The sequence below is a fragment of the Natronorubrum bangense genome, assembly GCF_004799645.1.
Lineage (GTDB): Archaea > Halobacteriota > Halobacteria > Halobacteriales > Natrialbaceae > Natronorubrum > Natronorubrum bangense.
Window position 1 is genome coordinate 2,305,087 of sequence record NZ_CP031305.1, and the last position, 54,676, is coordinate 2,359,762.

Genomic DNA, 54,676 nt, shown 5'->3' on the forward strand with positions numbered 1-54,676 from the left:
ATTGAGGCGATCCGCGAGGATGGCGTCGGCAAAGGCGACGTCCTCGCGACGGCCCGTATCGGCGCGATTCAGGCCGTCAAACACACCTGGGAGACGATTCCGATGTGTCATCAGATTCCGATCACGAACGTCGACACCGAGTTCGACCTCCGAGAAGACCACATCGAACTCGAGGTTGCGGTCGGGACAACGGGGAAGACGGGCTGTGAGATGGAGGCCTTAGAGGGCGTCACGACCGGGCTCAACGTCGTCTGGGATATGGTCAAAGCCGTCGAGAAAGACGACGAGGGGCAGTATCCCGACACCGGCATCGAGAACGTGCGGGTGCTCACGAAGGAGAAACATCGAACGGAGTAGTATCGTAACAACTGAAACGGGTTCTACACCGAGCGCACGATGGCTGTGCGCTCGGGTGTGTACTGACCGTCAGTGGCTACGACAGCAGCTCGATTCGGAGGGCGTTCCGAGGAGGAGATAGAGAGTTGAGGACGTGATTTGCGGGGCGAACGGTCCGGCAGCGTAGCGATGAGCGCTAGAGGTCCATCCCGCCGTTGACGTCGATCACTTCGCCGGTGACGTAAGAGGACTCCTCGCTGGCGAGGAAGCGAACGACGGCGGCGATGTCTTCGACTTCCGCGAGTCGCTCGAGAGGGATCCCCGAAATGATTCGCTCGAGGACCGAATCCGGGACGCTCTCGAGCATGTCGGTCGCGGTGAAGCCGGGGGCAACGCAGTTGGCCGTCGACCCGCCTTTGGCGAGTTCGAGCGCGATCGTTCGGGTGAAGCCGAACATCCCACTCTTGGCGGTGGCGTAGTTGGCCTGCCCGAAGTTGCCCTGTTTCCCGACGACACTCGAGATGTTGACGAGCCGGCCCTCGTTGGCGTTCCAGATATCGTCGAAAAACACCTGCGTGCAGTTGAACATCCCGCCGAGGTTGACGTCCATGACTCGATCCCACTCCTCACGGCTCATGTCCGTAAACTGTTCGTCGGCCGTGATGCCGGCGTTGTTGACCAGCACGTCCGCCGGGCCAAACGCCTCGTGGCAGACCTCGTGCATGTGCTCGACCTCTGCCCGGTCGGAGACGTCTGCACGCGCCGCAACCGCCTCACCACCGGCCGATTCGATCGCGTCGACGGCCTCGTGAGCAGAGCCCTCCGACGAACGGTAGTTGATCACGACGTTTGCACCCTTTTCACCGAGGTGTTGTGCGATTCCCCGTCCGATACCACGTGCCGAGCCTGTGATGACGCAGGTGCGTCCTTCCATCGACATGATGCATACCTATTGTAGCTCCGATGGTAAATAATAACCTGTTGGATATTGGAACCGAACTGGTTCGGCTCCACAGGAGTTATCACTGACAGAGACAGTTGCTGGACAGCAGTGTCGGGAGACACGGCGGAAACCGAGTGAAAAACGAGTCGTGGTCCGGTGACGACGTCAGCGGTTCCGTGCCTGATCGGCCCAGTCCTCGATTCGACTCGGCGAGATGCCCGTCTCGCTGGCGAGGTCTGCGACGTCGGCTTCGGCAAGCTGGTCGAACGTCTCGATACCAGCGTCGGCCAGACTGTCCGCGTACGCCTGTCCAACACCGTTGAGGTCTGTGAGGTCGTCCGCGCCGACGTCGGTAACGGACTGGTCGTCGGCGGTCGTCTCAGTCGGCTCTGTGGTCTCGGACCCGACGTCTTCTATGTGTTCGGACTCGACGCCCGTCCCGCCATCGGTGACGTCCTCGAGACTGGATTGGCCGCCAGCATCAGCAGCGACCGCTGTGTCCGTGTCCGTGGTCGTTTCGGCCGAAACCTCGGCCGCGGCCTCAGTTTCGGTCCCGTTCGAGCGCGCTTCGAACCACTCACAGACGTCCGGCCACAGCTCGTCGTGGCTGCGTGAGGAGACGGACATGCCGATGTGGCCCGTTGCGAACTCGAGAATCTCGGTATCGTCGGACGAGACGAACTCGTTGAACGGTTTGGAGGCCTCCGGCGGGATGAGGTGGTCGTACTCCGCGACGATCTGAAGCAGCGGCATGTCGATGTTCTCGAGGTCGACGTGTTTGCCGTCAAGATAGAGTTCATTCTTGATCAGTTTGTTCTCCTGATAGATGTCGCGGATGAACTCCTCGTAGACGACGCCGGCGACGTCGATCCCCTCGTCGAGCCACCGCTCCATGCGAGCGAAGTTCTCGACGAAGTCCTCGTCGTCCATGTTCTCGTAGAACCGGACGTACTTCGTCACGTTGTTTGCGACGGGGTCCATCAGCGCGAACCCGACGTCCAGGAACTCGGCCGGAACGTTGCCGAACGTATCCGTCACCGTCTCGGGGTCGTAGAACTCTTCGCCACCCCAGAGTTCGAGCACCCCACCGTCACCGGCAAAGCAAAGTCCAGCGGCCATCAAAGCCAGGTTCTGGACCTTTTCGGGGTGTAACGACGCGTACATGGCCGACATGGTGCCGCCCATACAGTAGCCGAGAATGTTGACCTTCTCTTCACCGGAGCGTTCGCTTACGACATCGACACAGTTGTCGATGTAGCGGTTGACGTAGTCGTCGAGCGACAGCTGTCGATCCAGCTTCGACGGCTCGCCCCAGTCGATCAGGTAGACGTCGAAACCGGCCTCGAGCAGCGTCTGGACGACCGAGCGGTCGGGCTGAAGATCGAGGATGTACGGCTTGTTGATCAGCGCGTAGACGATGAGGATCGGAACGTCGTGTTGCTCCTCTGTCATCGGCTCGTAGTGGAGGAGCTTCAGCTTGTTCTCCTCGTAGACGACCTCGCTCGGCGTCTGTCCGACCTCGGCGTTCTCGAGCGTTTCGGTTCGCTCGGGGGCAACCTGGCTCTTTTCGGCCAGATCGGCGGTCGCCTCCCAGGCCTCTCGTTGCATATCCAAGACGGTTGCGTACGGGTTTTTCATTGTTCGTCGTCCAGGTGCTCGAGGATGCGATCGAGTTTCTCCTCGACGGCGTGTTGCCGACGCTCGAGTTCGACGAGGCGGTCACCAACCTCGACGACACCGTCCTCGGTTGCAAAGCCGAGCGACCGCAAGGTTTCCTGGGACGCCTCGTCGGCCTCCTGTTGCAGTTCGAGCACGTCGCCGACGGTTTCGCCGGTCATTTTGGCGAAGGCGGTCGTCGACATGACGTCTTTGAACGCCTCGTTGGCCGTGTTCAGCCAGATGTCACGGAACTCATCGACGTCGACGTCCTCGCCCTCGAGGGTGTCGTTCATCCGCTCGACCATCTGCTGTGAGGCGTTCATCCACGTCTCGTAGGCACGGGCGTACCCCTCGACACCGTCGGAGAGCTCGTTGTCCTCGCTGACCTCGCCGACGGTCTCCGACCAGCTCTCGACGAACTCGGCCTGGGCTTCCATGTTGTCCTCGAGTGCGTCGAGAAACTGTTCATTCCACTGTTCGACAAACGCGTTCCAGTTTTGCATCTGGGGCTGTGAATCTGTCATTGGTATAAAATTGGGAATCGACTGTCAAAAGCCTACGGCCTCTTTCAACGTCTACGCAGAGACGTCGAACTCGTCGGTGGCGTCTTCGACGTTCTCTGCGACGGCGGAGACGTTCTCTTCGACCTGACCGTGGGCCTCGAGGACGGCGTCGAACGAGCTGTCGACCATCTCGGAGTAGTTCGCGGCGAACTCGTCGTAGGCGGCTTCGGACTCATCGAGCATCTCGAGCATGGACTCCATCGACTGGGTCTGGGCTTCGGAAGCGGAGTCGAAACCGTCGTCGACGAGTTCACGCATCTCGTCGAAGTCGGCGGCGTCCTCGGGCATCGAGGCCTCGAGGGCGTCGAAGTAGGCGTGGATGGCGCCTTTGGTCATCTCGGTGTTGGACTCGAAGAGGGAGCTCGAGGACTCCATCGCGTCGCTGAGGGCGCTGATCGACGCCTTCTGGGCCTCGAGGGCGTCGTGGGTAAGGTTCTGGGACTGTTCAACTGCGGTGCGCTGTGCGTCGAAAACGGCGGTGAATGGGTTCTGTGTCATGGTATTAGTCTCGGTTTCGTTTGACGGGTACGACGATCGTCTGGACGATATCTCCCTCTTCGATGTCGAGGGCTTCCCGCTCTGGACCGGGAATACTGATCCGACCACCGCTCTGGACACGGGCTTTGAACGTTGCCGTTCCCATGTTCATCGGGCCAAGCGCTGACCCGGTGTCGAACGGGTTCGAGCTTCCGGCTTGCATCATCTTCTGCAACAGCTCCTGCTGGGATTCGGCAACCTGCTCGCCTGCCTCCTGCATCTGTTCGGTGAACATCGCAGGTGGGAACCAGGGCGTTCGGTCGGAGTCGTCCGTCATCACCTGTAACAAAGAACCCGACGCATATAAAACTTCCCACCAAAAACCATCTGATGCCATTGAGTGGTTCAATTTGTATTTCGACTCCGCTAGATGTTTCTGTCTGTGTTTTCTCCCTCACATACATGTGGTATCGTAGATCAATCGTTATTTTCGACAAAACAGCCCCAAGAGCACCTCTAGTACTAAATTACTCGGCAACATATAGAGTAAATTCGCCTTGGGTAAGCCAAAGAAGTCATAACCATCACACACCTACAGACAGACTAGATGTCCCACCAGAACACCGCGAAAGACAATTTCGCTGCGATGACTGACGCGTGGGCGACGATGACACAGACGGTCCTCCAGAGTGCAACCGCGGCAAACCGTGCAGCGATGTCCGCAATGTTGGCACCGGGGCTTTCGAACGGATCAGGAAGCGAGACTGTCGCTGCATCGATCCCGTCGATCGATCACTCTCATCTCGACTGGCAGTTCGACCGAACCGTCGACGATACCGAGAATATCAGCGTCGGCGACACTGTCACGTTCGAGAAGGTCCTCAGTGAAGACGACGTTCGTGCGTTCGCACACATAAGCGGCGACACAAACCGACTGCACCTCGACGAGGGGTTCGCAAGCGACACCCGATTTGGCGAGCGGATCGTCCACGGCACGCTCGTCTCCGGACTCATCAGCGCCGCGCTGGCTCGACTCCCCGGACTCACGATCTATCTCTCCCAGGATCTCGAGTTCAGTGGCCCCGTCGGGATCGGCGACCGCGTCTCCGCCCGCGTCGAAGTCGTCGAAGACCTCGGCAACAGACAGTACCGACTCGAGACGGTCATCCGGAACGAGGACGACGATGCGACCGTCATCAACGGCGAGGCTGTCGTGCTGATCGACGATCTGCCTGACGAGTAATCGCTGTCTCAACGGCACCCCAACGTCGTCAGTCGGCTTGCCACCACACAGCTGCCGGTCCGATCCCCGCCCGGAGCGTGTGCAATGTTGCTAAGTAGCTCCTCGCGGAACGCCTCCCTATGACCTTATTCGGGACTGCAGGAATCCGTGGTCCAGTCGAGGAGGTGACGCCGGCGCTGGCACTCTCAGTCGGCCAGGCCGTCGGAGAACCTGGCAAAACGGTCGTCATCGGCCGCGATGGTCGAGAGACCGGCCCCGCACTCGCTGCGGCCATCGAAGCCGGCCTCGAAAGTGCCGGTGCCGACGTCCGTCGACTCGGTGAGGTACCGACGCCAGCACTCGCGTTCGCCTCGCGTGGACGAACAGGCGTGATGCTCACCGCGAGTCACAACCCGCCCACGGACAACGGGATCAAGCTCTTTGCTGATGGCGTCGAGTACGACCGAACTGCCGAACGGGCCATCGAAGACCAGCTCGACGGTGCCAAGCACACGACCGAACTCGCTTCGTGGGACGAGTGGGGCCAGTCGTCGACCCTCGACATTCTCGAGCAGTATCGCGACAGTGTCGTCTCATACGTTCTCGAGCAGTTCGACGGCACGGACACGGCACAGCCTGCGTCTACTGGCCCCCTCTCTGGGCTCTCCATCGCCGTCGACTGCGGCAACGGGATGGGATCGGTTGCGACACCACAGGTCCTCGATCGACTCGGTGCCGAGGTCGTCGCAGTCAACGCGAACGTCGATGGCCACTTCGTCGCCCGCGAGAGCAAACCGACACCGGAGACCCTGTCGGCGTTTACTGCCTTTCTCGAGGAGGGAACGGAGACACAACGCGGCACGGAACGAACACGCGGTGAACCCGCAAGCGGATTCGATCTTGGGCTGGCCCACGACGGGGATGCCGACCGACTCGTCGTACTCGATTCGGATGGAGAGGTCATCCACGAAGACACGATTCTCGCCGTCGTCGCAGCCCACTACACCGACGCGGCAGATGTCGACGATCCGGTCGTCATCACCACACCCAACGCCTCCGCCCGCATCGACGAACAGGTCCGTGACGCTGGCGGCCGCGTCGAACGGGTCCGACTCGGGGCGCTTCACGAAGGTATCGCCCGAGAACGAAGCCATGGGAGCGACGACACTGAAATCGTCTTCGCCGCCGAGCCGTGGAAACACATTCATACGGCGTTCGGTGGCTGGATCGACGCCGTCGTCAGTGCTGCCGTCGTCGCCGCGTTAGTCGCCGACGCCGGCGGGACAGACGCCCTTCGGGCACCTGTCTCCGAGCGCCCCTACCGAAAGGTGAGCGTCGACTGTCCCGACGACGCCAAGGCCGATACGATGGCTACTCTCGAGACCGCGCTCCCCGAGGCGTTTTCCGATGCCATAGTCAACACCGACTACGGCGTTCGCCTCGAGTTCGACGACGCTTCGTGGGTACTCGTCCGACCGAGCGGCACCGAACCGTACGTGCGTCTGTACGCCGAGAGTGACACCGTCGACGAACTCGTCGAGACGACACGCGGCGTCATCGAGTCCGCAGTGGCCGAGTCGACGTAGCGTGCAGTAGGCAGTTTCTTGCACTCGCTCGAATCAGTACACCCATGTACGATCTGATCGATGCCGCCCGTGACGTCCAGTCAGCTGCTCACGTTCCGTACTCGGAGTACGCCGTCGGCGCTGCGCTCGAAACCGAAGCTGGCGAGGTCTTCGTCGGCTGTAATCTCGAGAACGCCAACTACAGTAACAGCCTGCACGCCGAGGAAGTCGCGATCGCCGAGGCGGTCAAAAACGGCCACCGCGAGTTCGCCCGCATCGCCGTCAGCTCCGGTCGCCGGGACGGTGTCACCCCCTGTGGGATGTGTCGCCAGACGTTAGCCGAATTCTGTGACGACGAACTCCTCGTCATCTGTGACGAAGGCGATGCCGAACCGCCAACGGAGTACACGCTCGGCGAACTGTTGCCGAATACGATCTCCGAGGAAACACTCGAGTAGCGCCGTTCGTCCGGGCTGGGTTCATGCCCGATCACAGCGACCGCGAGGAGTTGAGGACAACGAGCAGACTGCTTGTCGCCATCGCCACCGCCGCGAGCAACGGGTTCAGCAGGCCGACGATTGCGAGCGGAATCGCAATCGCGTTGTACATGAACGCCCAGCCGAGATTCTGACGGATCCGCCAGTAGGTTCCAGCGGCGATATCGAAGATCTCGACGACTGCCTCGAGGTCGTCGCCGACGATGACTGCGTCGGCAGCGTCAGTTGCAAGCTGTGTCCCACTTCCCATCGCGATACCGACATCTGCGGCGGCCAGCGCCGGCGCGTCGTTGCTCCCGTCGCCGACCATCGCAACCGTCCCGCGAGCGCGAAGTCGCCGAACAGTCTCGGCTTTTGCCTCCGGCGGGACCCCAGCGAAAACGTCGTCGACACCGTCGACGGCTCGGAACCGGTCGGCTGATGCGCCCTCGTCGCCGGTGAGAACGACGACTTCCCGGCCATCAGCGAGCGTCTCGACAGCGGCTTCCCAGTCTTCTCGTGGCGAGTCACCGACGACGACCACGCCGTGAGCCCGATCGTTCCAGCCGACGACGACCGGAACGTCGCCGGCTGCTCGCACGTGATCGATCCGGTCCTCGAGTGCTGCGGGAATCGAGAGCCCGTGTTCACGAAGCAGGTCGGGGTGGCCGACGAACACCTGTTCGCCGTCGATGACACCGCTTACGCCGCGGGAATAGCGCTCGAAGCCATCGGCGTCGGCAGTTGTCTCGAGATCGTGATCTTCGGACGCTGCTTCGGTGATAGCCTGTCCGATCGGGTGTTCCGAGAGCGCCTCAACGGCACCGGCACGCCGCAAGATCGTTTCGGGGCTGGCATCTGTGGCCGTCGAGTCCGCTCCCGTGACGACGTGAACGCCCTCGACGGACATCCGGCCTTCAGTGAGTGTGCCAGTCTTGTCGAGGACGACGATGTCGATATCCGGCGCGTCCTCGAAAATCGTCTCCGCGGCGACGACGATCCCCCGTCGTGCGGCCGTCTGCACACCGGAGGCGATTGCAAGCGGTGTCGCGAGGCCGAGCGCACAGGGGCAGGAAACGATGATAACGGTTAGGCCGACGAGAAACGCCGTAGAGAGCGGCGACCCTGTCGCGAGCAAAAGTGCAGTGACAGTTGCTGCGAGGACGACGACAAGCGGCACGAAAATCGTGGCGAGCTTGTCCGCGAGTCGCTGGACGCCGGGCCGTGCACTCTGGATCGACCAGAGCAAGGAGACGAGCCGGTCGTGAGTGCTCTCGGCGTCGTCACCGACTTCGACGACCAGTGGAGCGTCGGTGACGACGGTCCCTCCTCGAACCGGATCGCCCGCCTGCTTTTCGACGGGCAGTGATTCACCAGTGACCAGCGACTCGTCGACGGCAGCTTGTCCGTCAATGACGGCACCGTCGAGTGGCACGCGCTCACCAGGCCTGACGAGCAGGTGTTCGCCGGGGTCGACAGCTGAAAGCGGGACCATCTCACCGTCGTCTGCACGCCGGGCTTCGTCGACCTGTGACTCGGTTAGATCCGAGAGCAGGCCAGCAGCCCGGCGCTTGATCAGCCCCTCGTAGTACGTCCCTGCCGTAACGACGAGGATAATCGCGACTGTGACGTCGAAGTACAGATCTGTCCGGCCGAGACCCATCGCTAGCGTGCTGTATGCGTACGAACCCACCGCAGCGAGCGTGACGAGCAGGTCCATGTTCGGCATTCCGGCTCGAAGGCTCACGTACGCACCGCGTAAGATTGGATAGCCGGTGTAAAACAGGACGAACGACGTCATCAGCCAGATGTTCGCGACGACGTAGTACCCATCGTAGCTGCCGAACTCGGCCAGCGGCTCGTAGCCGAAGTATGTCGGATACAGAAACAGCGCATACCAGATCATCACCATCATACCGAACATTCCGCCGCCGATCAGGAACTTTACCAGCGCCGCGTCTCGAGGCTCGTCGCTGCGTCCCTCACCACGATCGCGAGCGTCGTAGCCATAGCCGGAGACGAGCTCTGGAAGCCTCTCCGCCTCGAGCGACTCGGGATCGTACACCAGCCGGAGCGTATCCGTTGCGTAACTCGCTTCTGCACCGTTGATGCCGTCGGTGGCAGTCGCACGCGTCTCGAGAAACGCCTCACAGGTCGCACAGTGCATTCCGTCGACGGCGAGAAACGCATCTTCGCCATCAAACTCGTCTAAGTCGGGGCCGTCATCGTCGAGTCGGTCCCGGACGGCGTCGGCGTCGGTATCGTCGACCGTCTCGAGCGTTCGGTGGACCTCGAGACAGCCCTGACAGCAGAAGACGCCGTCGACGTCGTCTGCGGTGATGGGGTCGGCCGGTGTCGGAAACGAACAGAGCGTACACTCACCGCTGTCAGCCGCCTGTTGAGTGTCTGTGCCTGGCTCGCTGGAGGGAGTTTCGACGGCCGCATCGGTTTCAGAGTGTGGTGGGAATCGGCTCATGAGCTAAATTCAATATTACAGACTCACGATAGCTGGTAAGACCGTGTTAGCAGATGTGAAAGAGTAATCCTGTCTATCAGCAGGACGGTTAGCAAGCGGACGCCTCGACGATACGTGTGGACTTCGGGGAGTCAGCTGGACACGCGAACGAGTCACGTGAGGCCAGACTTACGACGCTTCGCTCGACCCGTGAGCGTGCGAGTCGCTGACGGGCCCGAACGCGATATAGAGGCTGGTGATGATGATCAAGACGTTGAGTGCAGAGATGGCGCCAGCGGGCAGTGAACTCCCGAACGCATACCAGGTGACCGGCAAGAGCGCCAGTAAGCCGACCACGAGTCCGACTCGTGGAGAGAGCTCTTCGAGTTCCATACTGGACAGGTGGGAGTCGGATTCTATAATAACACTCACCGTTCCTACGGAGTGAGAATGAGTCAAGCTGTTAAGCAAGGACTATCCTAACACGGGCGTATGGGTCAGGCGACAGAAGAGCCAGAGCAACTACAAGAGATCGGCCACGACGAGTACGATCCAGTCGGGACACTCGCACTGATCGGACTGTACTTCGTCATTCTTGTGTTGCTATGGTTTTTCGTATACTTCGTTGAATTCCTTGGCAACGATCCGACAGTTATTGGTACGATGTTGATTGGGGGGATAGCCTGATGAACATTCACTCATACGAGAAGCTGTGGTTGATCGCCGCATTGCTGTTGATCGTTGGGTTCATCGCAACGATCACGTACGGCTCAGTTGGTCTCGGCATCGCGATGGTCGACGACAGCCAAGATACTGTCAACCCCGGCTCTCTCGATGAAGACTTCGGCGAACCACGTGTCGAGCACGTGGGTGAAAACGAGTATGAGGCATACGTCATCGCGCAGACGTTCATGTACCAGCCGGATCCAATCGAGGTGCCCGAAAATAGCGAAGTCACGTTCCATGTGACCAGTCGGGACGTCATTCACAGCTTTAGCCTCGTTGGGACCAACGTCAATACGATGGTGATACCCGGCGAGGTGTCGTCGATGACCGCAGAGTTCGACGAGCCCGAAGAGTACGGCGTCGTCTGTAACGAGTACTGTGGCGATTTCCACCACACGATGGAGGGAATGGTACACGTCGTTCCTGAAGACGAGTTCGACATGACCGAGCTCTCGGTCGAAGCAGACGACGAGGTCGAACTCGGTGACGAGGCGACGTTCAACGTTACAGTCGAGAACGGCATGCTCGACGATCTCGAGACGACGGTCACGTTCGAGATCGACAACGAGACGGTCGAAGAGGAGATCACCGTCGCCGGCGATGGCACCGAGGAGACGACGTTCACCGTCGACTCGTCGGATCTCGGCGAGGGTGACCACGACTGGACGATTACGGTTGACGACTACGATGACAGCGGAACGCTGACCGTGGTCGACGAACTCGAAGACGAGAACGACGGAGGCAACAACGATGAGTAATGCATATATTGATCAGTTTCCTGCGGAAGCGAAAGTAGTCAAGGCGCTGTTCTACAGCTCCTTTGTCGCACTCGCACTCGGTGGCGTGTTCGGGATCATCCAGACGCTTCACCGAACGGATATCTACCGGTTTATTGACTCGGCGGACTACTACTCCGTCCTCACTGCACACGGTGTGTTCATGGTGATCACGTTCACGATCTTCTTCCTCGTGGGCGTATTCACCTGGGGTGTGACGACCAGTCTCGACAGGGAAGTCGAGGATATCCGATTCACCTGGGCGTGGGTCGGACTGATGTCGCTCGGGACTGTGATGGCTGCCGTGCCAATTCTCGCTGGTTTGACTGATTCGATCGACATGAGCGCAGCGGTGCTGTTTACGTTCTACGCACCGCTACAGGGCCATCCCCTGTTCTATCTCGGTCTCGTGTTGTTCGTCGTCGGGACCTGGGTCGCCGGGGCTGACTGGTTCCGATCCTGGTGGGCGTGGAAGAAGGAAAACCCTGACGAACGAATTCCGCTCCCGACGTTCATGGTGTTGACGACGATGATCATGTGGTATATCGCCACGTTGGGCGTTGCCACATCGATCCTCGTCTTCTTGCTGCCGTGGTCGCTCGGCTGGATCGATAGCATCAATCCGCTGCTCACCAGAACGCTGTTCTGGTTCTTCGGCCACCCAGTCGTCTACTTCTGGCTGATGCCGGCGTACATGATGTGGTACGTCATGCTGCCGAAGTTCTCCGGTGGAAAACTGTTCAGTGACCCACTGGCCCGCGTCGGGTTCGTCCTGTTCCTGTTGCTGTCGACGCCAGTTGGGATCCACCACCAGTATCTCGACCCCGGCATCGCAGAAGGATTCAAGTTCATCGCGATGACGAACACGATGTTCCTCCTGCTGCCGAGCTTTCTGACCGCCTTTACCGTCGTTGCCAGCATGGAACACGGTGCCCGCCAGCGCGGCGGAACGGGCTACTTCGGCTGGCTCAAAGCCCTTCCGTGGCGTGATCCAGTCTTCGCCGGGATGGCGCTTGCTGGCTTGCTGTTCGCTGCCGCTGGCTTCTCGGGGATGGTCAACGCCGGGATGAACATCAACTATCTCGTCCACAACTCCCTGTGGGTCGTCGGTCACTTCCACCTCACCGTCGGTACCGCCGTTGCGCTGACGTTCATGGCCGTCTCCTACTGGTTCATCCCACAGGTGACGGGCAAGGAACTCTGGAATCGCTCCGTTGCGCTGGTCCAGGTCGTCCTCTGGTTCATCGGGATGACGTTCATGACGAACTCGATGCACCGCGCTGGATTGATCGGGATGCCACGCCGGACTGCCGAACCACAGTACGACGGCTTCGAGTTCGAAACGGCCGTCGGCTCTGTCAGTGAGCTTGACGCCCAGATCGCACTGGGTGGGTTGTTGCTCACCCTCTCGCTGGTGTTGTTTTTCGCCAACATCATCGGCACGGCATTCGGCAGTCGCAGCGACAACCTTCCAGACAACGGGTACGCCGAGGCACTGTCCGGCTCCGATGACGCACCGCGCGTGCTCGACAACCTCAAACTCTGGACCGCGATCGCGGTCGTGCTCGTGATCATCGCGTACTCGCTCCCACTGATGAGCATCGTTGACCGTGGCGGGCTCTACGGCCCCGACATCACCCCGCTCCCGGTTAGCCTCGAGTCAGTGACGTTCCTCGCGTTCGCTGTCGAACACGCCGCAACTGCCACACTCGAGTCGGCCGGAACCGCAGCACAGAGCGCGCTTTCGGGGGTGATGAACTAATGCGTATCTCGAAAGCAGGACTGCTGGTTGCACTGGCGTTTCTCGCACCGATTCTCGTCGAGTTGCGGACGGTGCTCGCCTGGTTCGATATCCATCTGAGCGTCCTCGAGACGGTTGTACTCGGTGGTATCCTCGTCGTTGCAATCCTCGTGTGGGCGTTCTTACCTGAAGACGGCGACGAGACGACGTCCGAGCGGGACGTCTCGAACTCGGAGCTGTAATCCGAGCGGTACACACGGTTCGATCGTTTTTTTCGTCCCTCGAACGAGACTGACCTGAGCTCCGGATACAGGCACGTCTGTCTCCGCTGAGACGATCCCAGTTTCGCGAGTCATCCTGGCGATCGGATCGTCCCGTATTTATATACGGTGCCGGCTCGAATCGCCGCTACTCGATGACCGGCGACAGCGAAAACCCGAACACAGACGTACAGTACCATCTCGAGGTCGGTCCCGATGACGTCGCGTCGACCGTGCTTCTCCCGGGCAACCCCGACCGACTCGAGAAAATCGTGGCTCACTGGGACAATCACGAAATCGAAGCCCACCACCGCGAGTACCGGACTGCGACGGGGTCCTACGAGGGGACGCCGATCTCCGTAACGTCGACTGGGATCGGCAGTCCGTCGGCTGCCATCGCCGTCGAGGAACTCGCTCGCGTCGGCTGCGAGACGTTCATTCGCGTTGGTTCCTGTGGAGCGATCCAGCCCGAGATGGCCGTCGGTGATCTCGTGATTACGACCGGTGCGGTTCGCCAGGAGGGGACCAGCGACGAGTACGTCCGAGAAGACTACCCCGCCACAGCCGATCACGAGGTCGTCAGCGCGTTGATCGCCGCAGCTGACCGACTCGGCTACGACTACCACACGGGGATCACGATGAGTGCGGATTCCTTCTATGCGGGGCAGGGTCGGCCAGGGTTCGACGGCTTCGAAGCCGCCGGATCGGCCGAGCTCGTCGACCAACTCAAAGCCGCGAACGTAAAGAACATCGAGATGGAGGCGAGTGCGATACTGACGCTTGCAAACATCTACGGACTCCGTGCGGGTGCCGTCTGTACCGTCTACGCCAACCGTGAAACCGGCGAGTTCCGAACCGAAGGCGAATCACGCGCCGCCGAAACCGCGACGCTTGCGACACACCTCCTCGCGAAGATGGACGCGATCAAGCGTGAGGCTGGCGCGGACCGCTGGCACGCCGGCCTTTCGCTCGAGGACTGATACGGACTGCTGTCCTGAGTCTCGGCACGACCCAAGACGAGCCGCGGCTGCGCCGGCACTGACGGACAACGGTCCGTCTGTGATCTTCGCTACCCAGCGCACGACACTCGGTCGAGGGACTCTCGCTAGTCCCGAATCCGGACAACCCCATCCTCAAACACCTTCCGGTTCGGCACGATATACTCCTCGGAGTCGTCCTCGATTTTCGTCACGAACAGGTCGACCTCTTGGACGATTCCCGTCTGGTTGCCGACCCGAATCCGATCCCCGATCCCGTAGGGCTGGTCGAGCAACAAATAAATCCCGGCCGCACTCGAGACCAGAAAATCCTTGAACGCGACAGTGCCGACGATGACGAGGCCAACGGCGTACACCGTAAGCAAAATCAGCAGTGCCAGCACGTGAACGCCGATCTGGCCCAACGCGATGATGAAGGTCACATACAGCACGGAGTATTTGACCAGCTTCGGAAGCAGCGAAACCTCGGGGAGTTTGACCCCGCGGAGATACTCGCCAACGACCAGTTCCGCCTTGTCAGCGATAATGAAGCCGAGAATCAACACAAGGACGGCAATAAACACCTGCGGAATAAACTCCGTCACTCGCAGCCAGAACGCGTCGGTATCCAACAGCTGTGCGATGTGAATCGCCGTCAGAACGGCGATCCCATAAATAAACCACGAGCTCAAGCGGGCGACGATCTTGACCGTGGAGGTACCAATCGACTGGGCGGTCCGCTCGAACGGCGTCCCCTCGACGGCCTCGGGCACCCCGGATGCAGAGAGGAGCTCTTCGTTGAGCCGTCCGACCAGATAGCCGACGACGATCCCGAGTGCCAACACCGCCGCAGCGATGACGGCTGGTTCGTCGATGAGGGTCTGCCAGTCCATATCAGTACGCCTCCGGATCGACCTCCAGGATGAGCTCGCCGGCCTTGAACGCTCGAACGAGCCCATCGCTTTCGGAGAGCACGATCGTAATCGCGTTCGTGTCCCGCGTGATCGCACCACCGGCCATATGCCGCGCTCCCAGTCCCTTCGGGATGTCGACCCCCTCCGCGGATGGCTCGAGGTAGCGATACGCCGAGACGATCTTGCCCGCATCCGAGATGATGAAGGCGCCGTCGAGTCGTGAGAACTCCTTGAGCATGACGTTCACGATCGGATCGCCGACGTGAACGTGAGACTTCTCGAAGGGGTTGTACGACAGTGGACGGGACTTGTTCATCACCTTTCCTGCATCACCGACGACGAACAGCGCACCGACCGGCTTCCCTTTCTGTCCTTTCTTCCCGAGTTCGACCGCCAGCTCGAGGACGGCTTTGACCACTTCCGGCTCTGCACGCGATTTGACGAACAGATCGTAGATCCCGGTGCGCGTTTCCGCATCCGCTCGAACACGCGAGACGGTGTCGATTCCGTCGCTGAACACGCTCGTTGCACAGGCGAGTTCGTCGCCGTCTTCGATCAAATCCTGTTCGATGGCACCCTCGAGTCCGAACTTGATCCGGTCTCTGATGTCGTCGAACGCGAGCGGAAGTTCGACGAACGTCTCTGCACCCACGGTGTTTTCCGTTCCGATGACGATCAGATCGAGGTCCTCAATACTCGCACAGCGCTCGTAGTACGAGCCACTTGGTGAGAAAAGGATCGCAGCATCGACACCCTGAAAGAGCTCCCCGAATACGTCGTCTAACCCGGCCATTAATCATACAAGCTTCGCCCCGTGAATAAGCGTTTTGGACGTCTGACACGCGTCTGCTGTCCGCAGAACGGCTTCGAAACGGTGTGGTTGGGTGGGGTCGGTTCGGCCACTGCTCTCGCCCACATGTCACGACATCAGTTCTCTCGTGGGTGTGTCCGTCGCTCGAGACATGGCCAGTGGCGTCTTCTCGTTCGACGGCTGTCAGTCGCGTAACTGCTCGGAAAAGTATGCGCGGGAACGGATTCGAACCGGATGAAACCTCGCTCCGCTCGGTTTCCAGGGTTCGACTCCTCATCGCGATGCTTCTCCTCGCGGAATTGCTCGGAGAAGCATGCGCGGGACCGGATTCGAACCGGCGGATCCCTATGGAACAGCGTCCTAAGCGCTGCGCCGTTGGCCTGGCTTGGCTACCCGCGCTCATCTCCTGATTTTCACGAATCGAGTAAGTACCTGTCGGTCCGCGTCAGCGCTGCTTCACTGGTTCCTCAGGAGACCAGTCAGGGGGCACAATAAACGTAACGTGCTCAGACGCGCGAAGCTGGTGGAGTTCCGCTGCGTGTTCGGCCAGCGAGCGATCCCGGTACGGCATCTCGAGGCCGCAGCCGGTACAGACGAGTTTGCAAGTGGGCTCTTTCATGGACAGACGCAGCCGTAAACCGAAACGGGTGACGGGCGTCGGTTCGACTGTTGGTGGCTCTCTGCTTTAGTAGTCGTATCCTAGTGGAACTGACAGTGAACGGCCAATTTTGCGACTCGTTCGTATCGATACGTTGCCCCGCCGTAGTACCGTATTGGACAACGCGGTCGTCGAAACTAGCAGCGCCATATCTATTAACTGATATCAATAGAAGACGGTCAACCCCGTACTTTATTCGCACGGAGACGATAGTCCGGTGTATGCACAGCGCTCGAGATCGTATCGAGTATGAACAGTGGCTCGAGGAACTCGAGACCATCGCCGAACGGCTCGAGTTGTCGACCGACGCGCGGTCGTGTGCGATGGACCTGTTTCTCGCTGACGTTCCCGAGGACGACCGCTCGAAACAGGCGGTCCTCGCCGCGAGTCTGTATGCCGGGTCGCTCGTCGCTGGCGACGGCCGGACTCAGGGGACAGTCGCTGACGCTGCGGATGTCTCGCGACTTTCGATTCAGTCACGCTGGAAGGACTTGCTTGAACAAGCCGGACTCGAGCCGCCACGGTGGTAGCGGTGACTGTTTCGGTGGGTTTCTCTACGAAGTGGTATGATGTACCATGGTAACTGCGTGATACGGGGGCGAAATCGGATGTAACAGTCCGGGTTCTGTCTGGTAGACCGAGTAATACGCTGCCGACGAAGCGGAATAAAACGTTTGCTGACGGCTCCCAACTGTCACCGCGCGTCGTCTGGGTTATCTGCTGTCTCGCTCTCTTTGAGGACGGTTCCGTGCTCATCGATTTCACCGCGAACGATTCGAGTGCTCGAGATGATGTCGCCGTCGTCGGCAAGCATATGCGGAACCACGACGACATCGAGTGGATCGTGACCCCGTTCACGCCTGATCTCGTTGATCCGCTTCCCACCGTTGCGAGTTTCGGGTGAGACGACCAGGTAGTCGAACTGCGGCTCGGTCGCGATACCCGTTGGCTCATCGAGCCGGCGAATTTCGAACTCGCGGTCCTGTTCGGCGGCGAGTGGCTCGAGTTCCGTCTCGAGCCGCTGCTTTCGTTCGCTGAACGATCTCACGCGCCGTTCGACGTGCCGTGTCTTCGGTGCGAGATCGTCACTCGTCAGTCCCACGGTCACATCGCCGAGTTCGAACGCCCGTTCGAACAGCCGGCGATGGCCATCGTGGACGGGGTCGAACGTCCCACCAAGCGCGACGTCCATACCCCACCACACTGTCGCGGTGCGTATAAAACGGTCGAATCGGTGAATCGTCTCTTTGGACAGTCACGTATGCTATGTGGGCTGACTTTCGACATATGACGAAAGTCCCCTTCGCATTGTTTTTAGTAGTCCCCTGCAGTGTCACCGGTATGGGACTAGATGAGGATTCACTGGAGTACCACCGGACCGATCCCCCCGGAAAGATCGAGATTTCGACCACGAAACCGACGAATACGCAGCGTGATCTCTCGCTTGCGTACTCGCCCGGCGTCGCCGCGCCGTGTTTAGAGATCGACGAGGACGAGACCGACGCCTACACCTACACGGCCAAGGGCAACCTGGTCGGCGTCGTCTCGAACGGCTCTGCCGTGCTCGGTCTCGGCGATATCGGTGCACAGGCGTCGAAACCCGTTATGGAGGGGAAGGGCGTCCTGTTCAAGCGCTTTGCCGACATCGACGTTTTCGACATCGAACTCGACGAAGCCGACCCTGACAAGCTCGTCGAAGCCGTCAAAATGATGGAGCCAACCTTTGGCGGCATCAACCTCGAGGACATCAAAGCCCCCGAGTGTTTCACCGTCGAGGAACGCCTGCGCGAGGAGATCGACATTCCGGTCTTCCACGACGACCAACACGGGACCGCCATCATCTCGGGTGCTGCATTGCTCAACGCTGCAGATATCGCCGGCAAAGAGCTCGAAGACCTCGAGATCACGTTCTCCGGTGCCGGCGCAAGTGCGATCGCGACGGCCCGCTTCTACGTCTCGCTTGGCTGCAAAAAGGAGAACATCACCATGTGTGACTCCTCGGGAATCATCACCGAGCAGCGAGCGGCGGAAGGCGAACTCAACAAGTACAAACGGCAGTTCGCTCGCGACGTTCCTGAGGGCGACCTCGCGGACGCAATGGAGGGGGCGGACGTCTTCGTTGGCCTCTCGATCGGTGGCATCGTCTCACAGGAGATGGTCCAGTCGATGGGTGACAACCCGATCGTCTTCGCGATGGCCAACCCTGATCCGGAGATTGGCTACGAGGATGCCAAAGCGGCCCGAGACGACGACGTTATTATGGCGACTGGGCGCTCGGACTACCCCAACCAGGTCAACAACGTCCTCGGATTCCCCTTCATCTTCCGTGGCGCACTCGACGTGCGCGCGACTGAGATTAACGAGGAGATGAAAGTCGCTTGTGCCGAGGCGCTGGCCGACCTCGCGCGTCAGGACGTTCCCGACGCAGTTGTCAAGGCCTACGGCGACGAACCGATCCAGTACGGCCCGAACTACATTATCCCAAAACCGGTCGACCCCCGCGTGCTCTTCCGCGTTGCACCATCGATCGCCGAAGCCGCGATGGAGTCGGGTGCCGCCCGGACGGAACTCGACCCCGAGGCCTACGAAGAGGAACTCGAGGCCCGTCTGGGCAAGTCCCGCGAGATGATGCGCGTCGTCCTCAACAAAGCAAAGAGCGACCCCAAAACGGTCGCGCTTGCGGAGGGTGAAAACGAGAAGATGATCCGGGCAGCCTACCAGATCCAGGAGCAGGGAATTGCCCTGCCGATCCTTATCGGCGACGGAGACGAGATTCGACAGACGTCGGCAAACCTCGGCCTTGATTTCGATCCACAGATCGCAGATCCATCCGTCGGCGATTACGAGGGCTATGCTGATCGCCTGCATGAACTGCGCGCACGAAAAGGTGTCACGCGGACCGAGGCAGGCGAACTCATCGAACGCGACTCGAACTACTTCGGGAGCGTGATGGTCGAACAAGGCGACGCTGATGCGCTTTTGACCGGGCTCTCACATCACTACCCCTCGGCGCTGCGCCCACCGCTGCAGGTGATCGGCACCGACGAGGACGTCGACTACGCCGCGGGTGTCTACATGCTCACGTTCAAAAACCGCGTGCTCTTCGTGGCCGACGCGACGGTCAACCAGGATCCCGATGAGGAAGTTCTCGCCGAGGTCACCAAACAGACCGGCAAGCTCGCACGCCGGTTCAACGTCGAGCCGCGCGCTGCCCTGCTGTCGTACTCGAACTTCGGCAGCGTTAACAATGAGGGGACGCGCAAGCCACGCCGGGCCGCAAGCATGCTACAGGACGATCCCGAGGTCGACTTCCCCGTCGACGGTGAGATGCAGGCCGACACCGCCGTCGTCGAGGACATCCTCGAGGGAACGTACGGCTTCTCCGAACTCGATGAGCCGGCGAACGTGCTCGTCTTCCCGAATCTCGAGTCGGGCAACATCGGCTACAAGTTGCTCCAGCGACTCGGCGGCGCAGACGCCATCGGCCCGATGCTCGTCGGCATGGACGAGCCGGTCCACGTCCTCCAGCGGGGCGATGAGGTCAAAGACATCGTCAATCTGGCTGGTGTGGCCGTCGTCGACGCGCAAAAAGAGTAATCCGATTACGAAGACGCCCACTCCCGTAGCGCCCCGTCGACGACGACCTCGCGTCCCACGTTCGTGAACGAGACGCCGCCGTAGGCGACGCTACAGCCGGGTCCCGAGTAGATGCCGGCATCGCCACAGTCCGCTGCGCGAGCGGTCGTCAGCGTCGCGTCGACGTTCTTCCGGAACCGGAACGCCTGACTGTCCGCTCCCGTAGCCGTCACGGTACTCAGCTTCAGGTCGTCCATATCGTCGAAGAGGATCGAGTTCGTGAACTCACCGTCGACGATGGTGTTTGCGATCTCGGCGCCGTCGAACCCGCCCGCATAAATTCCCGATCCGGCGGCCAGCCCTCTATTGTCGGTTCTGATCGTGACGTTGCTGATCGTCAGCTCTCGCCGGCCGCTTTTGATTTGACCGAGCGAGATGCCTCTCGCGTTCTCGATACACGAGACGGAGTCGATCGTCAGATCGGCAATCTCGTCGCCGGTATCGGCCCTGATCGCCGCGTACAGGCAGCCGGTGATGTAGCCATCGCTGATCGTGATCGACTCGTTTCCGTTCCGGTGTATGTGGACGCCGTAGTCAGGGCCGTTCCCCGGATCGATCTCGAAGTTTTTCAGAGTACAGTTCCGCGTCGGGGTCCCGTCACTCCTGGACAGCAGCTCGTCGGTTCCGTTCCAGACGCTGTTCGATGCAATCTCCGACGTCTGGTTGTCGAACTGGATCGGTGCGTCCGACCCGCCGTCGCCGCCTCGAGTCGCCCAGTAGCCGTCGATGACGACGTTTTTGGACGATACGACATCGATGTGGTGATAGTAGATGCGGTCGCCATAGACGTTTTCGAGCCGGACGTTCTCGGCGTGGGCGGGCATGATCCCGTTTGACGCGGGCGAATCGATGCGGACGTTGCAGACCCCCCAGTTCGATGCGCCACCGTATTCGACCGTATCGTAGCCCCTGTTGGACAGGAGTGCTCGTCCTTCCCCGCCGTCGGGGCGCGTTCCTTCGAAGACCGTCGCGCGACCCGCGCCCAGCAAGATTGTGTCGTCGCCGATCAGCGGCGTCCGCTCGAGGAGATACCGGCCGGGCGGGAAGTAGACGATCCCGCCGCCGGCCGATTCGACCTCCGCGAAGAGATCGTGGACGTCCTGGCCGACCTCGGTCTCGCCGTCGCCCTCGATCCCGTGGGCTTCGACGTTCCAGACGGGGGTCTTCGCGGTGCGCGCGTGGACGAGTTGCGCCGCGTCGAAGTGACTCGTTCCTGGGACCGGCTGGTCCGAACACCCTTGCCCGCCGAAATAGACCCAGTCCCCGCTCGAGACATCCCAGCGCCAGGTAATCCCCTGATCGGTCGCGTGGTACAGTTCGTCGTCGTACTCGCCCGATGCCGGCCGGTCGGCGATCGGTCCCCGAACGATCGCGTGCTCGTCGACGGCTTCGACCGTGTCGGTGTGATCCCACGCTTCGCCGTCCTCGAACGTGCCCAGTCCGAGTCGCGGTGTTCGGTCGCCCACGCTTACTCGCCTCCGGATCCGTATCTACGACCGTAGGCGGTTCCGTAGCCCGACGCCGACGCATCGCTTTCCGTGCAGCCTGCCAACAGGAGGGAGGTGCTCGAGACCGCAACGAGAACGTCCCGTCGGCGGAGGTCTGAATCTATCATATTCACAGACTGTCATACCGTCGTATAAATATGTTGTCTCGAACGCGGTAGGGAGCACCACCGCCATTGCATTCGTGACGACTGCGAAAACAGTGGATTTTTGCGAGTCTTACTCGAGGCGCTGTTTAGAACCCCATGCGATTTCCAAACCGAGACGCGGTATCCGAGCGCAGGTCAGACCGATCCGCTGGACTCTCCCGACGGCGATTGCTCGGTGTGAGCGGCGCGGCCGCGGCGGCCGGACTCGCTGGCTGTGTCGACCTCCCGACAACGCTTGGCGGTCGCGTCGACGAGTCGGCTGCAGTGTCGCTGTTCCACGGCGGACTGCGCCGTCTCGGCTACTACCCTGACGAGACCGTTCCGGAGTCAGTGACCGTCAACTGGACGTTCCCGATCAACTACGTCGGCCATACGGCGGCCAAGGCCAGCCCCGTCCCAACCCCCGACGGGGAAACGATCATTTTTGCGGGCGACAACGGCCGGGTCCACGCGTACGCGCCCAGCGGCGAAAAGCGCTGGTCGACTCTCACCGGTGCGACGGAACTCGGCTTCCACGGCTCGGCGGCTATCGTCGGTGACACCGCCTACATTGGCGGCTACGACGGCGACCTCTACGCGCTGGCCGTCGACAGCGGCGAAATCGTCTGGCGAACGCGGTCAGACGAGCTAGACGGCGCGCTCGCGATTGGCTCGAGTCCGGCCTACCACGACGGAACGCTCTACGTCGTTTCCGAGTACGGCTCGCCCTCTTCGGGCGCGCTCTGGGCGATCGACCCTGACACCGGCGAACCGACCTGGAGCGACGACCGCATGTGGGGCCAGCCCCACCCCTCACCCACGATCGATCTCGAGGCGGGCCGGATCCTCGCCGGTTCGAACGACGGCGTCGTCTACTGCTGGGAGTACCCCTCGCTCGAGTTCGCCTGGGCGTTTCAGGCCGACGCGGACGGCGAGGAACGCGAGGGGGGCGCGTTTCGTGCAGGTGCCGAAATCAAGGGGACCACCGCGGCTTACGACGGCTACGGCTACGTCGGGAGCTGGGACGACAGCTTCTACTGCATCGATCTCGAGGACGGCAGCGAGGAGTGGGCGTTCGAGACGGATCGCTCGATCATGTCGAATCCGGCGGTCGATGTCGACGAGGAAATCGTCTACATGGGTAACGACGACGGGTACGTCTTCGCCCTCGAGGTCGCTTCCGGCGAGGAGCTATGGTCAGCGGATGTCGGCGGGCGCGTTATCGGTGCGCTGACGGTCACCGCAGAGACCGTGCTAGCTGGCTCGTACGACAGCCACCTCTACGCGCTGGATAAGGCAACTGGCGACCGGCGGTGGCGGGTCGAGAACCGGGGACGGGTTACCAGTGCGCCAGTGCCCGTCGACGGTCGGCTCTACTACGCTGAACGCGGCGTCTTTTCGAACTACTACAGCAGCGCGGAGACGAGACTAGTGGAGCCTGGCCACGCCTCCTGTCTGGTTAGCAACGAGTAACGGGGGCCAGTACTGCCGGACAGCACGTCCACTCGCCGGAAAAGCGCATAGCAGTGCATTCAAGTATACGCCAGCAATTTGATCGAGTATGCAAAATCAGGGACGCTCTACGCGAAAGCGAACCGGTGGCCGACTGAAGAACGTACGCAAACGCCGTAAAGACGAACTCGGTCGCCTGCCGACGGAGACGCAGGTCGGCGAGCCACGATTCCGCACTGTCGACGTCCGCGGCAACGGAACGAAGACGCGCGCGCTCGCGACGAACGTCGCAAGCGTCAACAAAGGCGACGAGACGGTCTCGGCCGAGATCGAAGACGTCGTCGAGAACGACGCGAACCCGAACTACGTCCGCCGAAACATCATCACGAAAGGCGCCCTCATCGAGACGACTGAAGGACAGGCACGTGTTACGTCCCGTCCCGGTCAGACCGGACAGGTCAACGCCGTTCTCCTCGAGTAAGACCACAGCTCTCACCTGAGCTCCTGGCGTTTTCAGTCCCGTGAGCAGCTGCTATCGGCCGCGTGACTGGTCAGATAATGCCACGTTCTCGCGTTCGAGACGAATCAGAAACCGATAGCTGTCAGGGTCGTGGGGCAGCCTTCTGGAGTGCCGTCTCGGCGATGTTGCCGCCGTAGTCAGCGCTCCGAGAGAGCGAGTCGACGATCAAGCCGAGCGATTGGGCCTGGACGGGTTCTAACTCCCGGAGCATGTCATCGATCGTCCGCGTATGGTCGTCGATCTCGAGGACAGCCTCGCGAGCGGCATGTCCAAGTCGATTCGCCTCCTCAGTGTCGTCAGCGACCAGTGCATCCATCGATTTCTCGAGGACATCTGAGGCATCCGCGTGAAGACTGACGATCGCATCGGCGACAGCCCCGGGGATCTCGTCGAGTTTGAGGGCGAGATTGCTGATCTTGGCGGCGTGGTCGGCAACGCGCTCGAGTTGGCGTGCACTCGAGTGGTAGTCGAAACAGTCCTCCCGTGGTACGCCAAGCTCTTCGGCAGCACGCGGAGAGCGCAGCGTCGCCCGGAAAATTCGCGAGACGACCAGCCAGAGTCGGTCGACGTCGTCGTCACGTTCGATGACGTCCGTGGCGATGTCGTCGTCGTTTTCGATGAGTGCCGTGACTGCGTCCTCGAGCATCGATCGTGCGATCAAGCGCATCCGTGAGACGGCGTTGACGATCGACAGCTCCGAAGAGTCGAGCAGATCCTGGATAACGACGCTGTCAGTCGTCTCCGAGAGCACTTCGACGCCGACGAGACTCTGTGTTGCACTCCGAATCGCGCTGCGCTGGTCGGTCGTGATACGGCTTGCCTCGAGGCGGATAATGTCGAAGCCGCTGACGTACATCGTCATCACGGCTCGAGTGAGTCGTTCGCCTGCGAGGTCGGTGATGTCGAGTGTCCCCTCTTGTCGATCGGACTCTCGCTGTGGTGTCAGTAACAGAGAGTCGTTTTCAGGATAGAACTCGACGACCGTCCCGGCGCTGACGCCGTTGTCGGTTGCCCAGGGTTTTGGGAGCGAAACAGTATACGTTGAGCCACCCGTTACCTGGACCTTTCGCGTCTCCATACGATCGCATTCTGGCGTATACTGATAAATCCATCTGCCTCTATAGACCACCAGAGATGTCGTTGTGAACTCGTGTCTCCGTGGTGATAAGGTGTGCTCCAGAGAGAGCAGCGATCTGTCTGCCAGTGTCACTGGGTGTCGAACATAGAGATATATAGATAACATAGCAGGGTATTTAGATAGATTCGCCTATAGAGTGCACTGATGGGAAACGAGCCGATATCCGGTTCAGACGGCGCGGTTTCTCGCCGTCGGTTTCTGCTCGGCACTGCCAGTGCCGGACTGACGGGACTTGCTGGCTGTCTCGTCCGGGGCGAGGACAGCGGGCTCGAGGGGGAGATTCGGATGGATGGCAGCAACACGGTGTTGCCCCACGGGGCCGTGGTCTCTGAAGAGTTCCAGTGGCGAAACAACCGCGTCATCGTTCCGGTTCGCGGATCGGGAACGGGCGCGGGGTTCCAGCGCTTCTGTAATGGGGATACCCACGCACAGAACGCGAGTCGCCCGATACTCGAGGACGAACAGACGATCTGTGAATCGAACGGGATCGACTATCTCGAACTCGAGACGGCACTCGACGGACTGGCCGTCTTCGCCAACCCGGACAACGACTGGTGTGACTGTCTCACCGTCGACGAACTCCAACAGATCTGGGAGTCGGGGTCAGATGTCGAGACGTGGAGTGACGTCCGCGATGAGTGGCCCGACGAGGAGTTCGACCTCTACGGCCGTGATCCGGCCTCGGGAACGTTCGACTACTTTACCGAGGAGATCAGCGGTGAGATCGGCGATATCAGATCTGACTACTCCGCGAGTGCGGACACGAACGTGATCGTCCGCGGCGTTCGCGGGAGTCAGTATTCGCTTGGCTTCGGTGGTGCTGGCTACTACTACGAGAACGAGGACGATCTCAAACTCATCGCCGTCGACAACGGCGACGGCTGTGTCAAACCGGATCGAGAGACGATCGAAAGCGGCGAGTACCAGCCGCTGACGCGACCGTTGTACACCTACTTCCGGATGGATGCATTCGAGCGCGAGGAGGTTCGTGCGTTCGCTCGCTTCTACTTCGAGGAGATCGACGGTGAGGCGACGGAGGCAGACATTGTCGAATCCGGAGAGACCCTGAGCTGGACCGAGTGGGCTGCCCGCCGAGTGGGGTACTACGCGATTCCCGACGAACAAGTCGAGGAAAGCCGGCAGAAACTCGAGGATGCGATCGAAGAGGCGACAGCATGAGCCAAGCCGATACAACGATTACTGCAGGCGGAAGTAGTATCGACGACCGAAAAAACGATTTTATCAAATACGTCTTCTTCTCCTGTGCGTTCGTCACGGTGTTGACGACGCTGGGGATTATCCTCGTGCTCATTCAGGGCTCGATCGAGTTCTTCCAGCACGTCTCGATCGTCGAGTATCTCACTGGAACGAACTGGTCGCCGGTGATTCGGCCCTACAGCTACGGCGTGTTGCCGCTGGTCTGGGGGACGTTGATCATCACGGTTGGCTCGGCGCTCATCGCGATCCCCGTCGGGACGGCCACAGCGATCTATCTCAGTGAGTACGCAGAGCCACGGGTCCGTAAGGTCATCAAGCCAACACTCGAGATCCTTGCGGGTATCCCGACGATCGTTTACGGCTTCTTCGCCCTGTCGTTTATTACGCCGGTGATCCAGCTCGTGTTCCCCCAGACGGGGACGTTCAACGCCGCTGCGGGGGCAATCGTCGTCGGGATCATGATCATCCCGATGGTCTCGAGTCTGAGCGAAGACGCGATGTCGTCGGTGCCGGACGAGTTGCGGAACGCGGCCTACGGCCTCGGCGCGACGAAGTTCGAAGTATCGACGAACGTCGTCGTTCCGGCGTCGCTGTCGGGCGTGGTTGCATCCTACATTCTCGCGCTGTCGCGAGCCATCGGGGAGACGATGGCTGTCACACTCGCTGTCGGGATGACTCCCCAGATTACGGCAAACCCGCTCGATTCGATCCAGACGATGACTGCGTACATGGTCCAGATCGGGATCAGTGACGTCTCGGTCGACTCGATCGGCTACCAGAGCCTGTTCGCTGTCGGCTTGACGCTGTTTATACTGACGCTGGCGATGAACATGATCAGTCTATGGGTTAAATCGCGCTACCGGGAGGAGTACCAATGAGCACGAACAATCCCTTTGCCGAGGGCACGGACAACATCGAACGAAAGCGGCGGATCGGTCGCGTATTCGTCGGCATCTGTTTCGCCTCCACGCTCGTCGGCATCGTTGCACTCGTTGCCCTGCTCGCCGACGTCATCTACGAGTCGTGGGGCTGGGTTACCTGGGAGTTCCTGACGTACCCGCCGTCACAGGTCGTCGAGAACTTCCTGCCCGATGGTCGTGGGGCCGGGATCTATCCCGCGATTATCGGCTCGGTCTTCCTCATCGCGTTGACCGCTGTCTTCACCATCTTCCTCGGCGTTGGTGCGGCAGTCTACCTCGAGGAGTACGCGGCTGACAGTCAGCTGAAATCGTTCATCGAGGCGAATATCGCGAACCTCGCCGGTGTCCCATCGATCGTGTACGGACTGCTCGGACTGGCGATCTTCGTCCGGGGGATGCAGTTGGGCTCGAGCCTTATCGCCGGTGCGCTGACGCTGACGCTGCTGATCCTCCCGATCGTCATCGTCTCGACACAGGAGTCGTTGCGGTCCGTTCCGGACTCACAACGGCAGGCTGCCTACGGGGTCGGTGCGACCCAGTGGCAGGTTATTCGTGACGTCGTCCTGCCGCGGGCGTTGCCGGGGATCATGACGGGAACGATCCTCTCGCTGTCGCGGGCGATCGGCGAAACGGCACCGATCCTGATGGTCGGTGCGGCAACGTCGCTGTTCGTCTCTCCTGACAGCCTCACAGCGCCGTTCAGCGCCATGCCGATGATGATCTTCGAGTGGGCGACGCTGCCCGAACCCGAGTTTCAACACGTCGCCGCCGCCGGGATCGTCGTGCTACTGACGATCCTGTTGTTGATGAACGCGGTTGCGATCTTGATCCGGAACAAGTACGACCCCAGAAGCTGAACGCGGGCGGTCGACGAAATCGACCGCTCTGTTGTCCGCTCCCGTGACTTTTTCACCGACAGCCGTCCGATAGAATAATACCCACGTTATCTGTACACCGTATACAGGCGTGCTCGAATGAGACTCGCATATCGGTTCGCAATCGTCTTTCTCCTCGTCGTTCTCGTGGCCGGTGGCGTCCTCGTGGCCACGTTCGACGCACACCGAGCCGATGTCGAGGAAAACACCGAGACGTCGATCGAAGACCGGGCGACCCTCTCTGCGTCGACCCTCGATGATCGTCTCACCGAGCAACAGCGGACGATCGCGGTCGCTGCGACCAACCCCGACCTCGCGGCACACGATACGGCAGACCAGGACCAGGCCCTCGAGTCGATCGTCACAACCTCGGCGTTCGATGGCGCAACCGTAGTCAACGAGACGGGAACGGTCCAATCGTTCACGACGACGAGACAGCCTCATGAAACCGAGCCGGTCGTCGGAACAGATCTCAGCGACCAGGAGTACGTCAGCGTTGCACTCGGCGGCGAGCAACACATCAGCGACCCGTTTCGTGCTGAGACGGGAAATGCGATCGTCGTCGTCAGCGCGCCACTCGTCGATGACGGCGAGGTCGTCGGCTCGGTCAACGGAGCCTACGATCTCGATGAAACTGGGCTGTTCGACTCGCTGTCCGGAACCGACAACCGAGATGCGATCACTGTCGAAGCGGACATCTGGACGCTGTATACGACCGCAGATCGGTTCGACGAAACCGTCTCTCACAGTGTCTCACTCGAGGTCGTCGACTGGACGGTGACTGCCCACCGCGATCAGGCGGCCGTCGATGCTCGAATCAACCGTCTCGCGATCTTTCAGGCCGTGTCGGCGGCTGCCTTGCTCGGCTCGATCATGGTCTTCGGCGGGTGGGTGTACCGATCGAAAATCCGCCGTATCAGCCTCCTCGCAGACCGTGTCCAGTCACTCGAGCAACGGGAGTACGACGCTGGGCCATCGATTGGTGGGGTCGCAGAGTGGAAGCGTATCGATGAGGCGCTTTCCGGCCTCGCGAACACGTTGGCGCGCCGGGAGACGATGTTACTCGTCCTGAATCGCATTCTGCGCCACAACCTTCGAAACACGCTCAACGTCGTTGCCGGTCGGGCCGCCGATCTCGAGGCCCGGCACGAGGGGACCGACCAGGCGTCTGCCCGCGAAATCCGGCTGGCAACGGAGGAACTGCTCGAGTTGGCTGACAGAGCCCGAATAACCGAGGACTTGATCGATCCGGTCGGTGACGAGACACACCGGACGGATCTTGCAGCGGTGGCTCGTGATCGCGTGTCGCGGGTGACTGCTGCCCTCGAGGACCGTGACACCGAGCCACTGCCGGAGATAACGGTCACGACTCCAGACCGAGCGGTTGCAGCCTGCGGACCGGAAGTTGAGATCGCGATCGACGAGTTGCTCTCGAACGCCATCACCCACGCCGGGCCAGAGCCGACCGTCGCTGTCACTGTCGAGACGACGGTCGACACTGTCCGGGTCTGGATCGAGGACAATGGGCCAGGAATCCCGGACGACGAAGCCGCTGTCATCACGGGTGAGCTGGCAATCTCACAGGTGTGTCACACTGGCGGGATCGGGTTATGGCTGGTCGACTGGATCGCCAGCCGACACGACGGTCGACTGGTGCTCGATCCAACCGACTCGGACAGCCCGGGTGTCGGCGAGGCCGAGCGAGAGTTCAAGGGCAGTGATTTCGAGGGGTCAACCGTCGTTCTCGAGTTCCCTCGAGCGACGAACCCGGTGTCGAACGTGGAGACGGGTTCCGATTCCGACGACGATTGTGCCGGTCGCGACCAGTGAACGGCAGGACCTCCATAGTTCTATATAGCAGTATTGAGCAGACAACAGCTCAATAGAGCGGTCATAGCACTGTATTTATTTGCTGAGTCGCCTGCGTACCGTAAGGGCGCTCGCGTATCAGTCCGGAGCACGGTGCCGACTGGTTCGGCATCCGTTCCGCAACAAGTAACTGCGTGAGTCCCAAGATTCAACTACCTCATATGACCACGAACGGTGGCGGCTCACGAACCGTATCGACGCCCGAATCATCCGGCTCCCGTTCGGACGCTGCGATGACCGACAACGCTCCACTCGGCTCGCCGCGGGTCGACGATGCCGTCATCGAATCGCGTGGTCTCGACGTGTTCTACGGTGATGATCAGGCACTCCACGGAATCGACATGGACATCCCCGAGCGAAAGGTGACCGCGCTCATCGGTCCCTCGGGCTGTGGGAAATCAACGTTCCTGCGCTCGATCAACCGGATGAACGACCTCATCGACATCGCGCGTGTCGAGGGTGATCTTCGTTTCCACGGCAAGAACGTCTACGACGATGATGTCGACCCCGTCGCCTTGCGACGGAAGATCGGCATGGTGTTCCAGAAACCGAACCCGTTCCCAAAATCGATTCGCGACAACGTCGCCTACGGGCTCCGCGTACAGGGCAAAGACGACGGCGATGTCGATGCGAAAGTTCGGACCGCACTCGAGCGAGCAGCGCTGCTGGACGAAGTCGAAGACCAACTCGATTCGTCCGGACTGGATCTCTCCGGTGGCCAACAACAGCGACTCTGTATCGCTCGCGCGATCGCACCCGATCCGGAAGTCATCCTGATGGACGAGCCAGCGTCGGCGCTTGACCCCGTTGCAACCTCGAAGATCGAGGACTTAGTCGAGGAGCTCTCCGAGGAGTATACGGTCGTCATCGTCACCCACAACATGCAACAGGCGGCCCGCATCTCGGACAAAACTGCGGTCTTCCTCACTGGCGGTCATCTCGTCGAGTTCGACGACACGAACAAGATCTTCGAGAACCCCGAGAGCGACCGCGTTGAAGACTACATCACCGGCAAGTTCGGATAACGGCAAGCTGGTCGTCATCTCGGCGTCGATCACACCCGCGGCTGGTCGTTACGTTCTTATTTGAACATAAGTCTAATCACTGTCGAGCGAGCTTTCTGCAGTATGGCTCGGAAATCGTACCAGGAGAAACTCGCGGAGCTCCGCGAGGACATCCTCTATATGAGTGAAGTCGTTATGGAACGACTTCGAATGGGGCTCGATGCCCTCGAACAGAAAGACGACACGCTCGCTCGCGAAGTGATCGAAGGCGACGGTGAGATCAACCGGATGTACCTCGATCTGGAGCAAGACTGTATCGAGCTGCTGGCGCTCCAGCAACCCGTGGCAAGCGACCTCCGGTTTATCGCTGCCTCGTTTAAGATCATCACCGACCTCGAGCGGATCGCCGACCTCGCGGTCAATCTCGGCGAGTACACCTTAGACGCCCAGGAAGACCTCTTCCCCGACGTCGACGTTCAGGAGATGGGCGATCTGACGCTTGCGATGATCGAAGACGCAATGATCGCATACGACACCGAAGACACCGACGCCTGCAGAGAGCTCGCCGACCGTGACGACGACCTCGATCACTTCGCCGAGCGGGCAAGCGAGATCGTCGTCCGTGACCTAATCGAGCGCGAACTCCAGTCTCCCGATGAAGTCGAACTGTTGTTACAAGACGTCTCTCGGCTTCTCTTGACGATCCGTGACTTAGAGCGTGTCGGCGATCACGCGGTCAACATCGCCGCGCGAACGCTGTATATGGTCGAAAACGACGACGAACTGATCTACTAACTCGACGCGTTCGGTTTTTCCATCGGCCACTGACACGGCGTGAAGTGAAACTCCACGACACCAGTCGTGGCGTACTCACTCAGGGTCCCGTTCGCTCGTTCCCATCGTGATCTCGCCGTCAGCACGGATCGTCCCATCGATCTCGGCGTCTGGGCCGACCTCGAGGTCGGCACACGAGACGTCGCCGAGAATGCGGGCGTCACCGTCGATGGTAACGTTTCCATCGCGGGTAGTCAGATCGCCATGAATGCGGGTTCCGTCACCGACAGTGACGTCGCCGCGGGCTCTGAGACTGCCGAAAATAGTTGTATCCGATCCCACATCGATCGTTTCGGCACGAACGTTGCCGTGGAGCCGACAGTCCTGTCCGATCGTGGCGGGCGTCGAAACTCGCCAGGCGTCGTCGTTGACCGTCGCGTTTCTGGGGATGACGAGCGGTTCGACGTCGGCCGCTTCGTCTTCATCGACGAGTTCGTCGACGAGCTGTTGGGCAGTATCGTCCTCTCCGATGAGGAGGAGGTGTTTGAGATAGACAAAGAGGAAGACGATGGTCGGCATCGGGTTTCGAATGACGATCCAGCCGTTTGCCTCGAACCCTTCGTCGATTTCGACATCGTCGCCGATATCCAGATCGCCCGCGACTTTCATCTCACCGGCGACGTGGACGCGCTCGCCGATGTAGGCGTCCTGTCCGACCAGAACGTTCTCGGCGACATCACACCACATGTCGAGTCGGCAATCGCCTTCGGCCTCGATCGCACCGCCGAACTCGACGCTTTCGCCAGCGAGGACGTTACGACCGCGCACACCGAACCCGATCGCTGATCGAGCGCCGACGAGGACGTCACCGTCGGTAACGAGATCGACTTCCTTGGCTTGCGTGCCGTCGGGAACGACCAGCTCGTCGAGCGGATCCCTGCTGAAGGCCACATTCCGGACTACAGGAGGTATCAACTAATAAACCTCGCGCGTCGTCTGCCATGTGTCAGACACACGTCGGACGATTTTCGCTTCAGGTCGCCTCGCTTTTAGTTGCCCATCGCGTACATCACTCCATGACAACTCTCGCGTTCGACGACGACGGCGTCGATGTCGTCTACGAAGGCACCGAATTCCGTCTCGAGAAAGCTCTCATCGAGGAGGCGACGGAGAAGTCGTACTACGACGTCACTGATCACGAAGTCCTGCAAATGGTCGCCGAACAGCCGAACCTGCAGGGCGAACCGCGCCGAGTCGGTGACATTCTCGACTGACACGAATCGGTATCCCGTTTTACCGGTAATCGCTGCCCCGTTCGAGCGATCACCAGTAACGTATCATACCAGACCGTATGAGTGGCCACGTCACCGACGGCGGCATCGACCCTCCTCTTGCGTCCGGTTTCGGTCGTGAAGCGGTCACAACCACGGAGGAGAATCGAAACGGGTAAAAACATCACCCGGGTATGTACTGATGAGCCGAGATAGCCTAGCCCGGCCAAGGCGGTAGATTCGAAATCTACTGTCCTCACGGACTCGGGAGTTCAAATCTCCCTCTCGGCGTTTTCCAACATCAGTTCAGTGAGCGACGCATCCCGTCTCCAGTTGTCACGGTCTCGGATCGACTCGTCGACTTGATAACGACTGAGGGAAACTCCCACGTATGGACACTCGTCAACGACTGATCGTCGGGAGTCTCTGGATTGGGGTCGCAGCGCTGATGGCGATCACCCTCGAGCCAGGCGTTCCCGACTCGGCCAACGCGTTCGCCCGGCTGTTCGTCGTCATCGTTGCACTGTTTCTGGCTGGCATCTATCTGTTCGACCCGTGGGGGATCCTCAGTCGACAGCCGTTTCACTAACAGCAGACAGGAATCCGAAGAGAGTGGTCTCGGGCAGTGTTAGTCGTCTGCCGGTGTCAGCGGCTGTTCGTCTGATGCAAGGAGCCGATCGAGCGCGTCGACCATCGCTTCGACGCTTGCGCGTGTGATGTCTGCTTCACTGCGGGCGACGGTCACCGAACGGTCGTTGCGAACCATCGTCACCTCGACGGTGACGACGGCGTCGGTGCCGCCCGTGACGGCGTCGACGTGGTAGGACTCGAGTTCGGCATCGGCCATCGAGCCAAGCGCCTCGCGAACAGCGGAGACAGCGGCGTCGACAGGGCCGGACCCGGTGCCGCTGGCGACGCGTTCTTCGCCACCAACTGAGAGGCGGATGCTCGCGGTCGGAACGGCACCACCGCTCGTGGCGGTGAGATCCAGCAGTTCGACAACGCGATCGCGGTCGTCACCGGTGACGTCTTCAGCGATCGCGAGCAGGTCGGCGTCGGTGACCCGGCGGCCGCGGTCGCCGAGTTCCGTCACGCGGGTCGCGATCGTTGCGATTTCGTCGCTGCTGGCCTCGACGCCGTGTTCCTCGAGCGTCGCTTTGACGCCAGCTCGGCCCGTGTGCTTGCCGAGGGCGAGTCGGCGTTCGCGGCCGACCGTTTCGGGCGCGTAGGGCTCGTACATCTTGTCGTCTTTGAGCGTTCCGTCGGTGTGGATGCCGCTCTCGTGGGTGAAGGCGTTCTCGCCGATGACGGCCTTGTTCGGCGGTAGCTGGATGCCGGTCGCTCGAGAGACGGTCTGAGCGAGGCCGTATAGCTCCGTGAGTTCGAGTGTCTCGACGTCGTAGACGTGCGACAGCGCGATCGCGACCTCTTCGAGGGCGACGTTGCCGGCCCGCTCGCCGAGCCCGTTGACGGTACAGTGAACGAGGTCGGCCCCGGCGGAGATCGCCGAGAGTGCGTTCGCGACACCCAGTCCAAGATCGTCGTGGGTGTGGGCGCTGACTGGACCGAGTTCGGCGAGTCTCGAGACCGCTTCGGCGGTGCGTTCGGGGCCGGTGTGGCCGACGGTGTCGGCAAAACAGACTCGGTCGGCACCAGCATCGAGCGAGGTCCCCATCAGCTCCTCGAGATAGTCGAGGTCGGCTCGAGAGCCGTCCTCACCGATGACCTCGACCCAGAGATCGTGGCCCGTGGCGTACTCGACGAGTTCGGCGGTTTTCTCGAGGTTGTCCTCGCGGGAGGTGCCGACTTTGTCCTCGACGTGGCGGTCGCTCGAAGGGACGACGAGATGGATGCCGTCGACGTCACAGTCGAGTGCGAGATCGATATCGGTCTGGATCCCGCGGCAGAAGCTGGTGACGCGAGCATCGAGATCGAGGTCGGTGACCCGCGAGATCGCCTGCCGTTCGCCCGCCCCGGTACAGGCGCTGCCGGCCTCGATGACGGAGACGCCGGCTCGCTCTAAGGCGTTGGCGATCTCGACTTTTTCGTCGGGTGAAAGCGAGACACCAGGTGCTTGTTCGCCGTCGCGAAGCGTCGTATCGAGAAGGCGGACTGTACGATCAGATGGAATCGTCTGTTCAGCGGAGTGAGTTACAGGCAAGAGTGATACACTACGATTAGTTTCGTCGCGGAATTTCACGCCCAGCCGGGTTGCCCCGACTTCCTCTATCCTCGGACTCCGGCGTTGAGAACGAATCTCGTGCCATGGTATCAGATCCTAATGGATTATGCTGACTTAAATCCGCCGGTCCTGAAGCGAGCTTCGACAGCGGAGGGACAACGCCTGTGACCACATCGATCGGCTCCCACTGAAACGGTCATCTCGCCCCGTGACACCCGACTCGAGGCTCCCGTCGTAAACGGCGTGACAACTGTCTGGCAGACCGGAGAGACGAAATCCCTCCCCGGTGTATGGGACCAGTGTATGGACTCCACTCTGGAGCCGCTTGCGCGATCGCTTCGACAGGCCCCCGTCGTCGACCGGGATGGCTACGAATACTTCGTCCACGGCGTCACTGACGGGATTCCTCCGGTCGAGCCGGCAGTGTTGTCTGCGGTTGCCGATGGGATCAGCGAGCGTGTCGACCTCGAGGCCGTCGACAAGATCGTTGCGCCGGAAGCGATGGGGATTCACCACGGGACGGCGCTGTCGATCGCGACTGACGTGCCACTGGTCGTCGTCCGCAAGCGCTCCTATGGCTTTCCGGAAGAGGTCGCGGTCCATCAGGAGACCAGCTACGGCGAGAGCGAACTCTATCTCAACGGTGTCGACGCCGGTGATCGTGTCCTGCTGGTCGACGACGTCCTCTCCTCGGGTGGCACAATCGAGGCTGTCTGTGACGCCCTCGAGGCCGTCGAAGCCGAACTCGTCGATATCGTGGTCGTCCTCCGACGGGTCGACGTCGATCACGCAGACGTCTCTCGGGACGTGACGAGCCTGCTCGACGTTCGCGTTCGGGATGGAAAGGTCGAGATCCTCGAGTGAGAGCGAATCAGGACGACTCGAGGACGAGCCGATCCCCGGGCTCGATCGCGGCTCCAGCCCCGGCGGGCAGTTCCACGAGCAGGTCACACCGCTCGCGTTCGAAACTCCGCCACGGCCGCAACCGCTCGACGCGCTGGACGACGTCGTCGACGACCCAGACCGCATCGATGGGGACGAAGACGAACAGCATGTGGACATCGCGGGTTTTGGCGGTGTCGAACCGAAATGCGAGCGCGTAGTCGTCGGGGAGCGAGCGCCGAAACATCAGTCCGCGCGTCTGGCTCAGGATCGACTCCGCGAGGTCGACGTTCGTCGCTACGACGTCACGCTGGGCAGTGCCGTCGCTATCCGTCTGCGGATCCGTCTCGCTGTCGGGTGTCGAATACTGGACCAGCCGCACATTCTCGAGTCGGACGGCCGATCTCAAAAACCTTCTCGACAGGCTCGAGCGTCTCTGTCAGAAGCTTTTCCAGGTGATTAACGCCCTCAGAAGTATGCACAGGGCGAGCAGTTATCCGAACGGCTGTCGATCGCTTTGATCTATAGTAGCCACTGACCGTCAGTGTGCACCCGATCGCACGACAGCTGTGCGATCGGTGTGCAACCAGTTTCAGTTGTTACGATAATTCTCTCGAACCGAGGGTGCCGCGAGTCAAGACAACCACGCCAATCGCCACGAGACACTGCACAGCGACAATCATCGTATACGGGTGTGTCAGTGCAGTATTCGTAGTGCTCTCTGGTAGCCATAGGAGAGTCGCGTTGAACCCTGCATGAAACACCGCCACGACCAGCACGCTCTGCCCGGTAGTGTGATACAGCAGGGTATGGAGAATGCTGAGAGCAACGATCCCCACGACAAACACTACATAAGGGAGTTCAGCTGGGTTCAGTGCACTGAACATGAAAAGTGGTGCATGCCACAGCGCCCATACCACACCGACGATCACGCTTGCGCCAAGGGCGCCGTAGCTCGTCTGCAACGCTGGCAACATCAATCCACGCCAACCGATTTCTTCGTTTCCGCCGAACAAAACCACCGAAGCAGCCAGCACTACCGGGTAGACAGAAACTGCGGCGGAGTCCGTCCGTGACTCTATTGGGACTCCAATTAACGACGCTCCAAGGAGTCCAGCGATGAATATCCCGACTGGGAGAACGAGAGTCAAGAGCCACCACCTGATGCCGACTCTCCATCTCGTCAGTTGGCGTTTCACTGTGGCAAATGTCCCTTCGTAATACCGCCAGACAGCGAGGGCAGCCAGTGCTGGTCCGAATGCACCTCCGATCGTAAACAGCCCTCGGAGCATGCTGCTTTCGGCCAGATGCACTGCTGCACCCCAAAGCGGCCAAGATATGATAAATGTGAGAACAACGAATGTCGTCGATTGCGCTCGTGTTGGGACAGGTGCTTCCAGAGACGGGCTGTTCATTCTGTACGGTATCCTCCATCGGTTTCGATGATATATAACCCTCCCAAACCATGTCACAAAGGGCTCGACACAAAGAACTCAACGACCGAAATAGCATCTTCGGCTAGGTCGTAAACCCCGTTGACGTAGGGAGACTCCAACCATCCATACAGCACCCGTGAGGTTCAATTGGCACCCACACCAATGAGAGGCAACCGCACATGGAGAAAACGCCACAGGGAACCTCGGTCGGCGTCGACGACCCCTACGAGTTCGCTGGCCTCTGTGACCATCTCACCGGCGAGGGCCAGTGTCGGTACGCCCTCGAGCACTACAGCCACGACCCAGAGTTCGCCCGCGAACGCGCCAGCGAGGAGTACGCCTGTCCCGTCGTCGACCCCGAAACCGACGAGACGTGGGCGGACTGTCCGCATTTTCGCTCGCGCAACCGTGAGCGTGAGTGTGTCCGCTGTGGCCTCGAGGAAAAGCGGATGGCCCACGACAACGAGCGCCCGCTACTCGAGGAACACCATCTCTCCTATGCCCGCGACGGGGCACAACTGAGCCATGAGATCACGGTCTATCTCTGCCGGTGGTGTCACGCGAAGGTCCACACTTCGTGGGCGCGGATCACTGACGATGCGGCCCGCGATCCGGAGGCGATCGCCGCCCTCGAACAGCGCCGTGGACGCGAACACGCGGAACTGGGGTTCGAGTCGGCCGCGGAGCGATACGACACTGGCGACGAACAGCGTCGCTGACCGGTCGCGACGAGCGACGACGGCGGACTATCCCGTGTTCTTCATGCCGGCGGCGACTCCCTTGACCGTCAGCCGAAGCGTTCGTTCCTCGATATCCGTGCGGTGGGTTTGATTGAGCAGGTAGACCTGCAACAGGTTCAACGGATCGACGTATGGGTTGCGCCGTGCCAGATTCTCACCGAGCCAGTCACGCGTGTGCAGTTGGTCTCGCTGGCCGATGGTGGTGATCAACTCGGTCGCCTGCTGGTACTCCTCGCTCACCCGTGGGAAGAACTGGGCTCGAAGGTCTGCATCCGCCAGATCCGCGTACCGCTCGGCAATCTCGAGCTCAGTTCGGGACAGCGAGAGGGCGGCGTTGTCGAGTGTCGTCCGGAAGAACGGCCACTCGTCGTACATCTCTCGCAGCGTCTCCATCGAGCCGCCACCGTCCAAGTAGGTTTCAATACCAGTCGCAAGGGCGTACCAGCCCGGCAAGATACACCGCGACTGGGTCCACGAGAACACCCACGGGATTGCCCGCAGATCCTCGACGGTTCGCTCGCCGCTTCTCGAGGCGGGGCGAGAGCCCAGATCGAGATCTTCGATGACGGTAATCGGCGTCGCCTGCTCGAAATACTGGACGAAGCCGTCGCTCTCTAAGAGATCGCGATACTCCTGTCGTGCGGCGTCGGCCATGGTCTCCATGGCGTCGACCCACTCCTCATGAACCTCCTCTTCGGGCTGGTCTTTCGCGTGCAGGCGCGCCCGAAGCTGGGCGTTCAGCATCTGCTCGATGTTTCGCTCGGCGATGCGTGGATTGGCGTACTTCTCGGCGATCGCTTCGCCCTGTTCGGTGAATTTGACCTGCCCCGTGACGGTGCTGTTCGGTAACGCCAGCAACGCTTCGTTCATCGGGCCACCACCGCGAGAGATCGACCCGCCACGGCCGTGGAACAGCCGCATCGTCACGTCGTAATCGGCACAGATCTCGCCCAGTCGGCGCTGGTTTTTGTATAGCGACCAGTTCGCCGCAAGGAAGCCGTTCTCCTTGTTCGAGTCCGAGTACCCCAGCATGATCTCCTGGGTGCGCCCGCGGGCCTCGAGGGCCTGTTTGTAAGCCTCATTCTCGAACAGCGTCCCCATGATGCGACGCGCACCCGAGAGAGCGTACTCGGTCTCGAGCAGCGGGACGACGTCGATGCCGCAGTGTTCGGGCAGAGAGACGACGCCGGCCTGATCGGCGAGGAACAGCACCTCGAGGACGTGACTTGGCTCCTCGGTCATCGAGATACAGTAGGTGTCGATCGCTTCGACACCGTACTCCGACTGCCAGTCGCCGAGGTTATCGAACAGTTCGAGAACTCGGGCCGACTCCTCGGTGAGGTCCTCGGTGTCAGCACAATCGATAACACGGTCGTCCTGAAGGATCGCGTCGGTGAGCAACTCGGTCCGCTCGTCCTCCGAGAGGGCGTGATAGTCTATTTCCTCGCGTTCGAGGGCAGCGGCGATGGCATCGGTGTGGTTTTGCTGGTGTTCGCGTAGGTCCAGACTCGCAAGCGAGAAGCCGAACGTGGCGACCTGCCGGCGAATCGGGTCGACGTGGGCTTCGACGACGCTTTCGGCCCCGTTGTTCCGCAGACTCTTTGCGATCGCTTCGAGGTCAGCGAGCAGTTCGTCGACGTCCTCGTAGCCGCCGGGGCGGACGTCACCGACACGCTCGAGCCGTTCACGCATGAGCTTGAGTTTCTGGCGGTAGGGCTCGTCGGGATACCGCTCTTCGGCGGTCCGAGCGCTGCCGGGGAGCCGTTCTTGATCGGCCTCAAGCGTGCGCTCGAACGTGCCGCCAGTCTCGATCCGACTGCCGTCCTGGCTCAACACGCCAGACAGGCGTTTGAGCTGGTCGCGGTACTTCTCAAGGACGACCTCACGCTGCTGTTCGAGCGTGTTCGCCGTCACTTCGGGAGTCACATAGGGGTTGCCGTCCCGGTCGCTTCCAGCCCACGATCGGAACTCGAAGAGTTTCGGGATCTCGAGGGTATCCTCGATTTCGTCGTCGATCGCGTCAGCGAGTTCGTCGTACACTTCGCCGACGACATCGAACAGCGTGTTCTCGAGGTACCACTGGACGTTTCGGGCCTCGTCTTCGGGTTCGGGCTGGCGATTCCGAACCTGTGGCGTCTGCCAGAGACTCGTCACTTCGGCGTCGATATCCCGCCAAACCTGTCCTTCCTCCTTGTCCGTCAGCAGTCGCTCGTCTAAGGTCTCGAGTTGGGTCGATATCGTTCGCAGCTTCGATTTGACCGTCTTGCGCCGGGCTTCCGTCGGATGTGCGGTAAACGTTGGTTCGATCAGGACGTCGTCCAGCACCTGCTCGACGGTGTCGACGTTGCTCTCCGCTAACTCCGCGGCTGCCGTCTCGAGGCTGTCCTCGAGCGTTCCTTCCTGCGATCCGGTTCGGATCGTGCGCACCCGCTCGCGCTCTTCGGCGAGGTTGATCAGTTCGAAGTAGGTCGTAAACGCACGGGCGACGATCCGCTGTCGATGCGGCGACAGCTCTTCCAGTTCTGCGATAAGCGGCTGGCGAGAATCGAGCTCGCCCGAACGGTAGTTGATCGCGTCCCGCCGGCACGACTCGACCGTCCTGAAGCCCCGTCGAGAGGTCTGCTCCTCGAGGACATCTCCGAGCAATGCACCCAGCTCACGGACGTCCTGTCGAACGTCCCTGTTATGCAATGGCATTTCCCGGCGATACGTGTTCAACATTAAAAATCCCCGTGTCGATCAGTCACACAGTACTGCATTTTCGTTCATGATAATTACTGGCGGTAGAGTAAAATCTTCGACACTCGACTTCGGCTCGTTTCTGCTGGAATGTATACACTTCGGACACACTTCCTTTGAGTTGCTTTTTCCGGATGACCCACGACTTCGGTGCTCGCCTTCGATTAGTGTCCCACTGATGCGGGAGGGTGTTTCTCGGCAGCGCCATTCACTTTCACCATCATTGATGAATATCTCGGAAACAGCGGCCGTCGACCTCGCTTTGCATGTGGCCGACAAGCACCGTGAATGTGCTCGCGCGCGCTGGTCGTGTTGCGGTCACTGTCACTATCGTCCCGTTCTCGGCCAGTCGATGAACTCGTGTTCAGTCCAACCTCAGGACATCACACAGTCGGCCAGAGCGATAGACCGCGTTTCGACCGCCCGGACGAGCAAAAGCAGTCCGTACGCTATCGTCTTCAGGGAGCCCCGACAGGCTCGGCCTTGACGGCCTCGCCGATCATCGACCAGCCCTCTTCGTCGGGACCCTTTCGACCGACGAGAATCGCATCGTTATCTGCACTCGAGACAAAGCGATAAGCGGCCCCTTCGTCGTCGTCTCGAGTCCCTTCTGCCTGAAACTCCTGTTGGAAGAACTCAGCGCCTGAGACGCGAAACACTGCTTCAGTCCCATCATCGAGTGTTAGTCTCACCGGATCAGGAGAGATGTTATGAATCCGCTTTCCGATTGGGTTGAGATCGGCCATATCCGTTCGGAGACGCGCCCAGCAGTAAATGTTTCCGACGGCCGACAGGGGAGACGAGCGAGCACGAGTTGGCTGCGCTCGTTGTGCCCGGAGGCGACGCTGTGACGGCCTCTGTCAAAGGGTCGGGGTCGAAGAGCGCTTCGACGACATCACAGCCCCTCGAGTGCGCACGCGTTCGAGGCTGGCACGCTCACAAGCGAGGCACTCGTCTCGTCGGGTTTCGCGTCATGCCCGGTCTGATCAGTCGCACCGGTGTCAGCCCGCTGGTTTCACAGCAAGATACGGCTGGGCCGATGACCCGAACCGTCCGCGAGACAGCGACACTGCTTGACGTCCTCGTCGGCTACGACGCTCGCGACGACCTCACCGGCAACACAGAGTTGACCGCCGTTCACGGCTTGTACACCAACCATCTCCTCGCCGATGGATTCGATGGGGCTCGAGTCGGTGTGCTCCGGGACGGCTTCGGTGACGACGAAAATCCCGCCGCCGCGCCGGTCAACGACGTCATCGAACGGGCACTGACAACGATGCGGAATCTCGGTGCGACCCTCGTCGATCCGGTTGAGAGTCCGGACCTAGAGACGTCTCTCGAGGAGACGATGTTGTACATCCTCCAGTCGAAACGAGATCTCAACGCGTTCCTCGAGGAGCGTGAGACACCTGTCGACTCCGTCGATGAACTGTACGAGAGTGGCCAGTACCACGACATTCTGGATCTGTTTATCGGCTTCGCCGAAGACGGGCCCGCGGATCTAACGGATAATCTGGCGTACTGGAAATGTCGAAACGCGCAGTATGAGTTCCAGCAGAACATTCTGAACGTGTTCGCGAGCCACGACCTCGATGCGATCGTCTACCCGGACGTGCAGGTCGTACCGCCAACGGAAGACGAGATCCGGGATGGTGAGTATGAAACGATGACGTTTGCGACGAATACGATCATCGCTTCGCAGTCGTTGTGTAGTGCCGTCTCGATCCCAGCGGGATGTACCGACGACGGGCTGCCAGTCGGGCTCGAACTACTCGGACGGCCGTTCGATGAACCAACCCTACTCGAGCTCGGCTACTCGTTCGAACAGGCGACGGACCATCGCCAACCGCCGGAGACAACGCCGCCGTTGTCGAACTGAGCGGATCCGTTCTCGATCACGAAGACACGCTCACTGTTGTGGTCAAAATTGACGACGGCAAAAGGATGCTCCGACAGGGATTCGAACCCTGGTCATTGCCGTGAGAGGGCAATATGATTGGCCGGACTACACTATCGGAGCGGGCTTCGTCTGCATTCAATCGTTGTGCGTTTCGATGTTTAAGGGTTCCGTTTCAACCCGACAGTGTCGCCGTGTCTCACTGGTATTGAGGCCAACAGATACAGTAACAACTGAAACGGTTTGCACCCCGATCGCACAGCTGTCGTGGATCGGGTGTGCACTGACGGTCAGTGGCGACTGTAGCTCACTCGTCGAACGGCGACTTCGTCGCCTCAGGTTCGTATCCCTCGAGGCTGATGATGTTCTCGCGGCCGACACGGAGTTTGCTGATCGTATCCTCTTCTTCCATATCCGAGAGGAGCATACTGACTTTGGATTTCGACCAGCCAGTTTCGTCGACGATGTTGACCTGTTTCATCCGGCCACCGTTCTCGCGGATGAGCCTGACGACTCGATCTTCGTCAGTGAGGAGTTCCTCATCAGCGAGTGGAGCGGAGTCCGTCGACGGCTCCGTCTGCTGGTCGTCTTCGGCTGGCGCTGTTGTTGCAGCTGTCTCGTCGGGACCAGCAGGCTGACCAGCATTCGCTCCGGTATCGGTTTCGCGATCGGCTGACTGCCGTCGGTACCAGAGACCACCGCCGGCGATTCCCAGCCCGATAATAGCCACAATAGCGAGATACCACGACATGTTGTCGCTGCTGAGAGAGTCGCTCTCGGCTGTGGCACCTTCCTGGACGAGGACAGCCCAGGGCTGGCTATCGAGGAACTGCTGTTCGCCACTCCAGCGAACCGAATCAGCATCCTCGAGGTCGGAACGTGGATACTGGGCACTCTCTGCGGGTTCGACACGGTCGAATGTGAGATCGTCGGCGGCCTCGATCTCGATCGCCTGATCGGGGCCGATATACAGATTTTGGAAGACGTCACCGACTTCCACGACGCCGTCTTCGACGTCGGCAAACTCAGACCAGCTAAACGACATTTCGACGATTCCGCGCGTTCCAAACTGGTCTTCGACTGTCGCAGAGCGCTCGAAGTGTGTCGCTTCCATCTCCCGGTCAGTCAGCTCTCCACCGGAGTCGACCATGGCGTCTGCTTGCTCGGTGAACCCCTCATAGAGCTCAGTCTCCTCGGACTCGAACGCTGTAGCGAACTCCTCGAACGACTCGCGGTCGTCTTCTTCCGTCTCGTTGCCAGTTCCAAAGCGCTGTTCATATTGGAATGTCCACGTCGCACTCCCGTTTTCGTGGACAGTGATCTTGAACGTCGTCCGGTCAAAATCCTGCGAATCGCCAGTCAGCGAATGTGTCGTCTCTGGGGATGGCTGCAGTTGCATGGCGCTATCCATCTCCGTCTGGGTCTCCAGGACGGCTTGGTGGGGTTGAGACGAGGCAGCCGTCTCATCTCCGGTCCCGGCAGCCGTCATCGGGCCGAGAGCGACGATGGAAACGACAACGACGAGAGCGATGAAAGCGACAGAGACCGGCCGGTTCATTCGTCTACTACTACGTGCCGGAGCTAAAAATGCTTGTGAATATGGGGATCACAGCGGAAACGACACAATCTCGAGCAGCAGCGCACATTTTCGTGGCGCCGTGTCGATACGCACAAATCGATCGATGGCATATCGTGAGCCATGATCGCTAATCTCGCACAGGGCGTGCAGGCCTTCACAAGTAACGTCTATCTCGTCACCGGCGACCGAACCGTCCTCATCGATACAGGGGCGAACTTCGACGTCGTCGAACCCATCCGTGAGCGAGTCGACGAACTCGATGCCGTCGTCCTCACACATACCCACCGCGATCACGTTGGCAATCTCGAGGCAGTCAAAGCTGCCTTCGACGTCGATGCGTGGGGATACGACACGTCGGTCGACGGCGTCGACCACGCGATTGCCGACGAGGAGACGGTCCAACTCGGTGATCACGAGTACATCGCGCTCCACACGCCAGGGCACAAAAACGACCATCTCTGTTTTTATTCGGTCGACGCCGGCGTGCTCTTTGCGGGCGATCTGGTCTTCCAGAACGGGAGTTTCGGACGGACGGATCTCGAGGAGGGTGACCGGCCGACGCTCATCGAGAGCATCGACCGCGTGCTCGACGTGATCGACGAAGACCTCACAGAGATGCATACGGGCCACGGGCCGAGTGTCTCGAATCAGCCCTACGGCCATGTCGAACTGTCGTCACAGATGGCTCGGCAGGCCTGAAGACAGACCGCGCCGGTGTCGGTTGCTGACTCGAGATCGACGACATCGACACCTGATCACTCGGACGTGACCATGTGGGCGTCGGCCGACTCGAAGCCGACAGCGACCGCCTCGCCCTCCGGAACGGCCTCGAGTTGGAGCACGACTGCGTTCCCGTTCCACCGTCCGTACGCACGTACGTGTTCACCGCGGAATTCGCATGTTTCGAGAGCAACCGACAGCCGATTCGTTTCGACACCACGAGTGAGTGCTGTCGGCCGAACGCAGAAGTTCGTCTGCTGTCCGTCGGTGGGGAGGTCCGGCCCAGCGAGTTCGAACGTGGTTCCGTCGACATCGATGCGCACACTCGCCGTCTCGAGCGAGTACGGTGCCGTCGAAGACGTTGTGCTCCCCGATGAACTCGGCGACGAACCGCGTACGTAGCTCGCGGTAGATCTCCTGTAGCGTCGGATCTGTTCGGGCTGTCCGTCGGACATGACGACGACACGGTCAGAGATCGCCAGCGCCTCCTGCTGCCTCGATCGTGATGTCCCGATCGGCATCCCCGATATAGTGGCTGACACCCTGGTCTAGAAGCAACTCCCACTCGAGTTCGGCGTCAGGATACTCGTCTTCGAACGCCTCCTTGAGCCACGGTTCCGCTGGACTTTTGCCGTCGACCATCGATTCGTCGGTGACGACGGTGAGTGTTCCCTCGAAATCCGGGTCGTCCGGTTTAGGGTCGCCATCCGAGTCAGCCGAGTCTTGATCATCATCCCGAGTCAGACAGCCAACCCAAGCCCTGCCCCACTTCCGATTGCGCCGATGAACGTTCGCCGTCTCAGTACTCGATTGTCACACTGGGTAGTCGTAACCACTGCAATCGACGAACGCGAGTTTTCAGCCCGATACCTGTCGGTTTGGCGGCGATAGCTCGACACCAAACACTGAGAATAGAGCGCCAGGAGTCGCCGTTGGGCCTCATCAGAGCGTGCCGGCTGCATCCAACAACGCGTCGTAGGCATCGCTGTACGCAGTCGCGATCCGTGCTGGCTTCGCCCGGTCGTCGCTGCCAAGCGCCGGCAGACGAACACGCTCGAGTGGGTCGAGATAGTCGAGCACATCTGGGACACGTTTCTCGAGCGTCCCGTCTTTTGGACTCGAACTGGCGATTTCGGCGGCCCGACAGTAGCGGTCGCCCGGATAGATGCTCGCACGACCGGGCTCGACGGCCACGACGGCGCTGATCGCTGCAGGGTCGAGCGACTGCAGCGGCCGGGCGATGTCGCTGTAGGATTCGACGACAGCAACGGACGACGATTCGATTTCAGCAGCCAGTTCCTCGAAGATGGGGACGTATCGCTGTTCGGCAAGCTCGTTGTACTCGCCGACGGTTTCGACCGGGATCGCGTCCTCGAGCGGGAGTGCATCGGCGACGGCAGTCGGAATGTCGGCGGTCGCGTTGCGGACGAACGTCGACGCGGTGTCGTCCGGACGACCAATGCGATCGACAAGGAACTCCCGATCCGACTTGCCAAGCAGTCCAGTCCCGCCATCGGGGGTTGGCCGCCACAGTCGGTGCACAGGATTGAGCGCTTCGGGGGGTCGGCCACAGTCTTCCGCCGTTGCGAGTCGGGCGGCGTCTTTGCCGTAGAGCCGCCCCTTGGAAAGCGCTCGCTGGCAGTCGTCGTGGTCGAACCAGAAGTCGTTTCCGGCACGGGGTTTGTAGCCAACCGCACCGGTTCGCTTGAGCAGGCCAACCGAGAACGTGGTCTTGCCGGCGTCGACACGATCGGCACCGACCACGAGGAGAATCATTCTTTCAGGCCATAGTAGCCGGGCTCGTCGTCGCTGCGTGGTTCGGCGACCACGAGGTCGTCGGCGTTGGTCATCACCCACGGAATCGCCCAGTCGAGCAGGATATCCTCGGTTTCGCGGTCGATATCCGTGTCCGGCTCGAGCCCCTGCAGCAGGCGGGCGATCTCGTAGACAGTGTACATCTGATCGTCCTCGAGCAGTTCCTCAGGTGTATAGAAGTCACACGGCGGCAGGCTGTCGAACTCGGATTTGGAAACGGGCATGCTCATCGCTACCGCTCTCAGCCGCCTAAATCGTTCGTTTCCCTACGACTGGTCCGCTCGATTACGACGGCTTCGATACCATCTCGTTCAATGGTGTGCGGATCGGTGCGACTGACTGCGCTGTCGCTGCCAGGATCGTATCGTTGCAAAAAAACGTCAGTGTTGACTTGCTCGTCGCGCCTGCTGCGTTCAGCTTACTCGAAGTGGTCGAGACACTTCTCGTACTCTTCTGCGGCCTTCTCCCAGTCGACGACGTCGAAGAAGGCGTCGATGAAGTCGCCACGGTCCGGACCGTAGTCGTAGTAGTAGGAGTGTTCCCAGACGTCCAGTGCGAGGATGGGGTGCGAGCCCCAGAGTGCGCCCTGGTCGTGCTTGTCGACTGGGACGTTTCGCAGCTGCTTGGCAACCGGGTCGTACACGAGCAGTGCCCAGCCACCGGCAGCGCCGGCAGCGGCTTCGAACTCGCCTTTCCAACCCTCGTAGGAACCGAAGTCCTCCTCGATGCGGTCGGCGAGGTCTCCCTCGGGCTCGCCGCCACCGTTTGGCGACATGTTCTCCCAGAACAGCGTGTGGAGATAGTGTCCACAGCCGTTGTGAGTGACACTACCCAGCGCACCGGGCGTCGAGCCGAACTCACCGGACTCGCGGTTCTCCGCGAGGGTTTCCTCGGCAGCGTTGAGGCCGTTTACATAGCCCTGATGGTGCGTGTCATGATGCCAGGTCACGACCTGCTCGGAAATCGACGGCTCTAGTGCATCGTAGTCGTACGGAAGTGGTGGAAGTTCGTGGTCAGTCATTGAGTTTCACCTATCTGTTAGCTCGGTAGCTGGCGAGTTAAGTTTTAAGGAGAGCAATGCTATCATTCAGCATAATTTATCACCGCCACGTCGCGAGATTCGTCGCCGACAGCCGATAGACACCCCATCAGAGAGTGTCTACTCAGCATCTTCACGCCGACTGATAACAGCCCGGTCTCTCTACAGCTGTTCCTTATGCTGGGCGTGTTCGAGCCACTCCTCGAGGGACGGCTGGCTCCAGTACCGGACCGTCTCACTGCGGTGATCGTGCTCGAGGATGCCCGCGTCCTCGAGTTTCGGCAAGTGCGTATGCTGCAGTTCCATCTGGATCTGCCGCTGGCGTTGCTTGCGATCGGTTTCGGTAGTCGTCTCGGCGTCGGCACTCGCCGTCGACTCTGACTCAGCCAGACGCTCCTGAAGAGTAACGACGCCGTCCAGAACTTCTTCGAACGTCGCGACACCGTCCGGCTGGTCGTGCAGATAGTAGAGTGTATATCGTCGGTGGCGATTCGAGAGCAGGTCGAAAATCAGGTCCAGCGAGGGCGTTACCTGTGCTGTAGCTGCTGTTGACTCTCTCTCCGGATCATGCATCCACGGACCACCTACCGTCTGTTACCATTCGAAACCACCACTCGGAGTTACTACAGCCGTCACATTAGATGTTACGTCTGTTTAGTCACGAACATGTGTGATATCCGACTTTTTGAAGCAGTCCAATGACACAGCCACTCCTCTGAAACGACTGCAGGACAGCCAATAGAATGTTACGCCAGTTCCAATCATGAGCGTGCACGCAGCTGGCGGGCAGAGACGGCTCGAGAACGAGCCGTCTCTCAGTAGACGTGACTCGAGCCGATCAAACGCACACACAGGAGAGTCGATCGCAGCGCTTTCGGCTGCTACACTATCCGGTAGTTGACCAGTCCTATTGAACCGAGAACAATGAGTTCGTCACCGAGACGAACTTGTCACTCGTACAGCCACTGAGCGTCGTGCTGATCGTAGTCGATCAGCTCGTCGTCGTCGAAATGAATCGAAATTTCGCGCTCGTTTGCGCCTTCATCTTCGTGGTCGGCGGCGTGAACGACGTTTCGACCGAGATCGAGCGCGTAGTCACCACGGATCGTGCCGGGTTCGGCCTCGAGTGGGTCCGTCTCGCCGATCATCTGTCGGACCTGTCGCGTCGCGTCCTGTCCTTCCCAGACCATCGGGACGACTGGACCGGACGTGATGAAGTCGATGAGATCATCGAAAAACGGCTTTTCGGTGTGTTCTGCGTAGTGTTCCTGGGCACGCTCTTCGGGCATGTTGATGACCTTGATGCCCACGAGTTTGAGCCCACGGTCCTCGAGTCGGGAGACGACCTCGCCGACGAGCCCACGCGCGAAGGCGTCGGGCTTGACCATCACGAACGTGCGCTCGTGATCGCTCATTCCTCGTCCTCCTCGGACTCGTCGTCGGCCTCGTCAGCTTCGTCAGCCTCATCAGCTTCGTCGGCCTCGTCAGCTTCGTCGGCCTCGTCAGCTTCGTCGGCCTCGTCGGTCTCATCAGCTTCGTCAGCTGCTGGCTCTGCAGGACCTTTGTCACGACGGCCGTCTTCGGTCCACTCCAGGTCGCGTGGTTCGCGACCGAGCTTGTAGTTTTTCTCCGCTTTCGAGTCGACAAAGTGGAGGATACTCCCGTCGTTCTGGACATACATGATGCCCGTTCCGGGTTCAATATCCTCGCCCGTGTAATCACAGGTTCGTTTCTCGACCATTATTGACCTCCGATGGAGTCTGCCTCACGGGCGGTCTCGCGAAGCTGGAGCACGTCTCCTTCGCGAACCGGCCCGAGGCAGTTTCGGGTGATGATTCGTCCCTGGTTCTCGCCCTCCTTGATCCGGCACTTGACCTGCATGGCTTCACCGTGCATGCCGGTCTTGCCGACGATCTCAATGACCTCGGCGGGCGTAGAGCCGCTTTCTTCCTCTTCAGCACTCATCTCTGATCACCTCAGTCGAGGTCCTCGACCTTGCCGGCGATATCTTCGACGTCGTCTCCGGCTTCGCCGGTGTCGACGATCGCGGCGGCAGCCGAGCCAACCTCGAGGCCGGCAGCGTGGCCGACGTCGTCCTGTGTTTCGATGAAAATGACAGGAATGCCCTTCTCCTCTGCGAGGTCAGGGATGTGCATGACGATCTCTTCGGGGGAGACGTCTTCTGCGACGTAAACAAGGTCGGCGTTGCCGCGCTCGATTGCCTTCGTCGTTTCGTTGGTTCCTTTCTTTACTCGTCCGGTGTCTCGTGCGACCTCGAGGGCCTCAAGGGCGTCCTCTGCGAGGTCGGCTGGGATGTCGGTGGTTACGTAGACTGACATTGGTTGTTCACCTCTCCTACACGTGGGCTCGCGCTCCCCTGCCGTCCGGAGCACTGGGTACTCCGTGCCGGATCAGATTCCGGCGGAAGTCCTGTAAGGCTAGGAGCATCATCAACCCCGCGTAGGGTGTACTACGCTGTAGCGTTGCCCTCCTTAAAAGCGTGTTCAAACAGCCGGGGCTATGCGATAGGCACACACAGAACCTGCTTAGTCGAAACGTCGCCTAACGTGTATGTGTATCGAGTCCCACGTCGTGGACGGGATCAGTACGATGGCCACGGCAAGGAACGACTGATACGGACTGCTGTAGTCATAGAGATCAACAGACTAGTTCATAGCACCTCTCGTCGTGCGGTTTTTCAGTAGGCTGTTCTCCTCGTGAAAACGTCCGAATATCCACGCTGATCCCTATCAGTTACCACCGATCACCAACCCCGTCTCTGGTGATCGGCGGTACATCGGTACAGCAGACCGTATGAGACGGAAGGCTGTATCGGTGCGACCGCAGGACAGGTCGTGGTCGCACTGGAACTGACGGACAGCAGACCGTACGAGTACCGCAGCTCCGACAGGTGGTGTTCCGTTGCCTATTACTCCCGAGCCCCCAAAACGAGAGCATGGACGGAGACGTCGTCGGACTCGCCGAGTCGCTGTTCGAGGAGGCGACACAGACGAACGAGCGACGGCTGCTTGTGCTAGCAGGCGATCGTGAACACGGATACGACGCCCTCGAGTCGATTCTCGATACGCTGCCGGTTCCGATCACAGCCACCACACTCGTTGGCCCCAACGATCGGCTACGATGTGAGCAGCTCCCGCAGTCGAACGCGAGCGAGCTTCTCGGGACGACACGGGATGCGGTCGCCCTCGACGCCCACGGCGGACTCCAGCCGAACGCACTCGGGAAAGTCGTCGGAACGGTCAACGGTGGTGGCCTGCTGATCGTGCTGGCCCCGCAGCTTTCGGCGTGGCCCGACTGTCACGACGAGTTCGACGACTCCCTTGCTGTCCCCCCATTTTCACCCACAGACGTCACTGGCCGGTTCAGACGACGACTTGTCGAGACACTGCACGTCCACCGTGGGATTGCAATCGTGAATCTCGAGACCCGACAGATCGTCGAGAACGGGCTGACGAACCCGGCCCCGCGGCTGTGCAGCACGCAGGAGACAGCGCTCGAGGCGGCGGCAGCTGTCCGGTTCCCGGCTGCCACCTACGAGGCCTGCCTTACGCGCGATCAGGTCGAGGCCGTCACAGCGTTCGAGTCGCTACTCGCGGGCGGTGATGACACAGACGGCAACAGCCAGCCTCGAGCCGTCGTCCTCGAGGCCGACCGCGGCCGGGGAAAATCAAGCGCCGCCGGACTGGCTGCAGGTGCGTTCGTTGCCGACGGCATGGACGTCCTCGTGACGGCACCACGGTCGCGAAACGCCGCGGAGCTGTTCGACCGCGCCGCGGAGCTCTGTGACACACTCGAGAACTGTACCGCCAGCGTCGATGCCCGTCGACTCGAGACGAACGCCGGCGGACGGATTCGTTTTCTCGAGCCCGCCGTCGCCGTCGACCGCCTCGAGACTGCAGACATCGTCATCGTCGACGAGGCCGCGGCGCTCCCTGTCTCGGTTCTCGAGTCGCTGCTTTCGGCCGACCGCATCGCCTTCGCGACGACGATTCACGGCTACGAGGGGGCAGGGCGTGGCTTCTCGGTTCGGTTTCGGGACCGACTTGACGAGAGCGACCACGACGTCGTCGATCGAACGCTCGGCGAGCCAATCCGCTACGCGGCGGGCGACCCCGTCGAAGTATGGGCCTTTCGGGCGCTGTTGCTCGATGCGCGACCGCCAGTCGAGTCGCTGGTCGAAGACGCGACACCCGAGACCGTCGCGTATCGTCGCCTCGAGCCCGACACCTTGCTGGCCGACGAGCACCTGCTTCGAGAGGCGTTCGGGCTGCTCGTGCTCGCACACTACCAGACCGAGCCAAACGACCTCGCACGGCTCCTCGATGCGCCGAATCTCGAGGCGCGTGCACTGTGTTACGATGGGCACGTCGTCAGCGTTGCCCTGCTGGCTCGCGAGGGAGATCTTCCAGCGCCGACGCGAGCAATGATGTACGAGGGGGGCCGGGTGCGCGGCAACATGCTTCCGGACATCCTCACGAGTCAGCTCCGCGATGAGTCCGCAGGTGAGCCGGCTGGTCTCCGTGTCGTCCGCATTGCAACACATTACGCGGTGCGCTCACGCGGCCTCGGTTCGCGGCTGCTCGAGTGTGTTCGAGAGGAGTTCAACTCCCCGGTCGACTGGCTCGGCACTGGCTTCGGTACAACGCCTGGCCTCCTCGAGTTCTGGCGGGAAAACGGCTACCGAACCGTCCACGTCTCGACGACGCGCAACGACGCCAGCGGCGAGTACTCCGCGCTCATGCTCGCGCCGACGAGTGAGGCAGGCCGAGCACTGCACGACCGCCACGCTGACTGGTTCGCCCGCCGCTTTCGCGCACTCTGTACGGACGCCCTCGACGACCTCGAGCCAGATGTCGCCCGCGCGGTGTTCCGGAGCGTCGACACCGACGTCGACGACTGCGAGTTGACTGACCACGAGTGGCGACTCGTCGCCGGCGCAGCCTACGGTCCCGGTCTGTTCGATATCGATCCGGGGCCGTTTCGCCGACTCGTCGTCCGCTACTTCCTCGAGATGCCGGATACAATCGAGTTGACGGCCCGCGAGGAGCGACTGCTCGTCATGCGTGCCTTGCAGGCTCGCGAGTGGGAACGGGTGGTGGATCGCCTCGAGTACCATTCGACGAGCCAGTGTATGCGCGCGCTCGGGGATGCCGTCTGCCCGCTGGTCGACTACTACGGGTCGGCGGTTGCGCTCGAGGTTCGTGACCGGTTTCAGTAGGCTGTTCAGCGGAGTGTTACTCAGGTGAAAAGGCGCTGCATGAGACGTTCGGGAAGCGCGTTCAGGACCCAGGCAACGAGTCGCCATCGACGAGTCACGTAGACGTGATCGCGCTCGCGGTCGATCGCGCGCCGAATCTGTCTCGCCGCCGTCTCGGGCGAGCACATCCAAAACTCGCCCATCGCCATCTCAGTGTCGACGAACCCGGGTTCGACCGTCGTGATTGTCACGTCGCTCTCACGGCCGGCCTGCCGATAGCGCAGCCCCTCGAGATACGTCGAGACGAACGCTTTCGATGCGTTGTAGGCGGGTGCGCTGCCGTTGCCGAAGACGGCTGCGACCGAGGAGAGCCCAACGAGATGGCCCGCCCCACGGTCGTCGAAGTGAGCCATCGCGGCCGTCGCGAGCGCTGTGAAGCCACGGACGTTGACGTCGACCGTCTCGCGTTCGGGTTCCCACTCGAGGTCGCGGTTCAGGTGGCCGACGCCGGCGCTGATCACGACGAGGTCGACCGACGGCATCGCGTCGACGAGTTCGTCGAAGCCCTCACGAGCGTCGGTGACGTCGGTAACGTCCATCGTCGCGACGTACGCGTTCGTGGGGAGCACTGCGCCGATTTCGACCAAGCGCTCCGTCCGGCGGGCTGTGAGGCCGACCTCATAGCCTTCAGCTGCCAGTTCCTGCGCCAGTGCCTCGCCGATTCCCGAGGATGCGCCGACGACGATCGCACCGTCTGTCATAGCTATCCGTTTCGGTGACAGATGATATAGTAGCCACTGACCGCCACCATACACTCAATCGAACGACGAGAACGTGGGTCGGAGCGAACGACGTAAGCGAGATCCACTGCCAACGCGATCGATGTGTCACACGCTCCAGTTGGTACGATATACGATAGGTGCGATCTACGATACTGGTTTCGGCTCGACAGCCCCTGCAATTCCGTCTGGTCGGGACTGGGGTCATATCTCAGCCGAACCAGCATCCGGCCTTGCATCGACCGAGACGGCGGTGATGCTGGCACCACGGTTTTGGTGTCAGCACACCTCTGTAGAGTAATGGTCGACGCAATCGTCGTCGTCGCCATCGCGCTGTTGGTCGGTGGCGTCGTCGGGACAGTCATTCCGTTGGTTCCTGGCGGCCTCTTTTCGCTCGCCGGACTCGGACTCTACTGGTGGCACTCCGAGTTCACCGAGCCCGGAATCATCGCGGTCGCCGTCCTCGCTCTGCTCGGCGTGCTGACGCTCGTCGTCGAGTTCTTCGGTGGCTCGATCGCTGCGAAAGCTGGCGGCGCGTCCTGGGGAACGACTGCCGCTGCCGCGGCCGTTGGAATCGTCCTGATGCTCATCGCCGGCCCGATCGGGCTGCTCGTGGGGCTTTTCGGCACCGTCTTCACCCTCGAGTTCGCTCGGAACGGCGAGTTCGAGGCCAGCACGCGGTCTGCGTTCTACGCGACCGTCGGCACGCTCGCTTCGACAGCGACACAAGTCCTGTTGACGGGCACGATTCTGGTTGGCTTTCTCGTGGCTGTCTTCCTGC

Annotated in this window: 58 protein-coding genes and 3 tRNA genes (2 of these 61 running past the window's edge); 28 read left to right on the forward strand and 33 right to left on the reverse strand. The window is 60.7% G+C overall.

Features of this window, described 5'->3' with window-relative positions; genetic code table 11:
- On the forward strand, positions 1–357 hold the 3' portion of the coding sequence (gene moaC / locus DV706_RS11500) for a cyclic pyranopterin monophosphate synthase MoaC (RefSeq protein ID WP_006064244.1). Its footprint begins 144 nt before the window's first position; only the last 357 of its 501 coding nucleotides appear in the window; its start codon lies off the left edge, out of view; the stop codon is at positions 355–357.
- A gap of 175 nt (positions 358–532) precedes the next feature.
- Here the strand turns inward: moaC and DV706_RS11505 are convergent, their stop codons facing one another.
- The 5 genes from DV706_RS11505 to DV706_RS11525 all read right to left on the reverse strand — a co-directional run bounded on the left by DV706_RS11505 (position 533) and on the right by DV706_RS11525 (position 4,315).
- Complete coding sequence (locus DV706_RS11505; protein ID WP_006064245.1) at positions 533–1,276, reverse strand: beta-ketoacyl-ACP reductase; 744 nt, start codon at positions 1,274–1,276, stop codon at positions 533–535.
- 168 nt (positions 1,277–1,444) lie between these two features.
- Complete coding sequence (phaC, locus tag DV706_RS11510) at positions 1,445–2,917, reverse strand: class III poly(R)-hydroxyalkanoic acid synthase subunit PhaC (RefSeq protein ID WP_006064246.1); 1,473 nt, start codon at positions 2,915–2,917, stop codon at positions 1,445–1,447.
- A complete protein-coding gene (locus DV706_RS11515) occupies positions 2,914–3,462 on the reverse strand; it encodes a hypothetical protein (protein WP_006064247.1) in 549 nt (182 codons plus the stop codon). The genes phaC and DV706_RS11515 overlap by 4 nt, the downstream gene beginning before the upstream one ends.
- A gap of 51 nt (positions 3,463–3,513) precedes the next feature.
- Positions 3,514–3,999 (reverse strand): hypothetical protein, encoded by a 486-nt coding sequence (locus tag DV706_RS11520; protein ID WP_006064248.1) that lies wholly within the window; start codon positions 3,997–3,999, stop codon positions 3,514–3,516.
- A gap of 4 nt (positions 4,000–4,003) precedes the next feature.
- Positions 4,004–4,315, reverse strand: a complete 312-nt coding sequence (locus tag DV706_RS11525; protein WP_006064249.1) for an AbrB/MazE/SpoVT family DNA-binding domain-containing protein — start codon at positions 4,313–4,315, stop codon at positions 4,004–4,006.
- A 270-nt stretch (positions 4,316–4,585) separates the two neighbouring features.
- Here DV706_RS11525 and DV706_RS11530 point away from each other — a divergent pair, with 270 nt between their 5' ends.
- From DV706_RS11530 to cdd, 3 genes are all read left to right on the forward strand, one after another.
- The gene (locus DV706_RS11530) at positions 4,586–5,221 is read left to right on the forward strand and encodes a MaoC family dehydratase (RefSeq protein ID WP_006064250.1); all 636 of its coding nucleotides are present in this window, start codon (positions 4,586–4,588) and stop codon (positions 5,219–5,221) included.
- 119 nt (positions 5,222–5,340) lie between these two features.
- Positions 5,341–6,786: a phosphohexomutase domain-containing protein gene (locus DV706_RS11535; RefSeq protein ID WP_006064251.1), complete on the forward strand. Its 1,446-nt coding sequence runs from the start codon at positions 5,341–5,343 to the stop codon at positions 6,784–6,786.
- Between the two features lie 44 nt (positions 6,787–6,830).
- Positions 6,831–7,223: a cytidine deaminase gene (gene cdd, locus DV706_RS11540; RefSeq protein ID WP_006064252.1), complete on the forward strand. Its 393-nt coding sequence runs from the start codon at positions 6,831–6,833 to the stop codon at positions 7,221–7,223.
- Between the two features lie 31 nt (positions 7,224–7,254).
- Here cdd and DV706_RS11545 read toward each other — a convergent pair whose 3' ends face one another.
- Positions 7,255–9,717 carry a heavy metal translocating P-type ATPase gene (locus DV706_RS11545; protein ID WP_006064253.1) on the reverse strand — a complete coding sequence of 821 codons (2,463 nt, stop codon included), beginning with the start codon at positions 9,715–9,717 and terminating at the stop codon, positions 7,255–7,257.
- A 168-nt stretch (positions 9,718–9,885) separates the two neighbouring features.
- Entirely contained in the window at positions 9,886–10,089 is a 204-nt protein-coding gene (locus DV706_RS11550; protein WP_006064254.1) for a hypothetical protein, read from the reverse strand.
- Positions 10,090–10,188: 99 nt separating this feature from the next.
- On the opposite strand from DV706_RS11550, the gene DV706_RS11555 reads away from it, so the two are divergent.
- The 5 genes from DV706_RS11555 (at position 10,189) to DV706_RS11575 (ending at position 14,179) form a co-directional block, all read left to right on the forward strand.
- On the forward strand, positions 10,189–10,383 hold the full coding sequence (locus tag DV706_RS11555; RefSeq protein WP_006064255.1) for a hypothetical protein: 195 nt from the start codon (positions 10,189–10,191) through the stop codon (positions 10,381–10,383).
- Positions 10,383–11,180: a cytochrome c oxidase subunit II gene (locus DV706_RS11560; protein ID WP_006064256.1), complete on the forward strand. Its 798-nt coding sequence runs from the start codon at positions 10,383–10,385 to the stop codon at positions 11,178–11,180. Before DV706_RS11555 ends, DV706_RS11560 begins: the two co-directional genes overlap by 1 nt.
- Complete coding sequence (locus DV706_RS11565; RefSeq protein WP_006064257.1) at positions 11,173–12,960, forward strand: b(o/a)3-type cytochrome-c oxidase subunit 1; 1,788 nt, start codon at positions 11,173–11,175, stop codon at positions 12,958–12,960. Before DV706_RS11560 ends, DV706_RS11565 begins: the two co-directional genes overlap by 8 nt.
- On the forward strand, positions 12,960–13,181 hold the full coding sequence (locus DV706_RS11570) for a hypothetical protein (RefSeq protein ID WP_006064258.1): 222 nt from the start codon (positions 12,960–12,962) through the stop codon (positions 13,179–13,181). The genes DV706_RS11565 and DV706_RS11570 overlap by 1 nt, the downstream gene beginning before the upstream one ends.
- Before the next feature lie 173 nt (positions 13,182–13,354).
- Complete coding sequence (locus DV706_RS11575) at positions 13,355–14,179, forward strand: nucleoside phosphorylase (protein ID WP_006064259.1); 825 nt, start codon at positions 13,355–13,357, stop codon at positions 14,177–14,179.
- A gap of 125 nt (positions 14,180–14,304) precedes the next feature.
- On the opposite strand, the gene DV706_RS11580 is transcribed toward DV706_RS11575, so the two are convergent.
- From DV706_RS11580 to DV706_RS11590, 3 genes are all read right to left on the reverse strand, one after another.
- Positions 14,305–15,069, reverse strand: coding sequence for a mechanosensitive ion channel family protein (locus tag DV706_RS11580; protein ID WP_006064260.1), 765 nt, complete (start codon positions 15,067–15,069; stop codon positions 14,305–14,307).
- Position 15,070: 1 nt separating this feature from the next.
- A complete protein-coding gene (gene dacZ / locus DV706_RS11585; RefSeq protein WP_006064261.1) occupies positions 15,071–15,883 on the reverse strand; it encodes a diadenylate cyclase DacZ in 813 nt (270 codons plus the stop codon).
- A gap of 332 nt (positions 15,884–16,215) precedes the next feature.
- Positions 16,216–16,300 (reverse strand) — tRNA-Leu (locus DV706_RS11590).
- 480 nt (positions 16,301–16,780) lie between these two features.
- Here DV706_RS11590 and DV706_RS11595 point away from each other — a divergent pair.
- Positions 16,781–17,089 carry a transcription initiation factor IIB family protein gene (locus DV706_RS11595; RefSeq protein WP_006064262.1) on the forward strand — a complete coding sequence of 103 codons (309 nt, stop codon included), beginning with the start codon at positions 16,781–16,783 and terminating at the stop codon, positions 17,087–17,089.
- Positions 17,090–17,253: 164 nt separating this feature from the next.
- Here DV706_RS11595 and DV706_RS11600 read toward each other — a convergent pair whose 3' ends face one another.
- A complete protein-coding gene (locus tag DV706_RS11600; protein ID WP_006064263.1) occupies positions 17,254–17,751 on the reverse strand; it encodes a phosphopantetheine adenylyltransferase in 498 nt (165 codons plus the stop codon).
- A gap of 149 nt (positions 17,752–17,900) precedes the next feature.
- Between DV706_RS11600 and DV706_RS11605 the strand changes: the two genes are divergently transcribed.
- Entirely contained in the window at positions 17,901–20,156 is a 2,256-nt protein-coding gene (locus tag DV706_RS11605) for an NADP-dependent malic enzyme (protein WP_006064264.1), read from the forward strand.
- Between the two features lie 5 nt (positions 20,157–20,161).
- Here DV706_RS11605 and DV706_RS11610 read toward each other — a convergent pair whose 3' ends face one another.
- Positions 20,162–21,661 (reverse strand): right-handed parallel beta-helix repeat-containing protein, encoded by a 1,500-nt coding sequence (locus tag DV706_RS11610; protein ID WP_006064265.1) that lies wholly within the window; start codon positions 21,659–21,661, stop codon positions 20,162–20,164.
- 2 nt (positions 21,662–21,663) lie between these two features.
- The gene (locus DV706_RS21465) at positions 21,664–21,810 is read right to left on the reverse strand and encodes a hypothetical protein (protein ID WP_161569799.1); all 147 of its coding nucleotides are present in this window, start codon (positions 21,808–21,810) and stop codon (positions 21,664–21,666) included.
- A 135-nt stretch (positions 21,811–21,945) separates the two neighbouring features.
- Here DV706_RS21465 and DV706_RS11615 point away from each other — a divergent pair, with 135 nt between their 5' ends.
- Both DV706_RS11615 and DV706_RS11620 read left to right on the forward strand, forming a co-directional pair.
- The gene (locus DV706_RS11615; protein WP_006064266.1) at positions 21,946–23,301 is read left to right on the forward strand and encodes an outer membrane protein assembly factor BamB family protein; all 1,356 of its coding nucleotides are present in this window, start codon (positions 21,946–21,948) and stop codon (positions 23,299–23,301) included.
- An 88-nt stretch (positions 23,302–23,389) separates the two neighbouring features.
- A complete protein-coding gene (locus tag DV706_RS11620; RefSeq protein WP_136350864.1) occupies positions 23,390–23,761 on the forward strand; it encodes a 30S ribosomal protein S8e in 372 nt (123 codons plus the stop codon).
- Positions 23,762–23,882: 121 nt separating this feature from the next.
- Here the strand turns inward: DV706_RS11620 and DV706_RS11625 are convergent, their stop codons facing one another.
- Positions 23,883–24,878: a phosphate uptake regulator PhoU gene (locus DV706_RS11625; RefSeq protein WP_006064269.1), complete on the reverse strand. Its 996-nt coding sequence runs from the start codon at positions 24,876–24,878 to the stop codon at positions 23,883–23,885.
- A gap of 204 nt (positions 24,879–25,082) precedes the next feature.
- Between DV706_RS11625 and DV706_RS11630 the strand changes: the two genes are divergently transcribed.
- The 6 genes from DV706_RS11630 to phoU all read left to right on the forward strand — a co-directional run bounded on the left by DV706_RS11630 (position 25,083) and on the right by phoU (position 31,619).
- Positions 25,083–26,117 carry a PstS family phosphate ABC transporter substrate-binding protein gene (locus tag DV706_RS11630; protein WP_006064270.1) on the forward strand — a complete coding sequence of 345 codons (1,035 nt, stop codon included), beginning with the start codon at positions 25,083–25,085 and terminating at the stop codon, positions 26,115–26,117.
- Complete coding sequence (pstC, locus tag DV706_RS11635) at positions 26,114–27,034, forward strand: phosphate ABC transporter permease subunit PstC (protein ID WP_006064271.1); 921 nt, start codon at positions 26,114–26,116, stop codon at positions 27,032–27,034. Before DV706_RS11630 ends, pstC begins: the two co-directional genes overlap by 4 nt.
- Entirely contained in the window at positions 27,031–27,933 is a 903-nt protein-coding gene (gene pstA, locus DV706_RS11640) for a phosphate ABC transporter permease PstA (protein WP_006064272.1), read from the forward strand. Before pstC ends, pstA begins: the two co-directional genes overlap by 4 nt.
- A gap of 117 nt (positions 27,934–28,050) precedes the next feature.
- Positions 28,051–29,781: a sensor histidine kinase gene (locus DV706_RS11645; protein ID WP_006064273.1), complete on the forward strand. Its 1,731-nt coding sequence runs from the start codon at positions 28,051–28,053 to the stop codon at positions 29,779–29,781.
- A 200-nt stretch (positions 29,782–29,981) separates the two neighbouring features.
- Entirely contained in the window at positions 29,982–30,845 is an 864-nt protein-coding gene (gene pstB / locus DV706_RS11650; RefSeq protein ID WP_006064274.1) for a phosphate ABC transporter ATP-binding protein PstB, read from the forward strand.
- A gap of 102 nt (positions 30,846–30,947) precedes the next feature.
- Positions 30,948–31,619, forward strand: a complete 672-nt coding sequence (gene phoU, locus DV706_RS11655) for a phosphate signaling complex protein PhoU (RefSeq protein WP_006064275.1) — start codon at positions 30,948–30,950, stop codon at positions 31,617–31,619.
- 75 nt (positions 31,620–31,694) lie between these two features.
- Here phoU and DV706_RS11660 read toward each other — a convergent pair whose 3' ends face one another.
- Complete coding sequence (locus tag DV706_RS11660; protein WP_006064276.1) at positions 31,695–32,549, reverse strand: polymer-forming cytoskeletal protein; 855 nt, start codon at positions 32,547–32,549, stop codon at positions 31,695–31,697.
- Positions 32,550–32,674: 125 nt separating this feature from the next.
- Here DV706_RS11660 and DV706_RS11665 point away from each other — a divergent pair, with 125 nt between their 5' ends.
- From DV706_RS11665 to DV706_RS11675, 3 genes are all read left to right on the forward strand, one after another.
- On the forward strand, positions 32,675–32,872 hold the full coding sequence (locus DV706_RS11665; RefSeq protein ID WP_006064277.1) for a DUF5800 family protein: 198 nt from the start codon (positions 32,675–32,677) through the stop codon (positions 32,870–32,872).
- Positions 32,873–33,075: 203 nt separating this feature from the next.
- Positions 33,076–33,160 (forward strand) — tRNA-Ser (locus tag DV706_RS11670).
- A gap of 100 nt (positions 33,161–33,260) precedes the next feature.
- Positions 33,261–33,458 (forward strand): hypothetical protein, encoded by a 198-nt coding sequence (locus DV706_RS11675; RefSeq protein ID WP_006064278.1) that lies wholly within the window; start codon positions 33,261–33,263, stop codon positions 33,456–33,458.
- 39 nt (positions 33,459–33,497) lie between these two features.
- On the opposite strand, the gene DV706_RS11680 is transcribed toward DV706_RS11675, so the two are convergent.
- A complete protein-coding gene (locus DV706_RS11680; protein WP_006064279.1) occupies positions 33,498–35,030 on the reverse strand; it encodes a (R)-citramalate synthase in 1,533 nt (510 codons plus the stop codon).
- 324 nt (positions 35,031–35,354) lie between these two features.
- Between DV706_RS11680 and hpt the strand changes: the two genes are divergently transcribed.
- Positions 35,355–35,915, forward strand: coding sequence for a hypoxanthine/guanine phosphoribosyltransferase (hpt, locus tag DV706_RS11685; protein ID WP_006064280.1), 561 nt, complete (start codon positions 35,355–35,357; stop codon positions 35,913–35,915).
- A gap of 7 nt (positions 35,916–35,922) precedes the next feature.
- Here the strand turns inward: hpt and DV706_RS11690 are convergent, their stop codons facing one another.
- Both DV706_RS11690 and DV706_RS11695 read right to left on the reverse strand, forming a co-directional pair.
- Positions 35,923–36,315, reverse strand: coding sequence for a DUF192 domain-containing protein (locus DV706_RS11690; RefSeq protein WP_049889585.1), 393 nt, complete (start codon positions 36,313–36,315; stop codon positions 35,923–35,925).
- Positions 36,316–36,532: 217 nt separating this feature from the next.
- Positions 36,533–37,084 carry a CPBP family intramembrane glutamic endopeptidase gene (locus DV706_RS11695; protein WP_161569800.1) on the reverse strand — a complete coding sequence of 184 codons (552 nt, stop codon included), beginning with the start codon at positions 37,082–37,084 and terminating at the stop codon, positions 36,533–36,535.
- A gap of 464 nt (positions 37,085–37,548) precedes the next feature.
- Here DV706_RS11695 and DV706_RS11700 point away from each other — a divergent pair, with 464 nt between their 5' ends.
- Positions 37,549–38,088, forward strand: a complete 540-nt coding sequence (locus DV706_RS11700; protein ID WP_006064283.1) for a DUF7097 family protein — start codon at positions 37,549–37,551, stop codon at positions 38,086–38,088.
- Between the two features lie 27 nt (positions 38,089–38,115).
- Here the strand turns inward: DV706_RS11700 and ppc are convergent, their stop codons facing one another.
- Positions 38,116–40,806, reverse strand: coding sequence for a phosphoenolpyruvate carboxylase (ppc, locus tag DV706_RS11705; RefSeq protein WP_006064284.1), 2,691 nt, complete (start codon positions 40,804–40,806; stop codon positions 38,116–38,118).
- Positions 40,807–41,306: 500 nt separating this feature from the next.
- The gene (locus tag DV706_RS11710; protein ID WP_006064285.1) at positions 41,307–41,594 is read right to left on the reverse strand and encodes a hypothetical protein; all 288 of its coding nucleotides are present in this window, start codon (positions 41,592–41,594) and stop codon (positions 41,307–41,309) included.
- A 227-nt stretch (positions 41,595–41,821) separates the two neighbouring features.
- On the opposite strand from DV706_RS11710, the gene DV706_RS11715 reads away from it, so the two are divergent.
- On the forward strand, positions 41,822–42,727 hold the full coding sequence (locus tag DV706_RS11715; RefSeq protein WP_006064286.1) for an amidase family protein: 906 nt from the start codon (positions 41,822–41,824) through the stop codon (positions 42,725–42,727).
- Positions 42,728–42,793: 66 nt separating this feature from the next.
- Here DV706_RS11715 and DV706_RS11720 read toward each other — a convergent pair.
- Together DV706_RS11720 and DV706_RS11725 are read right to left on the reverse strand one after the other, a co-directional pair.
- Positions 42,794–42,868 (reverse strand) — tRNA-Glu (locus DV706_RS11720).
- Positions 42,869–43,052: 184 nt separating this feature from the next.
- A complete protein-coding gene (locus DV706_RS11725; protein WP_006064287.1) occupies positions 43,053–44,303 on the reverse strand; it encodes a helix-turn-helix transcriptional regulator in 1,251 nt (416 codons plus the stop codon).
- Positions 44,304–44,444: 141 nt separating this feature from the next.
- On the opposite strand from DV706_RS11725, the gene DV706_RS11730 reads away from it, so the two are divergent.
- Complete coding sequence (locus tag DV706_RS11730; RefSeq protein WP_006064288.1) at positions 44,445–45,023, forward strand: MBL fold metallo-hydrolase; 579 nt, start codon at positions 44,445–44,447, stop codon at positions 45,021–45,023.
- 56 nt (positions 45,024–45,079) lie between these two features.
- On the opposite strand, the gene DV706_RS11735 is transcribed toward DV706_RS11730, so the two are convergent.
- The 10 genes from DV706_RS11735 to rpl7ae all read right to left on the reverse strand — a co-directional run bounded on the left by DV706_RS11735 (position 45,080) and on the right by rpl7ae (position 50,237).
- Positions 45,080–45,499: a TOBE domain-containing protein gene (locus DV706_RS11735; protein ID WP_006064289.1), complete on the reverse strand. Its 420-nt coding sequence runs from the start codon at positions 45,497–45,499 to the stop codon at positions 45,080–45,082.
- A gap of 13 nt (positions 45,500–45,512) precedes the next feature.
- Positions 45,513–45,686 (reverse strand): hypothetical protein, encoded by a 174-nt coding sequence (locus DV706_RS21955; protein ID WP_006064290.1) that lies wholly within the window; start codon positions 45,684–45,686, stop codon positions 45,513–45,515.
- Between the two features lie 300 nt (positions 45,687–45,986).
- Entirely contained in the window at positions 45,987–46,820 is an 834-nt protein-coding gene (locus tag DV706_RS11745) for a hypothetical protein (protein WP_006064291.1), read from the reverse strand.
- Positions 46,817–47,083, reverse strand: coding sequence for a DUF5827 family protein (locus tag DV706_RS11750; protein WP_006064292.1), 267 nt, complete (start codon positions 47,081–47,083; stop codon positions 46,817–46,819). The genes DV706_RS11745 and DV706_RS11750 overlap by 4 nt, the downstream gene beginning before the upstream one ends.
- A 194-nt stretch (positions 47,084–47,277) precedes the next feature.
- On the reverse strand, positions 47,278–47,880 hold the full coding sequence (gene sod / locus DV706_RS11755; protein ID WP_006064293.1) for a superoxide dismutase: 603 nt from the start codon (positions 47,878–47,880) through the stop codon (positions 47,278–47,280).
- A gap of 180 nt (positions 47,881–48,060) precedes the next feature.
- Positions 48,061–48,471, reverse strand: coding sequence for a DUF7344 domain-containing protein (locus DV706_RS11760; RefSeq protein WP_006064294.1), 411 nt, complete (start codon positions 48,469–48,471; stop codon positions 48,061–48,063).
- 377 nt (positions 48,472–48,848) lie between these two features.
- Positions 48,849–49,313, reverse strand: a complete 465-nt coding sequence (ndk, locus tag DV706_RS11765) for a nucleoside-diphosphate kinase (RefSeq protein ID WP_006064295.1) — start codon at positions 49,311–49,313, stop codon at positions 48,849–48,851.
- Positions 49,310–49,639, reverse strand: coding sequence for a 50S ribosomal protein L24e (locus DV706_RS11770; protein ID WP_006064296.1), 330 nt, complete (start codon positions 49,637–49,639; stop codon positions 49,310–49,312). Before DV706_RS11770 ends, ndk begins: the two co-directional genes overlap by 4 nt.
- Positions 49,639–49,863, reverse strand: coding sequence for a 30S ribosomal protein S28e (locus DV706_RS11775; protein ID WP_006064297.1), 225 nt, complete (start codon positions 49,861–49,863; stop codon positions 49,639–49,641). Before DV706_RS11775 ends, DV706_RS11770 begins: the two co-directional genes overlap by 1 nt.
- Before the next feature lie 11 nt (positions 49,864–49,874).
- On the reverse strand, positions 49,875–50,237 hold the full coding sequence (gene rpl7ae / locus DV706_RS11780; protein ID WP_006064298.1) for a 50S ribosomal protein L7Ae: 363 nt from the start codon (positions 50,235–50,237) through the stop codon (positions 49,875–49,877).
- Positions 50,238–50,854: 617 nt separating this feature from the next.
- Between rpl7ae and tmcA the strand changes: the two genes are divergently transcribed.
- Positions 50,855–53,137, forward strand: a complete 2,283-nt coding sequence (gene tmcA / locus DV706_RS11790; RefSeq protein ID WP_006064299.1) for a tRNA(Met) cytidine acetyltransferase TmcA — start codon at positions 50,855–50,857, stop codon at positions 53,135–53,137.
- Positions 53,138–53,157: 20 nt separating this feature from the next.
- On the opposite strand, the gene DV706_RS11795 is transcribed toward tmcA, so the two are convergent.
- Positions 53,158–53,877, reverse strand: a complete 720-nt coding sequence (locus tag DV706_RS11795; protein ID WP_006064300.1) for an SDR family NAD(P)-dependent oxidoreductase — start codon at positions 53,875–53,877, stop codon at positions 53,158–53,160.
- 318 nt (positions 53,878–54,195) lie between these two features.
- Between DV706_RS11795 and DV706_RS11800 the strand changes: the two genes are divergently transcribed.
- A protein-coding gene (locus DV706_RS11800; RefSeq protein WP_006064301.1) for a DUF456 domain-containing protein crosses the window boundary here: on the forward strand, positions 54,196–54,676 show its 5' portion. Its footprint extends 5 nt past the window's final position; 481 of the gene's 486 nt are visible here — the first part of the coding sequence; it begins with the start codon at positions 54,196–54,198; the stop codon falls past the right edge of the window.

What these genes read in the sequence shown, in the direction of transcription:
- DV706_RS11505 (WP_006064245.1), bottom strand. Translation starts at nt 1,276, where the DNA reads ATGTCGATGGAAGGACGCACCTGCGTCATCACAGGCTCGGCACGTGGT.
- phaC (WP_006064246.1), bottom strand. Translation starts at nt 2,917, where the DNA reads ATGAAAAACCCGTACGCAACCGTCTTGGATATGCAACGAGAGGCCTGG.
- DV706_RS11515 (WP_006064247.1), bottom strand. Translation starts at nt 3,462, where the DNA reads ATGACAGATTCACAGCCCCAGATGCAAAACTGGAACGCGTTTGTCGAA.
- DV706_RS11520 (WP_006064248.1), bottom strand. Translation starts at nt 3,999, where the DNA reads ATGACACAGAACCCATTCACCGCCGTTTTCGACGCACAGCGCACCGCA.
- DV706_RS11525 (WP_006064249.1), bottom strand. Translation starts at nt 4,315, where the DNA reads ATGACGGACGACTCCGACCGAACGCCCTGGTTCCCACCTGCGATGTTC.
- DV706_RS11530 (WP_006064250.1), top strand. Translation starts at nt 4,586, where the DNA reads ATGTCCCACCAGAACACCGCGAAAGACAATTTCGCTGCGATGACTGAC.
- DV706_RS11535 (WP_006064251.1), top strand. Translation starts at nt 5,341, where the DNA reads ATGACCTTATTCGGGACTGCAGGAATCCGTGGTCCAGTCGAGGAGGTG.
- cdd (WP_006064252.1), top strand. Translation starts at nt 6,831, where the DNA reads ATGTACGATCTGATCGATGCCGCCCGTGACGTCCAGTCAGCTGCTCAC.
- DV706_RS11545 (WP_006064253.1), bottom strand. Translation starts at nt 9,717, where the DNA reads ATGAGCCGATTCCCACCACACTCTGAAACCGATGCGGCCGTCGAAACT.
- DV706_RS11550 (WP_006064254.1), bottom strand. Translation starts at nt 10,089, where the DNA reads ATGGAACTCGAAGAGCTCTCTCCACGAGTCGGACTCGTGGTCGGCTTA.
- DV706_RS11555 (WP_006064255.1), top strand. Translation starts at nt 10,189, where the DNA reads ATGGGTCAGGCGACAGAAGAGCCAGAGCAACTACAAGAGATCGGCCAC.
- DV706_RS11560 (WP_006064256.1), top strand. Translation starts at nt 10,383, where the DNA reads ATGAACATTCACTCATACGAGAAGCTGTGGTTGATCGCCGCATTGCTG.
- DV706_RS11565 (WP_006064257.1), top strand. Translation starts at nt 11,173, where the DNA reads ATGAGTAATGCATATATTGATCAGTTTCCTGCGGAAGCGAAAGTAGTC.
- DV706_RS11570 (WP_006064258.1), top strand. Translation starts at nt 12,960, where the DNA reads ATGCGTATCTCGAAAGCAGGACTGCTGGTTGCACTGGCGTTTCTCGCA.
- DV706_RS11575 (WP_006064259.1), top strand. Translation starts at nt 13,355, where the DNA reads ATGACCGGCGACAGCGAAAACCCGAACACAGACGTACAGTACCATCTC.
- DV706_RS11580 (WP_006064260.1), bottom strand. Translation starts at nt 15,069, where the DNA reads ATGGACTGGCAGACCCTCATCGACGAACCAGCCGTCATCGCTGCGGCG.
- dacZ (WP_006064261.1), bottom strand. Translation starts at nt 15,883, where the DNA reads ATGGCCGGGTTAGACGACGTATTCGGGGAGCTCTTTCAGGGTGTCGAT.
- DV706_RS11595 (WP_006064262.1), top strand. Translation starts at nt 16,781, where the DNA reads ATGCACAGCGCTCGAGATCGTATCGAGTATGAACAGTGGCTCGAGGAA.
- DV706_RS11600 (WP_006064263.1), bottom strand. Translation starts at nt 17,751, where the DNA reads ATGGACGTCGCGCTTGGTGGGACGTTCGACCCCGTCCACGATGGCCAT.
- DV706_RS11605 (WP_006064264.1), top strand. Translation starts at nt 17,901, where the DNA reads ATGGGACTAGATGAGGATTCACTGGAGTACCACCGGACCGATCCCCCC.
- DV706_RS21465 (WP_161569799.1), bottom strand. Translation starts at nt 21,810, where the DNA reads ATGATAGATTCAGACCTCCGCCGACGGGACGTTCTCGTTGCGGTCTCG.
- DV706_RS11615 (WP_006064266.1), top strand. Translation starts at nt 21,946, where the DNA reads ATGCGATTTCCAAACCGAGACGCGGTATCCGAGCGCAGGTCAGACCGA.
- DV706_RS11620 (WP_136350864.1), top strand. Translation starts at nt 23,390, where the DNA reads ATGCAAAATCAGGGACGCTCTACGCGAAAGCGAACCGGTGGCCGACTG.
- DV706_RS11625 (WP_006064269.1), bottom strand. Translation starts at nt 24,878, where the DNA reads ATGGAGACGCGAAAGGTCCAGGTAACGGGTGGCTCAACGTATACTGTT.
- DV706_RS11630 (WP_006064270.1), top strand. Translation starts at nt 25,083, where the DNA reads ATGGGAAACGAGCCGATATCCGGTTCAGACGGCGCGGTTTCTCGCCGT.
- pstC (WP_006064271.1), top strand. Translation starts at nt 26,114, where the DNA reads ATGAGCCAAGCCGATACAACGATTACTGCAGGCGGAAGTAGTATCGAC.
- pstA (WP_006064272.1), top strand. Translation starts at nt 27,031, where the DNA reads ATGAGCACGAACAATCCCTTTGCCGAGGGCACGGACAACATCGAACGA.
- DV706_RS11645 (WP_006064273.1), top strand. Translation starts at nt 28,051, where the DNA reads ATGAGACTCGCATATCGGTTCGCAATCGTCTTTCTCCTCGTCGTTCTC.
- pstB (WP_006064274.1), top strand. Translation starts at nt 29,982, where the DNA reads ATGACCACGAACGGTGGCGGCTCACGAACCGTATCGACGCCCGAATCA.
- phoU (WP_006064275.1), top strand. Translation starts at nt 30,948, where the DNA reads ATGGCTCGGAAATCGTACCAGGAGAAACTCGCGGAGCTCCGCGAGGAC.
- DV706_RS11665 (WP_006064277.1), top strand. Translation starts at nt 32,675, where the DNA reads ATGACAACTCTCGCGTTCGACGACGACGGCGTCGATGTCGTCTACGAA.
- DV706_RS11675 (WP_006064278.1), top strand. Translation starts at nt 33,261, where the DNA reads ATGGACACTCGTCAACGACTGATCGTCGGGAGTCTCTGGATTGGGGTC.
- hpt (WP_006064280.1), top strand. Translation starts at nt 35,355, where the DNA reads ATGGACTCCACTCTGGAGCCGCTTGCGCGATCGCTTCGACAGGCCCCC.
- DV706_RS11700 (WP_006064283.1), top strand. Translation starts at nt 37,549, where the DNA reads ATGGAGAAAACGCCACAGGGAACCTCGGTCGGCGTCGACGACCCCTAC.
- ppc (WP_006064284.1), bottom strand. Translation starts at nt 40,806, where the DNA reads ATGCCATTGCATAACAGGGACGTTCGACAGGACGTCCGTGAGCTGGGT.
- DV706_RS11710 (WP_006064285.1), bottom strand. Translation starts at nt 41,594, where the DNA reads ATGGCCGATCTCAACCCAATCGGAAAGCGGATTCATAACATCTCTCCT.
- DV706_RS11715 (WP_006064286.1), top strand. Translation starts at nt 41,822, where the DNA reads ATGCCCGGTCTGATCAGTCGCACCGGTGTCAGCCCGCTGGTTTCACAG.
- DV706_RS11725 (WP_006064287.1), bottom strand. Translation starts at nt 44,303, where the DNA reads ATGAACCGGCCGGTCTCTGTCGCTTTCATCGCTCTCGTCGTTGTCGTT.
- DV706_RS11730 (WP_006064288.1), top strand. Translation starts at nt 44,445, where the DNA reads ATGATCGCTAATCTCGCACAGGGCGTGCAGGCCTTCACAAGTAACGTC.
- DV706_RS11735 (WP_006064289.1), bottom strand. Translation starts at nt 45,499, where the DNA reads ATGTCCGACGGACAGCCCGAACAGATCCGACGCTACAGGAGATCTACC.
- DV706_RS21955 (WP_006064290.1), bottom strand. Translation starts at nt 45,686, where the DNA reads ATGGTCGACGGCAAAAGTCCAGCGGAACCGTGGCTCAAGGAGGCGTTC.
- DV706_RS11745 (WP_006064291.1), bottom strand. Translation starts at nt 46,820, where the DNA reads ATGATTCTCCTCGTGGTCGGTGCCGATCGTGTCGACGCCGGCAAGACC.
- DV706_RS11750 (WP_006064292.1), bottom strand. Translation starts at nt 47,083, where the DNA reads ATGCCCGTTTCCAAATCCGAGTTCGACAGCCTGCCGCCGTGTGACTTC.
- sod (WP_006064293.1), bottom strand. Translation starts at nt 47,880, where the DNA reads ATGACTGACCACGAACTTCCACCACTTCCGTACGACTACGATGCACTA.
- DV706_RS11760 (WP_006064294.1), bottom strand. Translation starts at nt 48,471, where the DNA reads ATGCATGATCCGGAGAGAGAGTCAACAGCAGCTACAGCACAGGTAACG.
- ndk (WP_006064295.1), bottom strand. Translation starts at nt 49,313, where the DNA reads ATGAGCGATCACGAGCGCACGTTCGTGATGGTCAAGCCCGACGCCTTC.
- DV706_RS11770 (WP_006064296.1), bottom strand. Translation starts at nt 49,639, where the DNA reads ATGGTCGAGAAACGAACCTGTGATTACACGGGCGAGGATATTGAACCC.
- DV706_RS11775 (WP_006064297.1), bottom strand. Translation starts at nt 49,863, where the DNA reads ATGAGTGCTGAAGAGGAAGAAAGCGGCTCTACGCCCGCCGAGGTCATT.
- rpl7ae (WP_006064298.1), bottom strand. Translation starts at nt 50,237, where the DNA reads ATGTCAGTCTACGTAACCACCGACATCCCAGCCGACCTCGCAGAGGAC.
- tmcA (WP_006064299.1), top strand. Translation starts at nt 50,855, where the DNA reads ATGGACGGAGACGTCGTCGGACTCGCCGAGTCGCTGTTCGAGGAGGCG.
- DV706_RS11795 (WP_006064300.1), bottom strand. Translation starts at nt 53,877, where the DNA reads ATGACAGACGGTGCGATCGTCGTCGGCGCATCCTCGGGAATCGGCGAG.